Origin of the sequence: Neobacillus sp. NPDC097160 (assembly GCF_044762155.1) — a bacterium.
Taxonomy (GTDB): domain Bacteria; phylum Bacillota; class Bacilli; order Bacillales; family Cytobacillaceae; genus Neobacillus.
This window is the reverse complement of sequence record NZ_JBIWDU010000006.1, coordinates 230,687-279,087: the sequence shown is the minus strand read 5'-3', so window position 1 is coordinate 279,087 and position 48,401 is coordinate 230,687. Positions and strand designations below refer to the sequence as shown.

Genomic DNA, 48,401 nt, shown 5'->3' with positions numbered 1-48,401 from the left:
CTAGAGATCCTAGGTTGTAAAGTAACGGTTGAAGCTATAGCCTAATGAAGGACAACATATTTTGTAAATTAAGAGCCCAGATCTTTTTTTTAACGAATTTTAATGGGTCTAGTTTCGTATTGCCTAAAATCCCCCACTGCAGTTTTTATTTTCAGGATAGTTGAAGATGAAAAAAGCGATTCATTTTAGGAATCGCACTTCTGGTTTGTTTAATTAGATTGTAACTTTCTTAGTATTACTCCGTTTGCAATAACTCCGATAAACCCAGTAATTGCGAAAACATATGCTACAAACAAAGGTGTTGAAGAAAGTGATTCAGTAAGTATTCTAAACATACCAACAGCAAAAATAAGCAAACTACCTACAAGTGTAATAATTGTTCGAGTTTTATTTTTCACTTTTTAAACCTCCTAACCGTAATCCCTACTTATAAGTTAACATATGATAAATACCACTTCCCCTGTCTCTAGAATCCTTCTGATTCTAGAGACAGGGGTGGGTATTTTTCATAGTCAGTAACCCGCAATACCTAAAAGTATATATCTGATGGTTATTCAACCTACTCAAAAACTTAATTATTTTAAGGGAGATTCAACTTTACCGTCCAAAACCTTTCATCCCTTCAATAGGTTCCACTTTCATAGCCATTCTAGAAGGAAGCCATCCTGCAACTATTCCAACAAGTATTGGACTAAGACAAGTGATAAGTGGTAACCACATTTCATTGAATGGAATTGGTCCGTACATAAAATACATAAAGCCCAGTGAAATTAGGCCCCCTAAAACTCCACCTAAGAATCCAATAATCGCTCCTTCAACCAACACCATTAAACGAATATGTTTATTTTTCCACCCTAATGCTTTTAATAATGAAATTTCGTTACTTCTTACTTTTATGTTTTGCCATAAAATTTCTGAAGTAGTTAATATGGAAATAATTAATGAAATGGCAACTGCAATATAATGTGGAGTTCCGACTTCCATAGATACATATTGACCTAACCAAGATGTATATAACACACCTTTTAAACGAAAAGAAACGAATATGAACAGAATTAACAATGCCATAGGCAAAGCTATGGCAATGATTGAAACTAAATTTCGGTTCAGCCTGCCAATAACCGTATTGAAAACCATTGACAGTAACCCTTGCGTCCTTAAAGCTCTTTTCCCTAATACACTTATTTCTCCTGTTCTCATTACCTGCGACGGATTAATTTTATTTATTAAACGAGTAGGACCTATAGGACCAATGATATAGATTAACAATACAAAGATCGTAATCAAAAGTGCTTGCGAAATGGATAAAGAAGCTGAATTTTTGAAACTAAACCCTAATTGAACTAGTAATGTTACAGCCGTTACCATTACACCTATTAATAATGACTCCATCATTAAGAGATTCTTTAATTGCCTTGGTTTCCAACCTATAGCAAGAAGTACCGCGAATTCCTGTTTTCTTGTTAGAAAAGAAACTAAACTAGTTGAAAAAACATAAATCATCGCCACAAGAATCGTACAAATAATGATTCCCGAGTATCCAAGCTTTGTTTCTTTGAAAATACCGATTGCTGCACCAATTTTTATCCAAGGTTGTTCAATCCAACCAAGTGCCTCATGATTTCTTACTTTCGGGATATTTATTAATAATGGCTGGAGGGAAGACCCTAATGTAATGTCTGTCTCATGACCTGTTTGTTGCTCAATTTCTTTCGCAACTGATTGTAGTCTTTTCTGACTTTCCTCACCCAATGACGTAACATTTTTTACCTTTATTCGGATGGCAGAGATGGGTTTATCTCCCAAAATTTGTTGTGCCGCTGCTATCGTCGTCAACATGGTCGGGGCTTGAATCATATAACCGTAAATATTAGAAGTAGGATTCATTTCCTTTGGTGGGTTCACAGGTTGTCCGTCATTATTTAGAACCAATTTGGCCGAAGGAGTTTTATAGGTTTCCATCGGTAGCTCGTTTTCTGGATCCTTTGAAATCGTTAATTTTTTTGGATCATAAAAACCGACAAAGTATGGACTCAATCTTGGATTGTTACGCAAACTTGTGTCTGTCAATTGCGGCTTACGATAGGTGCGGTTCTCATTAACAGCAGATTCACCTTCGTAAGGAACTACTTGGAATGAATCATTCCATCTTTCTGGAAACGGATTTTCAATTGACTGGTAGCTCAGTGAACCTGTTTTTTCGCGAAGAAAACCTTGCAGATCGACATTCGTACTACTATTATTTGATTCCCTTTTTCCTGTTTCAGGATCTAGTCCTGATAGCTTCGCTAATAATAATTTATGAGCTTCTACAGAATCATAAGTAAATGTTTTTGTATCAATGGTAGGCAGCGCGTTTAAATATTTTTCTCCGCCATTTCTTTCAATAACGTCTAATGATTGTTGCCTAGTTTTTAGATCTTCATAAGGAATATCCAATTTTTCTATTTTAAAATTAAATGTTTGGTTTAAGAACGAACGGTTACTTAGGATAACTGGAAAGGTTGTTTCCTTTGCATTTATCCCAAACTCACTTAAATTATTTGATTGTATTAAATTATCGTTTGAAAAATATTGTTTTTTCCCATCAACAGGTAGCATTGCTTTATCCAGACCAACAAGTTTGGCTTCTTGTACTGGATCGACGGCAGCTAAAAGAACATCTGTATAACTAGAGAGATTATTGTCAATACCTGAAATTCCATATTTCCTAGTAATCTCTGGGCTAGGTAAATCATACATTCCTCTCGAAAAGTAGTACACATCGGTCTTCGAAGAAGGATCAAGACCATTATAGTCAGTCGTGGTATTTGTTAGACGATATATGCCCGGTTCCTTAGTATCAACTTTTTTAAAATTGACTGCGTAACCTGTAAAACCAATCATACTAAAAGGAGCAGCTATATCGATATCTGAGATGCTTTTGATTTTTTCATAGTCTTCTAACGATATTCCACCTGATATACCGCTTAAGTAATTGGGATCAAAGAGAGAATCTTTCTCCGTCATACTTTTTGTTCCTTTTGGTCTCACGACAATATCTAGGAGGCAGTCCATTTCTTTTGAAGCGAATTGATTACTGTTCCTTTATTGGTTTCAGACAGCCCGATTAAAGTACTAAGTCCTCCACTTATCAATAAAGCACCGATCATCATGAGAATAAAACGTCCTTTTTGCCGCCGCCAACTTTTCAAAATAAAGGAAATCATATTGGAAAGCCTTCCCGATCCCTAATGACAGAACCGTCCTTCATTTCGATTACTCTTCCGGCTTTTTCCGCGAGAATGGGGTCATGTGTGACAATAATTACTCCACAATTATTCGTTTTATTTAATTGTAAAAGCAATGAAAATATCGAGTTGCCAGTCTCAGTGTCTAAATTCCCTGTTGGTTCGTCCGCTAAAATCCAATCAGGGTCAGCGATTAACGCACGTGCAATCGCGACACGCTGCTGCTGGCCGCCAGATAATTGAGATGGGAATGCGTTTAGTTTATCTCCTAGTCCTACCAGGTTTAACAATTCTTTTGCCCGTTCCGTTTTATTTAAGGATATTTTCCGATTAAACAATGGAATCATCACATTTTCCAAAGCGGTTAGAGAAGGCAGCAGGTGAAATTGTTGAAAAACGAAACCTATATTGGTGAATCTTATATCTGCTAAATCGTCCAATTTTAGTTTAGAAATAGGTTTGCTATCAAAATAGACCTCTCCACTTGTTGGTTTATCCAAAGTGCCGATAATGCTTAGCAAGGTAGATTTACCGGAACCGGATGAGCCCATAACGGATACAACCTCTCCTTTAGTAAAGTCAATGGTAATTTCATTAAGCGCACTGGTTTTTACACCATCGCCAATGTAATCCTTTGAGACAATTTTTAAAGCAATATGTTCCATAACTTAACTCCCTTTTTTGATTTACTTTTCAACATAGGACTTAGCAAGTTTTATGAGTTCTTCTTCATTGATATTTCCTCTTATAACAAAATCAATTACTTGGTCTTTATCACTTTTTACATACATATTAATCCTTTTACCGTATTCTCCAAGATCTGTTAGTATTGCAATCACATTCTTGTTATTGAATGGAATAAATTTAGCATTAGATTGAATTTCCTCTATAACTTTCTTCTCTTTTCCACTAAGCAATTGTCTGCTATTTTCAGCTAAAGATTGGTTTACATAAACCCATTTATCACCACTATGCCAGATGTCCCAATATGTGATTGGACCTTTGAATTCTTTTGCTGTAAGAAAAGGGGGATAAACGATAACTCCCCTTGATACCTCTAACGGCATTTTCAAATCAATTGTTGGTCTCATTATTTTAAATGAAGCTCTTTTTTGTGATTCCGTCAGGCCAAAGTTTTTATGAGATTTAATCATAAAAGGAAAGTTTTCAAATTCTCCCCATTTTACATCTGACGGAGGTAATACTGACTTAATTTCAAGGTTATGCCAAATGTATGAAACAGAATCCGCCTGATGAACTACCTTAACATCACTTTTCCTATCGCCTATATTTCCGACAAGTACAAAACATATTAAACTTACGACGACTAATGCTGTCGAAACCTTGAGCCATTCCCAATTTAGGACGGACCGCCGTCCCTTAGATTTTTTATTAATTTTTTCACGCAATTGGTTTTTAACGATATCTTTTCTTTCATTTACCCAAATGATTTCTTCTTCCAACTTTTCAACCTTAAAGTCTAACGATTGACGGCAGTTCAATAGCTTCATCCTCCATCAATAAGAATTTTCCGATGGTTTTAGTGGCTCTGTGGAGAGTTGTTTTTACTTTCGCTTCTGACCACTCTAGTATTTCGGCAGTCTCTTTTATAGAAAACCTCTTGATTTTTCGTAACACAAATACCTCACGTTGAGACGGCTTTAATCGTTTCAACGCTCTCAATATCATCCTGCCATCTTCTTTAAGTTCTACTATTTTTTCAGTTGATAAATGGCTATCATTCTCTTTTTTTAATGCTTTTACTAACTTTTTAATCTTTGATTCTTTCCGAAAAAAATCCATCGTTGTATTATGTGCTGATCTAAATAAATAATTTTTCACCTTATGTATATCATTAATGCTTCCATACTTTTCATATACCTTAAGAAACGTTTCCTGCATCAAATCCTCTGCAGTTTGCGGTTCTTGAACGATAGCGTAAATGTATTTAAAAATTGATACGCTATAGTCTTCATACCACTTGAAAAATTGTTGATCTTTTATGGACCCCATTTTAGTTCCTCCCATTTAGTTAATAGAGAGACGTTAATATGATTAAAAAGTTACAGTTTTTAAAATTCTAAATGTTTATTTTATATTAATGTTTATATTCATTTAAAAATAGTCCTTCAATTACATTTAATTCTAACAATATTTTTTAATCTCCCCTTTAGCTTTTTACACCTTAAAATAACTAAATACCCTATCCCACAGTTTTCGCCCGTTAATGATGTAGACTCAGATGAAATCACACAGACTAAATATACCAATTAAATTATCCTGACCGTTCGTGCAATAAAAAATGACCGCCTATTGGACGATCATACTCCTTTTAGATTTAATTCAGAAAAATGTATAAGCTTAACATTATGGGGTTTTCTTCTTCTTTAATTAAATCAAGAAGACTTTCAATATCCCATTCATTATTATCAGGTAATTCTAAGGAAATTTTTGTTACTTCTCTAAATTAAGCCGTTGCTGTTGTTGCGTATTTTTCTTCTAATGTATTCTTTAATAATAAAGCTACTTCGAGCATTCCGTATTTTCCAGCTTTTGCTTCTGCATCAGAATTATAGTTCGTGTTTGTATTAATATCGTAAGTAAAAATTTCACCTTCAGCATTTTTGATGAACTCGATTCCAGCAATTTGAATTTTATTACCAGCAAGTACCTTTTTATATTTTTCTAAAATTTCGTCCTCAAAACCTTCAATGATTTGAAACTTAGGCTTCTCTTCTACTTTTTCTCCTACCGGGCAGAATAAATCGCCAATTTGGCATGCGTCCGCTGGGCAAAGTTCAAATCCTTCCGAAGTATCAACCTTAACGGCATAAACAAAGTTTCCTCCTACAAACTCGCAACGGGTTATGTAGCTTTCAGGAGATTGAATGTATTCTTGAATAAGGGTAATTCCATCGACCGGTTCTTCGAACGTAGGTCCTTCCACATAAGCTTTTAGAACTTCTATACTATGGAATAATTGAACACCTAAGCCTTTACCGGCACGGTTATGCTTCGTAATAAAGGACTGTCCTTCAAATGCTTCGGCTGCCTTTAAAATGTTTTGTTTTCCAACCGCTGCAATCGTTTTTGGAGTCTTAACACCATACTTGTTTAACTCTAAATATTGTAAAACCTTACTAACCTCAAGCTTTAGAGCACTCGTTCCATTTAACACCGTACGTCCATGTGCTTCAAGCCAAGCCAATACTTGCCCAGAAAATTCAGCTGCAAAACGATGATCACGTGTATGAGAAGAAGCACTCATTCGGCTATAGAAGATTCCTTCTGGTGGCTCTATTGATAAATCTAGCGTTCCTTCGTCCAAATGCCATTCTTCATAAGGAACACCAAATTCCGCTAACCTTTTTGTTAAATGGACTGTCCACTCACTATTTTCATGTATCACATATACCTTGCTCATCATTATGTCCCCTCTCTAGTTCTTTATTAAACTACGTTTTTGTTCAACTAATGGCATAACCTGCTTTGCAAAGCGTTCCATTTCCTCTAATTGAGGTGAAAATTGCAATAACAATAAGTCTAAGCCAGCTTCTTCATATTGTAAAATTCGATCTGCAATTTGCTCAGGTGTTCCTACTAAGTTCGGTCGTAGGCCGCGATTGGATACAGAGTAATCCTGTAATTGGATTTGTTGCTCTAATTGTGATTTAGTAGTGAAATCTTTAAAGCCAGCATATCCGCTAGTGTCTTTCACAGTCGTGATTTTTGCAAGCTCAGCCAGAGCCTCTTCTTCTGTATCACGGCAAATAACATAAGCAGCCATACCAAATGAACTAAATGGCGCACTGCCAGTTTGTTCACGGCGTGCCCTCATATCGGTTATTTTTCGATCAATCTCTTCAACTGTACCACCGTGCATAACATAAGCATCACATTTTTCTGCTATGGTTTGCTTACCTTTTTCACTTTCACCGCCTGCATAAAGAATCGGGTTTGGTCCTTGAACAGGTTTCGGTGCAAGCTTCGCATCCTTTAATTCGTAAAATTGACCAGAATAATTGAAGGTTTCTTCTGTCCATAATCCTTTTAGTACATCAATAAACTCTTCGGTACGAGCGTAACGCTCATCATGTTCTGTAAAAATACCCCCATATTGACGTGCTTCTTCTGCCCACCAAGCAGAAACAACGTTAAGAGTAAAACGCCCATTACTGATTTGATCAATATTTGCTGCCATTTTGGCCGCTACAGCAGGATTATGAAAACCAGGGCGAATCGCAGTCATAATTTCAATTTTTTCTGTCACTGCTGCAAGGGCTGCTGCTGTAGACCAAGCTTCAAGAGAGTCATGCTCCGGACCTTTAATATCATTTAAATATAATTCAGCTATTAAGGTAGTCGAGTATCCCCATTTTTCAGCAGATTGTATTACTTTCTTTGCATAATCAAAGGTAGGCGGCATATTTTCATTCTCCACATTACGTAACCAGCCTCCAAAAATCGGTAACCAAAAACCATATTTCATTTGTATTCTCTCCTCTACCATTCTAATTCTATAGTTTTCCTATTATTTAAGTTGGATTTATGTTTAAATTAAAAACTCTCTTCCTAAGAAGAGAGTTTTATTACCCTCTTCTCATCTTTCAAGCGATGTGCTTGATGGAATTGGCACAGTATTCATAAGAACCTGCTGCCGAGGCTTCAAAGGGCCAGTCCCTCCACCTCTCTGGATAAGAAGAAAAATGTACATTCAATTTTTTAATTAACTAAAGTGATAATAGTTTAAATTTATCAAATTGTCAATCAAATATTTCTAAACTCTAAATAACAACTTATAAACACGATAAAGGAAATTTTATCCTCCAATCAGTTTCAGTCTGAAGTTAACTCTTTAGGAAATTATGATACATCCCAGGGAAAATTATTAATGACCTTAAGCATAGGCGTGTTTGGTAAATATTGTGTATATTCCACAGTACTCATTTATACTTAATTTATGCGAGAATTTTTACTATTTAAACCTAATAACAAGGAGGAGTAACAATGAATCTTGGCGCGTTTTCTATCAGTTTAAATGTAAAAGACATTAATAAATCAAAAGCATTTTACGAAAACCTAGGATTTTAAGTCTTTGGTGGTAACATTACACAAAACTGGCTTATTATGAAGAATGAAAGCTGCGTAATTGGGATTTTCCAAGCCATGTTTGAAAAGAACATCCTTACTTTTAATCCAGGATGGAATGAAAATGCCGAAAATCTCGAATCATTTACGGACATTCGAGAACTACAAAAGCAGCTTAAAGCAAAAGGAATAAAAATTCTATCTGAAGCAGATGAATCAAGTGAAGGACCTGCACATTTAACAATTGAAGATCCTGATGGTAATTCCATTCTTTTGGATCAGCACAGATAAAAGTGCGCCACAGGGACGGTTCTCATGGTTTTAAATGAGGTAACGCAGACCACAAGAACCGCCACTAGGGTTTCAGGTACCTGTATTCATTAAAGAACTGTTCCCTCCAAGGGAAATAGCATGAAGAAGAAAGTAATCCACCCGGTCTGATAAACTCAAGGGTGGATTATTTTTTATGGTTAAATCACAGAATGGCTACGAGTAGGCTTACAAATGCAATCGTAATCATAAAAAAGGGGTAGATCCCCATTGTGCTAAAGCGTTAGCACATCGGGCGTCAGACACTGAAGATCCCATCCGGTATCATTTTCAATCCAAAATAACCCTCAAATCCTCCAACGTTTCCCTGAGTTAGTTTTGTAATTTATTACCACGTTCCAGGGTATCCTACATGCACACATCCATTCCCCTCCTAAATGTCACATATACCTTCATGCTCCAAATCTTTAATTTGCTTTTCTGATTTTATTGAAAAACGGGTACAAACCTATCGCATGTCCTTCCCTGGATACATATAAATACAGTAAAAACTCACAACAGGGATAGATGTAAGGGGGGCCAAATATGGATTGACTAACGAGAAGGTTTCTGCACCATCTATAGAATGATAAAAATTTCCAGAAGGAGATGGATGATTATTAAAACGATTAGATTTGATAACACGTCATGTAGTGATGTATTATCAGCAATTTTTGATGAAAACTGGAAGCGTGAATTGACAAATGAACATGTAGTTTACACTGCTACATCGTACAACGCGGAAGTAACACTGTATCTCAAGGGCGACTATAGTCAAGACCTTGTTTTCGATTATGGCAGCAAAATATTGGTCGCAGGAAAGACCTATCATCTACCACCACACAAAGAATATAGATAAAATGAAGTGCATTTTTAATTATCAGCTTTCTTGGAATATAAATGAATAAATGAGAAGCAGAGGGTGTCCCATAATTGAGGGCACCTTCTTTTCTACAAAAAAAGATGATTTGACCATTAATTGCTACAATTAAGGTCCCGTATAAAAATCCCTTAAATCAATAATGATACTTAACTAAATCTATCCAACTAACTCTGAATCCTTTTTTCACTATCAAATAAAACTTGAATCCCAGAATTCCATTAAATCTCTATCTTCTTTATGTTTTATTTTAATGGAAAGCTATGTACCTGGAAGCGTTTGGTAAATATTGTGTATTCCACAGTACTCATTTATACTTAATTTATGCGAAGATTTTTACTATTTAAACCTAATAACAAGGAGGAGTAACAATGAATCTTGGCGCGTTTTCTATCAGTTTAAATGTAAAAGACATTAATAAATCAAAATCATTTTACGAAAACCTAGGATTTCAAATCTTTGGTGGTAACATTGAGCAAAACTGGCTTATTATGAAGAATGAAAGCTGCGTAATTGGGATTTTCCAAGGCATGTTTGAAAAGAATATCCTTACTTTTAATCCAGGATGGAATGAAAATGCCGAAAATCTCGAATCGTTTACGGACATTCGAGAACTACAAAAGCAGCTTAAAGCAAAAGGAATAAAACTTCTGTCTGAAGCAGATGAATCAAGTGAAGGGCCTGCACATTTAATAATTGAAGATCCTGATGGTAATTCCATTCTTTTGGATCAGCACAGATCAAATTGAAGAAGACAAAATCAAAAATTCAGAAAAAAAGGAACTCCCATTGTGCTAAAGCGTTAGCACATCGGGGGTCTACCCTAAAGATCCTGATTGCTTATCAGCCCCCATTAGCGTATGAACTTTGTGAATTTCCTTTGTTTGAAAATTTCATCTATCCCATTACCCATCAATAATCACCTGCCATACTAAATTGTTTCGAAGATTTCCTGTGGATGGTATGCTTATAGTGTTGCAGCAACAATGAAAGTCCCTCCCGCCACTGTTTTTCGCATGGCCCATTCCTCCCTATTTTTACACTTTCAATATAAAAAACTGCCCATTTCCTTAAGGAGAATTCTCATGTTTCTTTATGAGGGTTAAAACTACCACAAGAACCGCCCCTATGGTTTCTTAAAACATCCCGCTATTGCCGGAAAACTCACAAATTCCTTCCTCATGTCGCGAAACAAAATGGCACCTTTGCCTCTAGCAAGCTGGAAATCTAACGGATATTCGTGACAGTTCAATGGGGCTTGATGGAAGTTTTTTCGATAGAATTGGATGGCTTCTTGCTCGCTGGACGCAAAGATAAAGATAAATTCCTTCTGGCTCCTTTTCAGTGAGTAGATGCGTATCTTATGAAAAGCTAATACATTGTTTTGAATCAATTCCGCTACTTTCTGATGATCGGCTTGATCAAAGTCTATTTTGGAAATATTGTCTTCTAATGAAATTTTCCGTTCCGCTAGTAAATGGTAGAGATAATGGGCCAATGAGGTATCTTCAAAGATTAAACTATCCTGGTAAAGTTCTTCCACAATCATGAGTTAGCACCTCGTATTCAATTTTTTTATCATTTGTTGGCTTCAACCTTATTTGGCGAATGAAGGATTATGCAATGGTAAGACTCTGTTCCTTTTTATCCTCAATCGTTCCTGTATGCTCGTTGTAATTCACTGCAATGGTTCCAATTGGACCATTTCGGTTTTTCGAGACAATGATTTCAAGGGAATGATCCTCGGAGTCATTGTCATAATACGCTTCCCGGTACAGGAACAAAATGACATCGGCATCCTGTTCCACACTGCCCGATTCCCGAATATCAGACATCATCGGCCGTTTATTGGCCCGTGATTCTACTGATCGATTGAGCTGCGCCAAACAAATGACGGGGCAATCAAAATCCTTTGCCATCGTTTTGAGGGATTTCGATATTTCCGTTACTTGTAAATGGGAATTCCCACCGTAGAATTGACCTGAGTGGATTAGGGTTAAGTATCACATCAGTTTTTCCCATCGATGGCCTTGCCGCTAGAATCGTCACTTCCCCGCCCTGAAAGCCTCCTGTCACCTCATCGAGCTTTTTGATACCCGTTGTAACACTCTTCAACGTTAATTGATCTTCCCAGGGTGCCTCATAGATATTGGACAACGCTTGTTGTAAGGACGTGTGATCCTCCATTTTCATTTGATTAATTTTATCCAACTCAGCAATGACCTTCGCTATCTCCCAATCATTCATCGCTGCAACCGTTAAGATGTTTCTCTTTTCCCGTTCCTTCCACAGGTCAAGGATGAGCTTCTCCGTTTTGTCAAACTTCTCGGGATCCGCAAACGATAACAGTTCCGAAAGATAAGACATTCCCCCTAATGATTCGAGGTCTGGCAGGGTGGTTAAGTGAAGCAATTCAATATGCTTACCTGCTCGCTTTAACTCAACCATACTTCGCATTATTTCTTTATGTCGTGTACTTTCTAGCTGTTCAGGTTGAACTACGGTATCCTTGAGTAAGTACTCGGCCTTCATCAAGCTACCTAAGAACACTTTTTCAGCTATACTCATCACTCTTCACCTCTTGTTAGGTCGAGTTCAAACCCGCTAGGAATATCTCTTCCGGCGGTTGCTTGTCTAGGCTTTGGTACAGACTTTTGGTTCTCCTGATAGGAATCAATTTCTTCTACGGTCAGTAAGGATTCATTTTCCCAGTTCTTCAGAATCCCGACAATATAGTTCAGCTTTCGCTTGTTATTGGCACACGCAATATTCATCGCTTTTAAAATCACATCTTTCGGCTGTATAAAGCTAGAATCATCTAACCAAGATAATAGCTGCTGTTTCGCATTCACGTTCGAAAAACCAAATCCATTCGCGTCCCAAAAGTCAACAATTTCTTTCACATCATTTTGATTGTTCTGTAATGGATGATCGATGTCTTGATTTTTCTCTATATTTGGATTAAAGGCTTCTTGTTGTTGTTGTTGTTTTTGTTTTTTATTTTGTTTTTGTTTTTCTTTTTGCCCACCTATCGTATGACGAGACAGTAACGTATCGTCCATTTCTTCATATTCGGTTTTATATGTATCATTTTGAGCTTGATCGCGATCTTCCTTGCCCAAACACATCTCATCTTGTTCACAAAAAGATTGATAGAGGCTGCGAATTTCCTGTTTTCCAATGGCTTCCGAAACATATTGAATCAGTGAGAGATCCTCCACTTCCTTTAACTCTGAAAATATACAATCCATCACCGGTTTCCCGCCCTTTTGGAGGTTCTCTTTCCCCCAGTTTTTAATCGCGAGTTCTCTTGTTTCAGGATTGTAACGTATCAACTTGTGGTGCAGGGTGAATCGTTCCATTAACGAATGAACACTCTCAATCGAATAGCCTAAATCAAAAGCCATTTGTTTTTTCGTAATTTTATAGATTCCAATTTGAGTTGTTTGTGGATTCGTCAGCAGATAAACGTAAAAATATTTATCCTCTGGGCTCATCTCCTCCATCACAACCGGATTCTTCCAAAAATCCGTGCGCACCATTCTATACCTTGGCATCCTCAACCAAATCCCTTCTTCTATTAAAATTCCCTTCAAAGAAGATATAGAGATAAAAGGAAAGAAAGGATAGGCGGTTTTCATAAATATGTGACTATTTGATGACAATCATAAAAAGAGTCAGACCCCCAGCATGCTAAAGCGTTAGCATCTCGGGGGTCTGACCTCGCAGTTCGATGAAGTTCTTCCACTATCAATAATTAAAAAATAATTTTAGATACCTTCAGTAACGGATTCTCTATGTCTAGATGGTTCTCACGTTTTGACGAAAAATCTTTTTGTTGTTGTTGTTGTAGTTGTTTTTGTTTTTCTTTTTGTTTTTCTTTTTGCCCACCTATCGTATGACGAGACAGTAACGTATCGTCCATCGTCCATTTCTTCACATTCAGTCTGTTAATGCCGTGCTTGTAACACCTATCATCTTAAGCAAAGTAGTAATTGGTTAACTCTATCCATAAGTATAATAAGTGAAAACTTGTATCGAGTATTACCTTTTGCTATTTATTACAATTTATCATTGGAATGGGATGATATTATTCATTACCATTCCAATGATAGATTAGTTGCACAACCCCAGAAGAGAACGTTCTTGTATTAACCATTTTTAAATTCAACCTCTGTTTTATATCAATAAACAATGGTTTACCTTCCCCCAAAATAACAGGGTGAATAGATAATCTAAATTCATCAACAAGCCCTAAATTTATAAAAGTTGTGATGAGACTTGCTCCGCCATATAGCCAGATGTCTTTACCAGGCTTATTCTTCAATTTAATTACTTCGTCAAGAATATTTTCATTTATAAATATTGCTTGATTATCAGTCTTTATTTGTGTTTTGGAAAACACATATTTCTTTTTAGAATGAACCAATTTCCAAATTTCTTTTTCAGTATCAGAGTCTTCAGTTTTTGGAATAAATTGTCCCCATAAATCGTAGCTTTTTCTACCATATAAAATAGTATCAATTTGATTTAAGAAATTAGTGAACCCCATATCAGGGTCCATAATGCACCAATCAACTTCTCCATTTTTCCCTTCAATAAAACCATCTAAAGTAACTGCTAATTCTAAAATTATTCTTCTCTGTTTTACGTTATTTGACATAACTCTTCCACCTTTTATCATTCAGATAGTTTCCTCTGCCCTGATATTCAATATTTCATCATTGACAGCATGTTAAAAGTTACTGAAATTACTAAAATAATCTGCCCGTTTGAATAAGGATTACACAACAGCAATGGAGTAATATCAAAAAAATGAAGATATAAAACCTTTAGGATTTTGAGAGAAAAAAAGGCTAATTCCTTCGCAGTTTTACCGAGGAATTAGACTAAAAATCTTCAACATCAACAATCGCCCCCGATAGTTCAATACCTAAGGTTTCCATTTCTATAATCAAGGCAATAATTCCTCTAATATATCGAAAAGGAGGAAATTATTTTATTATTATCAAAAGCCTGGGACTCCTTGGCGGCAGGATGGTCATTCGGTTCGAGTAAAAGCTAGGTACCGTCTTGATCATCTGGAGAAACTATCGTTATTCACCTGAATTTTCCGACGGGAACGTCCTCACCCCTGATCCCATTTCCAGAAGGAAGGCGACTCTACAACACAATATAAATTGTGTTTTCTTAGACTCTGAATTCGACGATGACAGCACGAATCCCTTGTTATGACAAGGTTTTCAACTGCTTTTCATGTCGTTCAGCAAGCTCTAATTACATCGGAGTTATCCATAGTTTCGGGATGTGTATAGTTTCCTAAATAGCAAAAAACGGCATCTCTGCCGTTTGCGCTTCTCGAATGCCGCTCGTACACCCGATCCGGACGCTATGTGTTGTTGATAGCGTTCCATCCATTTATTCGTTATCCTTTTCTCGGCATCGGATGCAATGGCGCATGGCGCAGCATCGGATACGTGGCGAATAACGCAACCAGACTCACAGCCCCGACGCATGAAGCGATCGCCATCGCACTCATCTTGAAATTCGACATCCAGTCGAACAAGGCGGAAATAGTGCCTCCATAATAAAGAAATATGCCTGCGACAGTTACGATCATGAACATGATGACGCTGCGGATAAATCCTACCCGATACACGATGGCATAGCCGAAAAAAGAAAGACCGAAGCTTGCCATGCCCGCCATCAGATCGATCCACAAATAGTCGAAGAAATGGTACTCTTCCAGAAACAACCTTGCAACATGCAGAATGCCGGCTTCTACAGAATTCCATCGATAGATCGTGACTAGCGCGTATTGGCAGATGTTCAGACACAAGACGCTGAAAATAACGCCCCCTATGCCCACGCCGTAGTAGGCTTTAAGGAATTGCTCGCGCGTGCTTCCCATTCCGATCGATATCGAAAAGAGGGACTTGAATCCGAAGAGCCCGAAACCGGCGATAAAGAAGTACGCAGGCCCTGATATCGCGGCAAGCGTTTCCCGATCGAGGTCAAAGACCAAGCCGGCGATGATCCATACGATCGTCAACGGAACGGTAATGAACAGCAGCATAAGTTTGGCAAAATACCAGCTCACAGCCTCGTATATCAATCGGAATACCGCGTTCCGTGCGTTCATACGTTTACCTCCGCATCTTCTGTTATATTCAGCAAATAATTTTGCAAGTCCGCTTTCTCAATGGAAAGTCCATAGGCTTGCGCTTGCTCTTTCCATTGCTTCGAATATGGGGCGTCGAGCAACACCCTGATTTTCGATCCTATTGCGCTTTGCTCTAGCACTTTATGACCGTCAATAACGCTTGTCACCGCGCTCCGTTCGCCAGCCAACCATATGCCTTGCTCGCGGAACTCGTCGATCGGTTGATAATGCAGCAACTTGCCCTTGTGCATAACGATCAACGATTCGCAGAGCGTTTGGACTTCTTCAATATGATGCGTCGAAATCAGAATGAGACGAGGCGATTCCTCATGGCTTTCCCTTAATGCCTCATACAGCTTTCTCCGCATCCCGGCATCCAGGCCGTTCGTTGGCTCATCGAGTATCGTTACGTCGGCGTGGCTAGATAAGCCGATAATAAACTGAAGTGCAGATTTCATCCCTTTGGACAGTTTGGATACTTTCTTTTTGCGGTCCAATCTGAAAGTTTCGACCAGACGGTCTGCCGTAGCTTGATCCCAGTTGGCATTGAAATATCGACCGAAACGAAGCGCATCCTGCACCGTCCATATCGTGCTGAACGGATGATCCTCCTGCATGTAGCAAACATGCCGAACTGCCTCCGGGTTACCGTAAGGTGCCGAGCCCATAACTTGAACCGTTCCGCCGTGAGGCCGTTGATGACCGGCCAGTAGTCTCATCAGCGTTGTTTTGCCGACCCCGTTGCGCCCCCACAGCCCCGCGATCACCGGCTCCTTCTCCTCGAACGATACTTTTTCGAGAACGGGAACATTATCGTACGAATACGCCACTTCGTTTACGTATATCATCATTACTCCTCCTCCAGAATTAACTGAACGACCGATTCCTTGCTTAATCCGATTCTCTTCGCTTCTTCCAACAAGGGAAGGACGAACTGTTCGCGATAGTGACGCTGACGTTCCTTCAACAATTGCAGCTTCGCTCCGCTCTTTACAAACATGCCTATCCCTCGCTGTTTATAAATTATCCCTGCATCCACCAAAGCCTGGAGACCCTTGCGTACTGTCGCCCGATTGATGTTATAGAAGCGCGACAATTCATTTTCGGAAGGAATTTGTTCCTCTTCGTTCAATTCGCCCCCCACAATCTCGTCCATGATCATTTGGGCAATCTGTTGAAAAATTGGTTGGGATTCATCTAATGTCGGTTTCATCAAGGACCTCTTTTCTCTAAGAACGATTGTAACGTTGAATGGTTGGTTGCTCGTGTATCCAACTATACATGAATTTGAATTAATTGTCAATAACCGATGCGGCCCAAATAAGCGAAAAAAAACCCTCTACCTCATAAAGAGGCAGAAGGATGCCGAATGCGCCCGCCGCTTAATCGGCGATCCTATATATTAGGGCTTACTGAATGATCAATTCAACACACCCTGCGTTTGTGAGGGCACGCCAGAAATTCCTATGCCAACACCGGCACCGTCAAGGCCACCAGGGCAGATACCCCAGGGGTGACTTTACCAAATAGGAAAAAATTGTACGTTTAGCCTGTTAAATGTATTTTTCGTCAAAGCAGAGCAATACATTGCGGAGAATCATCAGAATTGGGTCATTGAACAATTTAGTGTATTTTCTAAAGAATGAGTATCCCCATAACTAAAGTTAGGGGTTTCGAAAGAATAGGCTTTAAAAGCCCATTGTCTTTACGTGGGCTACCACAAGTCCCGCTAATACATCAGGCCGAGGCCTTCAGCTTTGCATGTTTTTTCTTCATTATGACGATTTTCTTGGGGGCTTGAAGGAATTGTTTTCTTTCAAGTCCTTTAAAGGCATCCTCTACATGTTTGCGAACAATATTAAAGGCACCATTTACATCTGCATGAATGAGAACTTTCGAGCCTTTTATCTTGTAAAAAGCCCTGCTGCTTCGATACCCACTAAAATTATGATAGTTATCCTCTCCGAAAGTTGGGATGGGATCGTGATCCAAGAAACTAGACTTGGAAGTATAGCTTTCTTCGCGGTCGATGACTTGAATTCCTATACGTTCAGCCTTGTATCGAATCATTTCAATAAACGTCGCATACGGAATTTGGATGAAGGTTTGCTTATTGGACTTTTTCATTTCTACCTCCAATTTCCAGCCGACATTTCTTCCTATGATGATAGTATCAATGGTTCTTTCTAGGGCAATTTCCACCACTTTTGCACTTACTTTATGTAAAAAATCCATGACGCGATTATTCCTTTTTCAATCCAAAGAAATCAACCGGCTCGTGGTAAATATTCCCTCTTTTGGACCTTTCCCATTTCTTAAAATACACATGTATTTGCCTCGCAATTTGTTATAGTATTGATTAATCGATTTTAACCCTGTGCCCTTGATAAGCAGAGGCTTAAGCCCCGTGTTATCGACGATAGTTGCAAGGTTACTTACTCCCAAATCAATACCCATTACCCGTTTTGGTGAAAATACAAATTCATTTTTTTCTTTATCTGTTCTTTTGATCTCCTTTTCTTGTTCACCTTTAAAAATGATCTCCATAACATAGCGACTATAGAACGGCACAATCCGAACCTGTTGTAATTTCCCTTTAGAATGAGCGATCTTTCCCAGGTTTAATGGAAGATGAGTTCCTGGTAATTTTAATATATTCCCATCTTTTATTTCAGTAATTTGATTCGTTAAATAGCACGTTGTGCAGCCATTCTTCGGTTTATATTTTGGAATTTTCGGTTTACCGGAAAAGCTGGCAGGATTGATTTTATATTTCTTAGAGGCTTCAAAATAGCTTTTCCAATCATCATATACTTTCTTCATCGTTTGTTGATTGGACTGAGAGGGCATTGAGGTGTAATCGATCTGCTTCATGACCTTAAATAATGCTTCTACAAAGGCATATCCAATGAATGATTTCTCTTGGGTTGGCATTTCGAAGAGATTCAACTTTGGTTCAATTATTTTTCCCTTTTTGTCTACTTTCTTTGGGTGTGCTTTTGCTCTTTCATAGCTTTTCAGGCGAATTTCATTCATTTGAGACAAATAGGTTTCAATATCCATTAAGACTTGAAGTTGGTTTTCATTTTTTATTTCCTTTCTTAATGCCGTGTAAACCTGACGAATATAGTAATTGGTGATGTTGTACAAATTTTTCGCCTTAAAACATAGTGAATCACAGTAATCGAACAACTCATGTTCAGGATGAATTTGTATTTTATAGGAGCTATACATAGCCTTCACCTCCTTTATACAGGAACTAATGTTCTGTTTATATTTTAATTATATCAAAGATTAAACTAAAATGTATAGGGTGATCACTGTTTTTTTAGAAATAATTTAGAAAAATACAGCTTATATCCCCATATCTATAGCTAGGGGTTTTACGCTGCTTTTTGATAAATTAAAGGTCGGTAACCTTGAGTAAGGAGGTTAACGACCTTTTTGTTATCCTATATTTTCCTTAAAATTTGTTGAAATAAAGATCCCTGATAGCATTCGGGAGAAAATCGTATTAAACTGAGGGAGTTTAATAATGCCTTTGACTACCCAGTTACCTGAGTGGTCTTTTTATTTCTAATCCATATAGAGATGGATACTTCAAAAAAAAGCATTAGGAACTTAAAAACTAATTAGCCTTATTAAAAATGTCCTACACATAAAACAGTCGTGTTTAGCATAGAAATATAAAACCAATTTCAAGGGGGGATTATTGTGAATTTAAATGAATTCATCTGGGCTCTTTTAGGTATGATTTTACTTTTCCTTGTAAATTACATTCTTTTGTACAAAAAGCAAAAGGCATTACCCCAAAAAACTTTAAACAAGTGATTGAAAAAGAACCTCCTTTTATCTAGTCAAAGATCAATCGACCAAAAATATAATTACTTTGATTCCGTCTAAAACCACCCTGAGTCATAATCAAGGTGGAATTTTTTGTTTTTTTTGGGTAGGTTAATGAAAAATCTTTTAGCTAAAAAAACACCAAACAATGCAGTCTGATCTTCAATTGTTGTAATGGATTAGTTGAAGGAAACTTACAATATATTAGTTGAATTTTTTATAAAACAAGGAAGATAATAATGATAATTTAAATCAAGGAGTTGAATATTATGTCCCCCCAGAATAAAATACGAAGCATCTTAGGTGTTGATGTACATGCACGTCATTCCGACAAAGATGGTGGAATTTATGAACCCTTCCAAAAACCTTTAATACACAAACGAATAAATGGAAGTATAATAGTTCCACTTAATACGACAAAATTGTGGGGGAAATAAATCTCCCCTATTTATTTTTGCCGAATTCATCAATATTGTACAAAGTCAACAACTTTAGTCCAATAACAGCTGGATTAATTTATTCTTCTTAATTTAATCCTTCTTATATACTTAATCCTTCTTCAACTGCTTCGTTACTTGAATAAGAAAAATGCTACCTATAATATTATGGCAGCCCGATTTTCAACTCTTGCACCTTAGCTTAAGAACAATGATTCACAATCTTCTACTTGTGGTAAATTCCTTCCTTTAATATTAGGAAGGATTTATTCTAATTATTACGTTCCTTTTTTATTTGTAAATTTAAAACAATTTGATATAAACCAAATAGAATCGCTACCGATATTAGAGCTATTAAAGAATGCTCACGAGGAATCGTAAAATATACAATTGCCATTGCAAGGACGAACACTAGGTAACCCCAAATAAAACCTTTTTTAAAAGTCATTTTCACTCCTCCTTTATAAAAGTAAAGCATAATAATTTGAAAAATTTAACAATTGTTTATCTGAATATTAATGAAATTTAACTTAAAAAACTTAGTGTATGTGAGGTAATCTAATCTCGATTTAATTGGAATATTTTATGCCCTTTTATTCAATAAACCTGCCACTTTAGTGGAATAAGAAAAAAAATTTGATTTATTAAATCGATATTTCGTTGGTCACAGGAGGAAGAGTCCCAAAAATCCAGCTGCGAAAATCAAAGATCCTAAACAAGGAAAACGGATTCCAAAATTTTTAACAGAGATAGAAATTGAACATTTGAGGGAAGCGAGTTTTACTCCAATGGAAAAGGCATTATTTGAATTTATGTTTTCAACAGGTTGTAGAATAGGTGAAATTGTTTCTCTTGATAAAAATTGTATTAATTGGTCAAATCGTTCTTCCATTGTGCTTGGAAAGAGTGATAAGGAAATGGAGGTCTACTTTAATATACGGTGTGATATCTGGCTCAAGCGATACTTAGACCTCCGCCAGGATAAAGACCCAGCTATTTTTGTTACTGAACGCCTTGCGGCATTTTGCTCATATCCATATACAACGCGTTCCACCGATGACCGTCCGGATCGGCAAAACCGCAGCCGTACATCCAGCCACCCTTTTCTTCCGGCTTGCTGAATACAGTGCCGCCGGCACGTTCGGCTTTCAAGGCGAACTCATCAACTTCATCCCTGGAGTTCGCCCCCAGAGAGAATAACACTTCAGTGCCCTGCCACGAATCCGCAACCGCATTACCAGCAAAACCGCGGAACGCGGATTCCGGGAAGAGCATCAAAACAACCTGATTGTCGCCGACGATCAAGCTGAATGAGCCGTCTTGACTCGCATACTGCTCATTCAACCGAAAACCGAGCTGGATATAAAACGCCTTTGCCCGTTCTGGTTCTTGCACTGGCAGGTTCAACCATAATTCTCTCGACATACCTAACAACCTCCTGATATAGAGATGCAGTAATCACTCACCCCTATATAAATTCAAACTTATTATAATCTTTCCTTCTTGTTTGGAAATAATTCCTTCTTTAGCTATCCTGCCAAGTTACTTGAAGAAGAGAAATTTCTTCGCACCTCATAAAAGCAAAGCACTCGTTTTTTCTTTTATAATATTTGCATATTGTTCAATTTCGTTTAATATCCTTGCTCTACCCTTTTCACTTTGTGTCCATTTGGTAGGTATAATATCTCTATTATCTTGTAGTGGTAATACATCTAAAACCTTATCGTCATTTGCATAAATAGAAGCCAAGAAATAGAATCGTTTACAAAAGAATGATTTTCCAGCCAATAAGATATTTTTATTACTGGTGTTGTTGAGAAAACTAAATGCTGATTGAATTACACCGTCCACCCCTTTTATACTGTTACTAGTAGGAATTGGCATTAGTTTTTTCTTTTCGATACCTTTTTTTATTAAAAGTGGGGAATAAAAATCAAATTCACTACATTTTAAGAAATCATTAAAAACTTCGGGAATCATAATTAAATTTGCTCCCGATTTCTCATAGTAATCCAATAATTGTTCATTTAGCTCTGGAAAGTGACCTGGATGATAAAGAATAACATCAGGTTTTTCAAAAAGATTAATTCTATCCATAAATACCATTTCATCTATACATTCAATTACTGATTTATTCACTGTCTGGCTCCCCTCCGTCAATATATGCATTAAATTAGCATTAACTCCTTTTTAAATTCTCTACAAATAACAAAAGATCCTTCTCCTACTTCAACTATACTGACCGTTACTTTAAGTGCATAATGTCAAAATCTCTTTAAAATTTAGTTTAAAAATCTACTTTCTTTAAAGGACTTGCTCCACAATCTGGGGTGTTTACAGAAGACTGAACTTATTGAAAATCAATCATTCTTGTATAACAACTATAACATTTTTGATTCTCAAAAATCTTTTATCACCAGAGGGTTTGAAATGGTAAACAGTCTTTCATTCTTTGGTACCCTTTTGTCATTCAGTGTTAAAAACTATGTCAAGGATGGTACATTTCAGTGGCTGTAATCAGCGTGACCCTTTTTTCGAACTTTGTTCAAGTAATAAATCAGCTTTTCCGTTTAAGACAAAGGGAATTGAGGTAACTAATAAAACGGGTATGGTATTAATAACATCGGATTGGACAAAATAATGTAAAAATAAACGAGGTTCTTTTATGAAAAAAAGCATTTTAATATTGATTGCCTTCTTAACCCTTTTCTCTTATTCACCCGTTAAAGCCGAAACCGTAACAAAAAATGATATACAGTTGCGTGATGACTTGATTTTCATTTTGCTTTATCCCTCAATACAACAGGAATTGAAAAAGCAATATGGCGAAATTAAACAAAATTATTGTAGTCATATAACCCAAATTAAGAAGCTGCCACAAGGCAGTTTCTTATTTCATGTCACCTTGCAGGTAACAACATTTGAAGGTGCTCACAGTCCCCCATATGATTTGGTGACGATCACTTTTAGTAATGAAAAAACCATCGAGTGGCAGGCTATTGATTTCAAAAGAAGAAGGTTAAAGCCAAATGAAATAACTAAATGCAGACATCCATTGTAATAAGGTAATTATATTTCGATGCAAAATAAAATCGGGTACAGTGTAGTCTGTATCCGATTTTTTATGCTGTTTTATTTGTGATATTAATTGCTATTTGTTTGTCTTTTTAAGAGACGAAAGTGTTTTTTCCCTCCCTAAACGGAACCCCTTAGGATGTACTCCAAGTATTTTTACTATTTTATGAGTTAGGTTAGAGAATATCTCTTTTCAAAGAGCTTTTAATCAGCTTCATCTCTCCATTTTTAGGGATTATTTCACTGATGTTATCATATTTTTCTTTTAAATCGTTTTGATTCTCCACTACATATTCCTTAAAGGAACAGCAAAAGAGTTTGCGTTCCACTCTTCCTTTTTCTCCAATTAGATTAAACCAACCCTGCCCCACGTAAAAAGGATTCGTTAGTAATTTATCAATGATAGAAGCTATACCATCCTTTTCTCCTTCTGGACTAAATTTCGTTTTAGAGGAAAGGGCGAGAATAAAATAATTTTTAAACCGGTCTAATTCAAGTAATTGCAGATGGTACTTCGCGCGTTGCATTTGATTGAAATTTTTCAGGACGGTTTTGATGCTTTTCTCAACATCAATATCAAATTTACTTGCATCCTTCCAAGTCGTTAAACGGGAATCAAAAATGGACAAAGTGAGTATATAAAAGGCAGCATATTTTTTTGGATCAAATTCATGAACCACCCGTTTTTCCTCTTCCGGTTCAACAATAAACTTTTTATAGTTAGCAAAGAAATTTTCAATCATTTCGTATACCTTCTTTCATACCTTGATAGAATGGTTTAATAAAATGGCTTACTCTTTTTCTATCTGCAGCTCTGTGCATGTTAAAGTACATCCAGGAGTGATTTACTCATTATCTCTCTATATCGCAAAGTTCATCTTGTATTCTGTCAAACATCTATAAGCCGGTGAATCTTCGTTTTATATCCTATATATTCCTTCATTAAAGTCAAAAATCCTGCTCTTTCTTCCAAAAATCCACATCTTTCACCGTTTTTGATGAAAAAGTCCCATAACATCATAAGGATTTTGTCGTAAAAGGCAGCCCCCCGTGTACTAAAGCTTTTGCGCATCGGAGGGCTGCCCCTGAAAGTTCGGATGGTGTTAATTCTTATCTGCGGTTATGTCGTTATAGGGTAAGATAAGCTTTTTTACCCTGTCGTAACTCATAGAACCAATTTCTTGCATTAATCTTGGGATTGACTCTTCAGGATAGCCGTATTCGCGAAGTAACTTTTTCATCTTTTCTTTATGTTCCAAGCTGGCACCCCCGATAAATAGTATGGTTAGTGTCCCCTTTTGTTGAAAAAAACATTTACCTCGAAGCATACGAATTAAAAACTTTCTTAATTTTAGTTATAAAACCTAAACATATTTTTTCATATTGAATAATATACATTATCCATCGCTGTTTAAATGACAATAGTGGATGACATACAGTAAAAAAAATGAGGTGATCAACGCATGGGTTCTTTGTTAGATATATTTACCACCGAACTAAGAAGAGGAACGCTCACACTTGCCGTATTAAGTCAATTACGGGCACCCCAATACGGCTATTCACTCGTCCAACGGCTTGAAGATGCCGGTGTGGCCATTGAGCAAAGTACATTGTATCCCCTGTTGCGGCGATTAGAGAAACAGGAACTCGTGACGAGCAGCTGGGACACAACGGAAAGCAGGCCGCGGAAGTATTACGTCTTAAGTGACTACGGAATTGAGGTTTACAAGCAATTGAAGGATGAATGGAAAAAGATGACACTTGAACTAAAATCATTATTAAAAGGAGATGAAGACCTTGAATCTGATTGAGGTTTATATATATGAAGTAACAAAAAGGCTTCCTGTTAAGTCGCGAGATGATATTGCTCTCGAGCTAAGGTCCACCATCGAGGATATGCTCCCGGAAAATTATTCGGAAGTAGATGTGAAGGACGCACTTACGAAACTCGGTAATCCAGCTGTGCTTGCTGCAAGCTATCATGATAAACCTATTTATTTAATTGGACCAAATCTATATGACAATTATATTCTGACAATGAAAAGGGTTATCCCATGGGCCATTTTGATTTCAATCTTCATTCATATCTTCGAGAATATTGTGTTCTTTTCGGGTAAAGAAGCCATACTTTCTGTGGCCATTAACACCATCGGGATTTTGATCGGCAATGTCATAAATGTGCTTATACAAGTGTTCTTTTGGATTACGATAGTATTTGCCGTCGTAGAAAGAGTTGGCATCTCAAACCCTGATCTGCCACATAATAAGAAATGTAAAAAATGGACGCCAGAGGATTTAAAGAATGCCGAAATCATACCCAAGAAAAAAGCCATTTCAAAAGCAGATGTTGTTTTCAGCTTCATCTGGACAGCCATTTGGGCAATTGCATATTTCAATGCTGACCATCTTGTTGGCATTTACCGATCAATGGATGGGAACGGAAATGGATTGCAATTCGTTATGCCAATATTTAATCAGGATACCCTGCTGTCATACTGGCCGATCGTCCTGATTTTTATCGTTTTGGAACTAGCTTTGATCGTTTATAAATGGAATGCAGCTCAATGGACTATGAAACTTGTAATTGTGAATGCAATCATTCATGTATTGAGCGTGATTGCTTTTATCGTCATTGCAAGCAATCCGCATTTGCTCAATGATGCAATCATTCCCCATACAGCGGAATTGCTTGAAACCACTTCTTCCACTGTAGCTAATTCCTTGGATTGGATCTGGCGGCTCATCGTAGCTACCTTCGTTGTCACCACGTTGTTTGAAATCTTCGATAGTTATCGTAAAGCTAGAATCAGATGATGATAGAAAAACCTCAGAGCTCTCAAAAAAAAGGTTCAAAGACCATGGGGACGGTTCTGCTGGCTTTTTTGGACAACAAGAAAAAAGTGAATGGAAAAGACCACGAGAACCGTCCCTGTGGTTTATGCTTCCAAAGGAATCTTAATTGAGAAGGACTTTTCCAATTTTTAACGAACTTCCTATAATAACCGTTATAAAGATTGGGTGGTATTTATAGGAAAGCAAAATAAACTTTATATTGATGACCAATTAAAAAAAAGTATGATCGAGAGACTTCAGACCGCCGGTTGTGTTTTTGCCGAAGATGAGGCTAAGCTTCTTATATCTGAGGCACGGACATTGGATGCCCTGTCCGCTATGGTCAATCTTCGTATAACTGGTATCCCCCTTGAACATGTCCTCGGTTGGGCAGAGTTCTGCGGCATCAGGATAAAAGTTGACCCAGGAGTCTTTGTCCCCCGCCGCCGCACTGAGTTTCTCGTCCAAAAGGCAGTTGACTTTTCATTGCCTGGTGCCATTGTCGTTGACCTTTGTTGCGGTACTGGTGCGGTGGGCGTCTCAATAGCCAAAGCACTGGGGGGGATTGAGTTGTATGCAGTCGACATCGACCCTGCTGCGGTACGCTGTGCGCTTGGCAATGTTTCTAGCCATGGTGGTCTCGTTTATGAAGGTGACCTCTATGAGCCACTACCAGCTACACTGCGAGGGAAAGTCGACATCCTAGTAGCAAACGCACCTTATGTACCTACCGAGGTAATCAAGCTGCTTCCCCAGGATGCACGTCTACATGAACCGAAGTTGGCACTTGACGGAGGAGATGATGGACTTGACATTCAGCGTAGAGTGGCAAATGAAGCTTGTCTCTGGCTTGCTTCGGGTGGGCATTTATTAGTAGAGACAAGCGAAAGGCAGGCACATCAGACCTTTGAAATCTTTACCCGATACGGGCTAATACCTCAGATAGCACGCAATGATGAACTGGACGCTACTATCGTAATTGGAACCAAACCCACTCCTCTTGAATAAATCAGGGAAGCTATTTTTTTCGCAAAAACTGGCCTGTCATTAGGTTTCGAAGCTTTATTCAACTCCATGTAAGAAAGATGTTTTTCAAATTTTACTGTGTGATTCATGGATGGCTAACCGGTATGTTCATGCACTGGAAAAAGGGTCAGACCTTAGGGTAGAGCATTTAATTTCTTTTCGGTTCATTATTTTGTTCTTCCAACATAAGAACACCTCAGGGACGGTTCTCATGATTTTAAAATAGGTTAAAGCAGGCCATCAGAACCGTCCCTATGGTTCCTTTAAACACTTTTGCGTTCTTTTTTTATCTGGTTAAGGGTCATCATTAAACTAGTTAATCCCGCAGTTAACGAAGGTGGAATACTTAACAAGAGATAATTCCATTTTCCAGTAAACAATGATAGGCAGAAAAAAAGAATTGGAAATCCAATTAATACAATTAACGATGCATACAATCCAAATTTTGTACTTTTTTTCATTTTGACCCTGCATTTTCATTATTAAATTGGACAATTAAACTTCCGATGGCTATAACTCATATTTTAATTTTAACATAAATATCCAAATATCCCTTAAAAATCTCAGTGTGTTATAGCCTTAATCCACCGCTAGTCTTACCATCATTGCTAAAAACTTTATAAACATTTTTATAAATCATTAAATGAATCCAAGCCACCTTTTACTTCCTGCTTCCGATTCCAAACATTGTATTCACGAAGAAAGACTGGTACACAGACCTCCAAATCCATTGGATAGCCCTCAAGTATTTTCAAATGATTCAATATCGATGAACATCTAAAAACGGATAGTGTCAGTTTATATTGGTAGTCAAGCTCACGAGCCCTTTGCCGCATCATTTCCAGTGATTTTGCTGGGACATCCTTATGAAGCACTAAAGTCCGAGGAATTTCACCGTTGAAGAATTGCTTTGCCATCGTAGTAAGTTATTAATCTTCTAAATTAAAATTTTCTTTTAATTGTTTTCTTAGTTTTTCCATATAATCTGCACTCAGAAATCCGTGGCCTCCTCGAAGTATTTCTTCGATATAATGATTTGGCGGCGCTGTTTCCGGTTCTTTATCAACGACGACAAATGTAAATACGTTTTTGATTGCCCTACCATTTATGGTGATATCAATTAATGCGGGCCGATAACAGCCTGCATTTACACCTTCTCTTCGATATAAATATGAAAGAGCCTCTAGTGGTATTTCATAGACTTTTCCTTCCACCGTGCCAGGTTCCTCGACGATGTCAGCCCGACCTCCGTCGTGAGACCTTTTAGTAAATCGTAATGTATAACCATCTAAAATGCCGAAGCCGATTACTTTTTGAAAATAGTGGTTAACACCGGCAGTTCGGAACCGGACATCATCCATACAGCTGCCATAAGCAAAATAAAATAATGATTGATTTTGGTTAAGTAGTTGATTGACACTCCAGTCTCCGTTCTTTATTTGCATCAGGTTTCGTGTTAATTTTTCATTCGAAAAAATGTAGACAAATGCTTCATAACTTTCTGTATCGGTATGAATAAGCTGCTTTGTCCGTAGGTAGTAATTATTTTGTTTAGGGCCGTGGTATCCCTCAAGTGTATCGAGTGCCTTAAGCTGAAGTTGATCTACCTGATAAATCTCCCCGTAAACTCTGCCACTAGCCGAAGGCACTAAATAGGGGTAACCAAACTCTGAATCTATCAGCTTGCCAACTGTCCAACACTGACTGGCAAGACAGGTAGCACCACTCAATAGATGATGATTTCTTTGATGCTTTCTTAATGTTCCATATACGAAAACCAATTGTTTATTCACTGGACCTCACTCCTTACATTTGTTAGCATTTCGATTTGCCTTAAAGTTCTCTTCAGATTTCTGCTATCGTGAAAAACTGCAGTTATTAACTTAAGCGTGTCATAACAGACTTCAACATTAAACGTCTCAGATGAGGTATGCTCATTCATGTACCCGGCAGAAAGATTCACACTTTAAGTGCCATGAAATCCTCAATTTCAGGAAACGATTTCTCTTATAAAAATCAGGTATTCCAGCATTTCATTTGACCATCTCCTCTTTTCATGATGGTCTCAGTATATAAAAAACGCGATGGCAGCCCTGTCATCGCTATTTTCTCCTTTTCAATTTCTTCATCAACCCGGGACATGATATAGAATCGACATTTCCCAGTGAAATAGTAAGCTCCTTGATGCCTTTTAGTTTGGAATATTGGCGGGAATCCATTATTGATTAATTTTTGCACTAAATACCCTGAAAATTGATTTAAATGTAATCTTTCCAGAAAGAGAAGATTAGTGATTGGTACTTCAATCACTTTGTCGGAGGCGCAACTTGACAAATTTCCAAATTTTGAATAGCGTGAGATAAGGAGAAATGGAGGTATAAATTGATAAACATAGAGAACAATTCTGACACAGTAATCATTGTTATCCATGAAATTTATGGAATTAACCAGCATATGAAAGATATTTGTCAATCGTTATCAGAAAAAGATTTTGATGTCATTTGTCCAAATTTTTTACAACAAGGAGCACCTTTTGATTATTCTCAAGAGGAAGTTGCTTATGATAATTTTATGAAAAATATAGGTTTTACTCATGTATTGAATAAAATTAAAAGTCTATTAGAAGAAATTAAAGACAAATATAAAAAAGTATACATTATCGGATTTAGTGTCGGGGCAACTATTGCTTGGTTGTGTAGTAAAGATGAAAATATCAATGGAATTGTCGGTTACTATGGTTCACGAATTAGGGATTATGTAGAAATAGATCCGCTACCTCCCATAATGCTATTTTTCCCACAAAAAGAGCAATCATTTGATGTTGACAAGTTAATTTTATGCTTAGAAGAAAAGAATATCGAGATACATAAGTTTTACGGACACCATGGATTTAGTGACCCATTCTCTCCAAAATATAATGCAAAATCGGCACAAGAAGCATTTAGGAAAATGGTTGATTTTTTTCTAAAACATTGATAGTCCAAAACTGAACATCTAAATTTTTTTGGAAACAAATACGAAAGAATTAAAGGAAACATCATCGGGCCCAACGAAATACTTATTTCAAAGCAGCACTAAAAGTAACCATTAGGAGCGATCGGTATGAAAATTTCGATTTTGTCGGATATTCATGAAGGATTAAATCGAAAAAATACGAAAGCTGATGTCATGGGTGTTTTAAAAAAATGGAGTGCAGCCCATTTACCTGATGTGTTTATTACTAGTGGCGACATAGCTGCAGGCCCCGAAAAAAGCCTTGCCCTTTTGAATCAACTACAAAGTGAATTTCCTCAAACCAAGGTTTTATTTGTTCATGGGAACCACGATATTTATCACGAGAATTCAAAATTTGCTTATGAAACCTTACTTGAATTTCCGGGCAACCTTGGAAATGGTCCGGTGGAATTATGTGGAATCGGGTGGTTATTGGTGATGGCGGCTGGTATGATTACACATTCGGGCTCAAAGAATACACGAAAGAACAATTCTCACTTGGTCAATACAATGCCTTCACATGGCCAGACAAGATTTATGCGCACTGGCCAGGACATGATCAGAAGGAAACAGAACGATATCTCGCACAACTAGAGCATTGGTTAAGGAAATATCATGATAAAAATATCATCATGGTAACCCATGTTGTCCTCTTCTCACATTTTGTATTGTGTAATGGGGATCCAAGTTGGGATTTTTTTAATGCTATGATGGGTAGTTCTCGCTTCGGAGAACTTGCTGTAAAATATGGTGTTAAAAAATATATTTCGGTCATATTCATTCACGATATCATGAGCAATATAAAGGTATCGAAATGATATGCAATCCATTAGGCTACTATCCACATGAATGGGATTACAAATCTGCGGAGGAAGAGATCTCTTCAAGAATCAAAGTAATTGAGATTTTATAAATTTGCCCATGTGTGAAAAAAAGGGCAGACCCCTAGCGCACTAAAACGTTAGCATGTCGGGGGACTGGCCCACTGGCCTAATACTAGAGCCGCTTTTTAGTTTGGATACTTTTTTCTAGGCTATACAACAGAAAAGTGCCAGGCACGTTCCAGATTTCTGGATTGTGACTGGCACTAGTTTTAATTTTTTATGATCATGGCAGCTTACTCAACTGAAAAACTATATCCACTGAATAGAACCGAACTCCCCATGTGGATGGTTTTCCAATTTGTATCTTTTATATTCATACTCTAACCTTGAAAGCGGTAATTCGTACAGCAGTTTGTCCTCTTTCTTATATACATTAAAAAAAATAAGCTTATTGATAAGTTTTTGTCTCTTCTTTTCCATGTTATTTTTCATAAGAAACACTCCCCCAAATTTAAATGCTTCATTTCCTTTTTCGTTAAGAAAGACTTAACCGTTCCATTTATCAACCTAAGAAATTCCCATTTGGTTCGCTTATTTATTCTTGTTAAATTTATTATAAATACATTATTCCTATCTGTAAAGTATGAATTAAATTTAAATGAAAAAAGGGCTACAGGAAGGGCCTCAGGGACGGTTCTCATGGCCTTTTTTTTTCTTTCTTTGTCCAAAAAAAGCCAGTAGAACCGTCCCCCTGGTCACCCTTGGTCACCCAAAAAACTAGATGGTTTCGGCATTTTTATGTATACTTATGTAATGATCCAGAATGATTAGAGGTATGATATGTTCCCATTGAAAATCGGTTATCGAACCATCAAGACTGCCATCGGAGCAGCTGCAGCGATTAGTATTGCTCAATTTTTCGGGTTGAATTCCTTTGCTTCTGCGGGTATCTTGACAATTCTTTGTGTAAAGAATTCCAAAAAAAAGTCGTTGCAGGCTGCCTATTCCAGATTTATCGCATGCATGATTGCCATCGGATTTTCGTTTATCTTCTTTGAAACGATTGCCTACCATCCTGTGGTACTTGGATTGCTGCTATTGGTGTTTATACCAGTTACAGTCTTTTTTAAAGTTTCAGAAGGGATCGTAACCAGTTCGGTTATAATTCTTCATCTCTTCACAGCCAAAAAGATAACGCTTGATATTGTATTCAACGAGATCGCTCTTATTGCGATTGGAATTGGAGTCGCTCTTTTTGTTAATTTATATATGCCGAGCCTTGACGCTAAATTAAAACAATATCAAGTGAAGATAGAAGAAGATTTCCGAACCATCTTTCAAGAAATGGTCTCTTACCTTCGGACCAATGAAAGCCGTTGGGTGGGTAAAGAAATCATTGAAACAGCCCGCTTGCTAGAAGAAGCAAAAAGCATAGCGTTTCGGGATGTCCAAAACCATTTTTTACGAACACAAGATTATTATTACCATTATTTTAAGACGCGTGAAAAACAATTTGAAATTATTGAACGGATCTTGCCGATGGTGACATCCATTGATCTGCTTGTCACCCAAAGATATATGATAGCGGACTTCCTTGAAGAATTAAGCGAAGCCATTCACCCAGGAAATACGGCACAACTTCATTTAAATCGCTTGGATGATTTGCATAATCAATTTAAAGATGAACGTCTCCCGACATCCCGGGATGAATTTGAGGCGAGAGCCCAGTTATTTCAACTCCTGAAAGAGATTGAACAATATTTATTGATAAAGAAATCATTAAAAGTGGATTAACCACAGGGACGGTTCTCTTGGCTTTAAATGAGGTTAAAATAGACCACCAGAACCGTCCCAATGGTTTTTTACTTCCGTAATTCTTCCTTCCGCAGCATTCGCCTAACAACTTTCCCTACCGCACTTTTCGGCAAACTATCTATAAACTCCACATGTTTTGGCTTTTTATAGGATGCTAGGTGATTTTTGCAATGCTCAATTATTTCTTCATCACTCGTAGTGTGCCCTTCTTTCAAAACAACAAAGGCTTTCACACTTTCAACCCATGTTGCATCTGGTACTCCAACAACTGCCGCCTCCAACACTGCAGGATGTTGGTATAGAACCTCTTCCACTTCACGAGGATAAATATTAAATCCGCCACTGATGATCATATCAGACTTACGGTCCACTAAATACAAGTAACCATCCTGGTTTATATAGCCCATGTCCCGTGTATAGACCCACTTTCCTTTCATCGTTTCAGCGGTCAATGCCTCCTCCTTCCAATAGCCTGCCATCGCCTGACTAGAGGATACCACAATTTCGCCAATTTCTCCTTGCGGCACCTCTAGCCCATCTTCATCGACAATTTTCACTTCTGTTGTAATCGTAGGTCTACCGCATGATAAAAGCTTGTCATAGTGGTCAGGATTTTCTAATGCTAGAACATGGTCCTCAACAGGCAATATTGATAGAATCAGAGGAACTTCTGTTTGCCCAAAATATTGAATAAATTTCGGGCCCCATAGTTCCAAGCCTCTTTTCAATGCTTCTCTTGGCATCGGCGAAGCGCCATAAATGAGACTTCGGACGGAATCAAAAGAATATTTTTCCACTTCTGGATGTGATAGCAGCATGACAATCATGGTTGGGACTAAGTTTAGCGTAGTAGGTTTAAGCATTTCGACAGTTTGCAGGAATTCTTGAGGATGAAAGGTTGGGAGAATTGCGTTTGCGGCTCCCCGAATCCAATGTGGTAAGACCAGTATCCCAGAAGCGTGTGTTAAGGGAGCCGCATGCATCATAATGTCACCCTTTTCAATCGTAAGAGTTGACAATATATTCGTTGCCATGGCTGCCCAGGAGCCTTGTGTATGAATAGCCGCCTTTAACTTTCCAGTGGTACCTGATGTATATTGCAGGGTAGCGTAATCCTCTTCAGACAATGGGACGGTTGGGTCTTCATCTGTAACCGTTTTCATTTCATCGAATATTGGAATAACCCAATCATATTTGACCGTTCCGTCTACTTGGCAAAATAACGATACATCGGAGAGTCTTCCTCTCAATCTTGCCACTCTATCCGCAAATTCTTCGGTAAATAAAATCGCCTTTGAATCGGTTTCTGCAATCATATGGAATTGTTCTTCTTCCGAAAGCCTAGTATTTAAAGGAACACGCACCAAACCGGATTTTAACATTGCAAAGTCAATTTCCACACTATGAATGGAATTCGCAAGCAAAAAGGATATCCGGTCCCCTTTTTCCAATCCCAATTTAAAAAGAGCATTGGCTAAACGATTAGAATTTTTATGAACTTCCTCAAAGGTTCGCTTTTTATCTTTAAAGATAACCGCGGTTTCTTTGGAATAATATTTGGCTCCTCTTTTAATTAACTCAGCAGCTATCATGCTATTTCCCCTTTCGATTGATAAAATTATTTAAACCTTCTCTTGTCTCTTCACTTTTTGTATGAGGCATCCCTAATTGACATTCAATTCGTAACGCTTCTTCAAGTGGAAGTCCCCATCCTCTTACTGCCGCTTGCTTATCAGATCTGAGTGAACCTTGCGGATAGGAGGCCATTTGGTGTGCCAGTTCTAGAGCCCGATTTAATAGATTCCTAGGTTCTGCCACTTCCGTCACTAATCCCCAATCCAATGCAGTTGCAGCATCAATTTTTCTTCCGGTTAAAATTAAATCCATTCCACGGCCCCAACCAACAATTCTTGGAATCCGCTGCGTTCCCCCGTCAACTAAAGGAACATTCCAACGCCTTTCGAGGCAGCCAAACTCAGCATTTTCTGCTCCTATGCGAATGTCACACCATGTCGCCATTTCCAAGCCACCCGCAAAGCAGTAACCATTTACCGCTGCAATGGTAGGTTTGAAAATATCGGTCATTCTTGTAAAGCCTAAATATCCTTTTCCATCATAAACAAAATCGGGATCATATTGATTTTGCGGCCCTAATGAATCAATCGCTTTTAAATCAGCACCAGAACTGAATGATTGACCACTTCCTGTTAAGATGGCTACTTTCGCCTGATCATCATCACGAAATTTGGCCCATGCTTCATAGAGCAACTGGGCTGTTTCCCCATCAATACAATTATGTTTTTCCGGCCGATTAATTGTGATAATCGTTACGCCATCCTGTTGATCTACCAAGACCTTTTTATTCATCCACTTGCTCCTTTTCTTTAAGAGAATTATATTTTGCTTCGGCATCTTCTATGGCTTCCAATAAATCATTTTCCAACAGCTTTAACTCTTCTTGTCGTTCCCTCACCTCACTTAAATGTTGATAAGCCAGCCTAATCCCCTCTTCATACTGTTTGATTTGAGAGGAGTCAATATCATAAAGACTAATAAGAGTGGCAGCATCCTGTAATGAAAACCCGAGGAGCTTTCCCCTTAGAATCATTTTGATTCTCGCTCTGTCTCTCTTTGTATAAGTTCGATGGTTCCCAGCTGTCCGCTTCGGATGGATTAAACCTAATTCTTCATAGTATCGAATGGATCGTTGACTAATCCCAAATTCTTCAACGAGGTCGGATATTAAAAATTCTATATTTTCTGACTTTTTAATAGGCACGTTTATTACCTCCTTGAGGATTAGTTTACCTTATACCTACCAACAACGTCAATTATTTTACGTTAATGGTACAGGCGCTAATTATCGACCAGATATTCATGTTTCACAAAATGAACCAGGTTTTATCTAGGAGGACCCAGGGTAAGTATGGAATAAGCACATTAAATAAATGGTAAACAATCCAAACAAGGAGTGATTTACATGGATAAGCAGTTGCAGAATCAAGAAATAGCTAATCATATTTACAAGAACGGTGATGCCTTAACAAGTTTTGATGATTTTAGGGAATACCTGAGGGGGAAAGTTGATTTGGGTATAAAACTTGGGATGGATGAGGAGCAATTAGCCAATTCAGCGCAAAAAGTGGCCGATTATCTTGCGGATAAGCAGTCACCGAAAAATTCTGAAGAGCGATTATTACAAGAGCTTTGGAAAGTGGGTACGGAGGAAGAGCAGCACAAATTGGCACATATGCTTGTACGATTGGTACAGGAATAATGATTTAGTAGTCCTCTGTGGACTGTTTGACAAGAAACTAACCTAGCCGTAAGAGAATAGGTTAGTTTTTTCCTATGTATATGTATCTACTGCGAACTGAAACCTAGATTCCTTTTTTGACTTCTTCCCTAATTGATTCCACTATTGCTTCCGGTACATCTGCTGGAAATGAGGTACCATCCTCAAACACCCAGGAATTGATGATTTCAAGGTCTGCTTTTTTAAATGTTATGCTATACGATTTATGATTGTAGGTAAATTCCGTAGTCACATACTCCTCAACAGCAAAATCGTCATCGATAATCATGTTTGTAATTTTATGTGGCTCCATCCAACTCATCTCCTTTTTCTTATCAACTCTCTTTAGAATTAGCCTAATATAAATGTTTATTCACTTTATTCACCGATTCTGTAAACCTTCCTATAATCGGAATACCTTAAAAAAAATGTGTTATAGATTGATTTCCAGATTGGTTCTGCAGAAAAAAATTTCCCTATTGAGAAAGTATCATATGGTATGATACACCATATAGATGTTAACCAAATTACAATTATAGTTTACTTTTAAAATTAAAAAGAATTAAACAAACTGGGGGAGAATTATGTATAAGTTGCGAGGACATCATCTTTTTTGCCTTTTAGGCTATCGGTGAATGGGTTATTCTCAAGAATACGTGGAAAATATGACTCGGTTGCATCAAACCTTGAGAAACGACCCAAAAACGTTGATTCTGCTTGTAAAGGGACCAGATTAGTTGTGTGAAAAGTACCCTAACTCGGTGAATACCATTGCCAAGTCGTTCAGATTTATGAAAGAGATGCTGTTATTTTAGACAAAATGAACCATAAAATTGGACAAATTCTGAAATGGGAGGATATTGAATCCCGTATCCGGAAGCATGTGATCCCCGCCGATATTCAAGTTGTCTGTGAAACTTGTTCTTGGCGTTCTTACGGGGTTTGCGAAGAAGTTATTCGAGAGAATCATGATGGCAAGGGCTTAAGAAAAGTTCAATAAGCCCCATCTATTCTGATAATGAAGACCAAAACTCGGTATAAATACAAGCAAAATGGTCTTCATCGAGTTAATGAAGACCAAAACGCTTAACGGATACTTCTAAAATGGCTTTCATTAACCAAAACATGCAGGTAGCCACTGGGTCGGTTCTTTTGTCCTTTTTTAATCTCCTATCCTTGTCCAAAAAAGCCAGTAGAACCGTCCCCATGGCCCACTTTATGGCCTTTTACCTGGTGCAAACCAACCAATTAGAGCGATACCTACTAGGACTCCATAGAAAATTAGTGTCCAAGCGGTACTGTGGGGAAAATGATGATCTAAGACACCAATATCCTCATGGGCAAGGGTAATGACAGCAAGTTTGACACCAACCCAGGCAACAATTGCATATGCTGTTGTTTCCAAAGCTGGTCGTTTTTCAAGAAGTTGCACAAACCAAGTTGCTGCATACTTAATCAAAACAAGGCCCGCAATACCACCAAGAAGAACAACAATGAACTGTCCCCCATCCATACCGCCGAAATTGTCAAGTGGTGAATCTGGAAGACCAAGGGCAAGTGCAACAGCAGCTAGAATGGAATCAATTGCAAAAGCGAGATCAGCTAATGCAATCTTCCCTACTGTGGGCCAAAAACCTTTTCCTACGGATTCCTTTTCATCGTCTTTATGAATATTCTCATTTCCTTTTCCGAACCGTGCCTTTATGACATGCTTTAATCCTAGGTAAAGAAGGTAAGCTGCACCTATCGCCTGGATTTGCCAAACGTTTGCAATAAAAGAAATGACAAAAAGTGCAGCAAATCTGAAAGCAAATGCCATGATGATTCCATAATTTATAGCGCTTTTTTTCTGATCTGCGGGTAAATGCTTGGCTATTACTGCTAGTACAAGAGCGTTGTCAGCCGATAACAATCCTTCTAATCCGATTAGAATTAGCAATGTCCAAGCATATTCAAGCCATAGTGACTCCATCCACTTCCCACCTTTCTAAAGCAAAAATGTTATCTAAAAGTTTTGCTAACAATAGAATTTCCTATTAAGCATAAGGTAATCCTATAAAATATAGTTTTTTAGTTATTGAGTTGGTGGAAAATGGAATAAAGCTTACTCAATGAGTAAGCTTAACTACCTTTATAAACACTATCACATGTTCCCGCTTTTGGTTCATAATAACAATGGTTTTTATATTGACCAGAATGAGGTTGACCGTACCATGTTGGAGGGCATGGAGCATATGGATTAAAATACCAAAGGGCATATTTCCCTGGGTGTTCTCTCCAATAATCCAAGTTCTGTTTTGCTAATCTTTTTTCAGCAGATCTCGCTTTTTGATAAAATACATTTCCTTTTTGAACAGCTTCAAATGAATAATTTCCTCCTTGTATTTGAAAAATGACATCGTAAATTTTTCTTAAACCTTTAAAGTCTGAACAATCTGCTTTAAGACGATTAACAATGACATTTCCAACATATAACATCCCTTGTTTTCCTTCTCCTTCGGCTTCTGCTCTCATCATCCTTGCCATTAAGTCAACATCTGAACTTCGGTAATTTACTCTTGGCATTTTATCACCCCAAAATATAGTATGAAAAAAAGCCTACAATGATGTCATTGAGATGGCACAATATTTACCGGATTTTCTTTAATTACTATCATTCTTAGTTTACATATAAATCGTTCTGGCTAAACTGGTGGAAAAATAGGTTTTAGCCCTGATTCTTAAGCAGACCGCCAGGTATAAATTGGACAGGGAGAACTATTTTGTGCTGTTCAATTCTTGCTACCCTATTAATCAAATTATGTAACCACATTCGGAAAAAGTGACCTCTATTTTCCTATCATTTTTTTATTAAATCCTCGGCTACAGCCAATCGAATAACCTCATTTATTTTCATTTCAAAATGGTTGGTGTTAATACGATTTGTTAAAACATTCTGTTTAAAGATTTCCTCAATAGATGAGAATGCCCTTGCATTTCCCTGCCCACAGGTGCCACAGGGACGGTTCTCATGGCCTTTTTTAATCTCTTTCCTTGTCCCAAAAAGCCAGTAGAACCGTCCCCGTGGTCCTCCCCAAAAAGAAGTCAGACCCCCACCACGCTAAAGCGTTAGCACGACGTGGGTCTGACACAACCGCTTATTGATCCGTACCCATGTACGCTAGTCCATCATTAACCTCTTTATTTTTTCACGAGCCCCGGCACGCCAGCCTTTTACGGCAGAAACAGACACTTTCTCTAATGCGGCAATCTCGCTTGTAGATAAGCTATAATGGGCCGAGTAGATGACCCACTTTGTTTGGTTGGGTGTTAGGCCATTGCAATAAGAGCGAAGCGTTTCTTCTTCTAATGGGCATAAGGAAGCGTGATCTTCTATGACGCTCCAAAACTCTTCATTAGGATAAAGATTTCTTTCCTCGTTTTTACGACATTTCTTCAGTTCCATGAGCAGATACCCTTTAATATACATGTAAGCATAGCTGGCAAGCTTCCCCTTTTTCGCGTCAAAGCGGCGGGTGGCTTCCCAAAGGGCAATAAGCCCCAGCTGGTAGAATTCTTCTTGGTCTTTATAGATGTGTAGTGAGTGAATGATTTTGATGATCATTGGCTTGTATTGTTCGGCTAACTGTTCAAAGCTTTCCAATGGTATAACCCTTTCAGAAAGCGCGCTTTACCTTGTATTCCCGGGTACCTCTACCATAACGGGTTACGAACAGTTGAGCGAACGAGACAATTTCACTTTTAGCGGGATTTTAAGCCCTAAACTATCAAAATTTACGTCCAAAAATTACTTTTGAACTTGATTTTGCTTTTTTTCGATGAATTTCATATGAGTTGAAGAAGAGGTATCTCCTCTTCTATTGAATAAAACCTCTGCACCATGAAACGACTAGATCCAACAAACACATAATTACCTGTTTTTGATAAATATTTTTAATAAAGACATCAAAAAATAAGTTCATCATAAATAAGGAGCGTATCCAATGAAAAAAATTTTGCTTATTACCATTCTTTTGATTCCTTTATTCACCTTTCAAGTAAATGCCGCTGCATCCACTAATAGTCGAGAAGCATTGGAAAAAACAGGGCGTGTTATTTGGGAAGTAAACACGAAGGAAAAGTTAGTTGCCCTTACTTTTGATGATGGACCTCATCCTGTTTTCACTCCACAAATACTTAATATATTGGCAAAACATGATGCTAAAGCTACCTTTTTTGTAGCTGGCAATAAAGTAGTAAGATTTCCTGATTTTTTAAAAAGAGAAGTGAAAGAGGGACATGAAATTGCTAATCATACTTTCCACCATATTTACGGAAATATAACCTCTGCAAAATTATCATCCGAATTAGAAGAAACAGATAAAATGATTAAGCAATTCACTGGGTTAAAACCGTCACTTTATCGGCCTGTAGGAGGTTTTTATAATGATGAAATTATCAATACAGCTTTAAAAAATGGTAAAACGGTCGTATTATGGTCATGGTATCAAGATTCCCGTGATTGGGCAAATCCTCCGATAAATCAAATGTGCAGTTATTTAAAAAAAGGAATAAAGCCGGGTAATATTATTCTTTTTCATGATTGGCATGGTAGTGAATATACTCAAACCTGTTCTACTGTTAAAGCATTAGATAACATTTTGGACTTTTTAGATAAGAACGGGTATAAAAGTGTAACTGTATCTGAATTGCTCTACCGATCAACACAACTAATACCAGAATCTTTCGGAATCTATCCTTCAAAGAAAGGAAAAACTTCTCACATTGATTTAATGTTTTAAATGTATTTTTACGAAACCTGGCTCTTTATTTATTCTGTGCTATCCATTACTTGGTTTTTTGTTCACGTCTTTTTCATTAACTAATGCGTGAATGGCTTATGTCTCCAAAAGTACAAAGGATAATGGATAATGCAACAAGACCAACAAGCTATAGAGAATTTGAGTCCTATCATGAAACCGGAATTTGCCGGAACGAATGCACAAAATGTGAAACAAGAAATTCAAAAAGATGTAAGCGAAGGACAAGGTGCAATGACTTCCCGAGAGGCAGGAGCAATGCGATATTAAAAATTCAATAAAAAAGCCCAATTCCTCAGTATTAAAAATAGAGAAATTGGGCACTTTTTTCGTTACTCTTTTATTCATTTGAACATTTTCATTTATATTTGTCCATGCATAGGAACCGTCTCCACGCTTCCTGTAAAATTACTCAACACAAGAGAGTTATGGGGTTTAAATTTGTTTTTTGATTAAAGTATAGCACCTGAAAAATCACCTTTTAATACTTCTTTTTCATTCTGATTTTTACATAAAAAGGATGCCATAATGGCTGTTCTATTATTCTCTTGCCTTTCGTATTTTTCAATTTTCACTTCACAAATGATTGTATCCCCAGTAAAAACTGGTCTTAAAAACTCAAAATTCATCGTACGAGCAAGTACATTGTGATCTCCACCAACTTTTGTTGGTAATGTAGCAGTTAGCAACCCCTGAATGACAAGTCTCCCCTGTTCATCAGGGGTTGTATGATGAATCCCTTCATCACCTGAAATCTCTATAAATAATTCAACGTCCCTTCCTGTAAAAGTCCGTTCAAACGTAATGATATCTCCTACTTTTAATGACAAATAAATCTCCCCCTAAAAGTTTAATACTGTAGTTAATCGTAATCCGAATATTACAAAAATTTTAAACAATATACAACTATCCCGCTTCATTAACAAAGAAGAGACTGATTCCCCTTTTATTAAATTATTAGAGAATATCTTGAGGTTTCCAATCTTTCGGCTTTATGTTCTTATTCATCCATTTCTCTTGTTGTGGTACTTGGTACGGGGCGGTGGCGATTAAATGATGATTGTGCCAGCTTGCTGCTCCGGAACGAATCATTTCATCGAGTAGGATTGGAATAAATTCTTCTGGTTGAAGCTGGAAAGAGTAGCGTGCAAAATCTTGGAACCAGCCACAGTTTAGTAGGTAGTGATCGATTTCTTCTTTTGCCATTCCATTTTTCATGATTAAGGTGAATGAAAAAATCCTCTTGCAGGCATGCCATGAAACTTTTTCTGGCGCCTTGAGCCACTTTTCAAACCGTTCCCTTGCTGCATCAATGGCAGCCATAGGATTCTCCATTTGAGGTCCATGACCTGAATATGCCTGCTCAATCCGGAGCAGGGACAACCGCTCCAAACTTTCTATCGATCGTTGGATAGATGAAACACCCTCTCGAAAGATATTTAACCATCCGATATCATTTTTGTGAAAGAGATCCCCGCAAATTAATATTCCTTCCTCAGGTTCATACAAAGAAATATGCCCTAACGTATGTCCCGGTGTGTGCAAGACTTTCAAGGTCCTGCTACCTGTATGAATCTCATCGTTATCTGATAGCTTTTTATCGACACGATAAGGTTCTACAGGCTGATCTAACCACTCTGCACTACAAGCTTCAGGGTCACAAGAATTAATTAAATCGGCATCCCATTTATGAGCAGCAATCGTTACCCCATAATTTTTTTGAAGATGAAAATTGCCTCCTACATGGTCACTATGATAGTGCGTGTTTACAATAAGGTGTAATTCTTCTGGTGCAACGCCTGCCTCTTTTATTAATTGCTCTGTCTCTTTCGCATCACTTCCAAAACCAGTATCGATCAGGATCGGGAGCTGATCCTGAATAAGGATCATGTTTGCACTTGGAAATTTTCTTTCAAAGAAAATAATACTGGATTTTTTCATAGGCTACTCCTCCTCAATGTAAATGTGAGATATATTCATATGCTGTTGTTCCATATACGCTTTTAAAGTGTTTATTTAAATGGGTTAAATCAACAAAACCACATTGGGCTACTGCAGAATAGATATCCCCATTTTTTTCTATTAACTGCCTTGCACGTTCAATCTTACAGTTAAGAAAGTATTGGTATGGTGAAATTCCGGTATGATTCTTGAATAATCGGATAAACTGAAATTTCGATAAATTGAGCTCATTACATATCTCATCAAGTTTCAGTACATGTTCTAAGTTGGCATGAAGCATATCCTTTGCTTTTCTAAGTAGAGCGGTATCTTTCTTATAATTTGTAGAAAGATTCGTTTGAATAAGGCTGTCTGTAAGGGATACGAGTAATTCACTGCACAAAGCTTCATCTTTTTCGTTTAATATCGCATGTGAAAGGCTTACTATTCTTTGTTCAAGTCTATAATCATACACAATAGGGTTTGCAAAACGTACAATATCCTTTTTCTCCATAACCTCTAAAAGCAACTGTGGCTCAATATAGAGCATAATGTAATCAAGGCCTGCCTCATCATGTGCCCTTCCGTCATGTGCCTGTTCAGGATTAAAAAGCATAACCCCATTTTGATAGGATAATTGTAAACTTCCATCCAAATGATAATGTTGGATACCACGCAAGGTTACTCCTATTGCATACTCCTTATGAGAATGCTTTTTATATGTAAAATCAGTCATACTTGCTGACAACGCAGTAATACCTGCCGATTTCTTATAGATAAATTTGTCCATTACATTCACCTCATACTAAACTTCCCTACATCCAAATCATTACTGCAGAATAAGCCAAAAATAATGCCATCATTACATTCACTATCTTACTATGATTCTGTAAAAACTGCTTGAAGATTGTACCGAATAGCACCCAAGTAATAAATGCCAAGAATCCAATAACAGTTATAACTAACACACTTAAGGTCACTGCAGGCACTTCGGTATGGTACGGCATAATGAAGCTAGGAATGACCGTTATTGTAAATAGTACTACCTTTGGATTTATAAACTGCATTAGAAAGCCTGACATAAAGGTACCAGTTTGGATTACAGTTGGCTTTGACGTATCTTCTTTGTAAATTTGATATGCGAGATAGAACATATATAAGCTTCCGATGATCTGCATAACAGTTAAAATTTTTGGAATGATCGATATCAGCATTGAATTCAACATAGCAGAAATAACAAGCAATAAACCAAAAGCAATCGTTGCTCCATACGTATATTCCATTGCCTTTTTCGCCCCTAAATTATTAACGGTGGATAATATGACGATATTGGTAGGTCCTGGTGTAAAAGTAACAATAAAACAGTATAGTAAAAAAGATGTAATATTCATGAGGATCCTCCTTTCAAGGTATACTCATGTAATCATACATCTTAAAATAAAAGGGCTATAGTATATTATTGCAGGATTAATAGGATGCCACAGGGACGGTTCTCATGGCCTTTTTTAATCTCTTTCCTTGACCAAAAAAGCCAGAAGAACCGTCCCCCCGGTCCTTCCCCCGGTACTTTGCTTCATTTTAACAGTCGAAATGTAAAGCGTCCGCGTGTTGTAATAAAAAGTCTGCCGGGTCCCCTCCGTATAAATACAATCGATGCATCGGTCTTGTCATAGATACGTACATTAATTTGATATCCAGATCTACTTTTGCATACGGTTCTTCCAAGCAAACAATCAGAACGGCATCAAATTCCAATCCTTTCGATAAATATGAAGGTAAAATCGCGATGTGCCCCTTCTTCATATCTTCTTTTTCCTCAACTAATTGAATCGGAAGATGACTATCTTTTAGGATTTGATAGATTCTTTGGCAATCTCTATCGGTACGTCCAATGATGGCAATCGAGTGAAGCTCTTCCTCTTTGAGTGAGGCAATATCTTGTTCCAGCTGCAGGCGGACTTGTTCTTGATTCACAGGATCAATTGTTTTAAACAATGGTTTTTGACCATGTCGAATGACTGGTTGGACCTTTGGCAAGTCTTGGTCGATCAATTGAAGGATTTCGTTTGCCAAATTCATAATCTCAACGGTCGTTCGGTAGCTTTTTTGTAAGGTTTGATAATTTGCATTTGGAAATATTTCTTTCAATACAGGTGCCCAACTATTCAAGCCGCGATAGGAATGAATCCCTTGTGCTAAATCTCCCACAATGGTAAACAAGTCGGTATCGAAGCCTTCTTTTAATGCGGCAAATTGAAAATAGCTGTAATCCTGTGCTTCATCAATAAAGATACTGCGCATTTTATATTTTTCTTCGATGCCTTCCAATTTTGCCTTCATATAAAATAATGGCGCTAAATCCTCCAGTTCGTATGCTCCTCTGGCAAAAATTTTCTGACAAAACGAACTTAGGATCCTACATTGTTGATCCGAAAGTGTAGTGGAATGCTTTTTGATCAATTCAGGTGAAGACATCAATTCCTTGTATAAGGTAAAAATATCTTTCATGACAAGCGGTTCCATATATTTTTTTACCGCTGCCTTTGCCTCTTTCTCCACCAGCTTCAATCTTTCTTCTTTCCTCTCCATCAGCATGGTCACTTTTTGCTTTCTTCTTTCCGAATCGAGTCTCCTGCTATATAGAATCTGGTCTAAAGCAGCATCGTATTTCTTATTAAGGTTTGTTAGCATGATGGTTTTCTTCTTTTTCAAATCATCTTCTAATAAGGACTTAATTTTACTGATCCTTTTATAGATTGGTAAATATGTATATTCTTTCAAAAAAAGATTTTTAAGCTTTTGACCTTTCAAAAGAATGGATTTTTCCACCCTAAAATCCTCTTTGGGTGCAAGATTACATTCCAATTCCTTAACATAATGATCAATTAATGACTTAAATTCGAGTGATCCCTTGTAGCTGGAAACCCATTGGATTGATTTGGATGTTCCTTTACTTTCAAGGAGCTTCATTAGTTTCGTATTGGGAGAAAATAGTTTTATTTTCTGTCCCAAGCAACTTCTCATAAAATCGATAAAAGTGGTTTGATTAATTTTGTTGACCCCTAGTTCAGGTAAGACGGCAGAAATATAATCAATAAACAGTCGGTTAGGTGCGAGAATCATTAATTTTTCTGGAGGAAAGCTAAACCCTAAGGAATAGAGAAAGTAGGATATTCTATGGAGTGCGATGGTTGTTTTCCCGCTTCCGGCGGCCCCTTGAACAATAATCGGGTGTTTCAGTGATGCCCGGATCACTTCATTTTGCTCATTTTGAATGGTCGCAACGATTTCTGTTAATCGATTATCTGCTTTACCTGACAAAGATTTCTGCAAAAGTTCATCGTGCGTGGTCAAATCGATATCTCGGATTTCTTTTAATAATCCATCGACGATTTCATATTGCCTCTTTAATGCTAAGTAACCGGTTTGTGTCTCCCCATATGCTTCATATGACACATCTCCCAGCCGGCCATCATAGTAGACATTGGCTATCGGTGAACGCCAATCCACGATAATGGGCTGCTGTGTCACACGATCAAACAAGGATACCTTACCTATGTACAACATTTCTTCCTTTTTTGTACTATTGCTCGTAAAATCGATCCTTGAAAAATATGGTTTGCCAATCACGCTTTCCAGCCTTTTCAGTTCACTTTCAGCTAATTCAAGAAATCTTGCATTCGCGAGGAGGTCAGTGTAGCTCGTACTACTATCCTGAGGGTCCAGATCCGCAAACGCTTGTTTCATGTTTTCAAGGAAAAATTCTTTATTCCCCTTAGAAATCTCTAAAACGGTATGTATATATTCCTTTGTAAACTCTAAGCGCTCCACTTCTGTTTGATAGTCTTTATGGTCACGCACAGACACTTGGTCTTTGGTACTCATCCTTGTACAAGTCACCTCACTATTCAATTTTTGGAAACATGGGATATTCAGAATAAACTAAATCATTCATATTAGTCAAGTTTTTGAAAAATGGAGTCAGTTCCCGGATCCGTTACTGCTTTCATTCATTGGAGACTGATTCCCTATCATTTTTATGATAAACTATCAATATTACATACTAATTTAATAAGGATGATGAATGATGAAGAAACAAGTGGCATTATCATGGAGTGGCGGAAAGGATTGTTGTATGGCCTTGGATTCTCTTATTCAGAAGGGATATGAGGTCGCTTGTCTCGTAACTACCGTTCCAAAAGAACTCGGTCGTACATTCGGCCATGGAGAGCGAATGGACATGATTCGATTACAGGGAGAGGCCCTTTCTATACCTGTTCATTTTATCGAATGTTCCTATGAAACGTACACAGAGGAATTTGTTAAAACTCTTCAAAAATTGAAGGATCAATTTAAGATTACTGGCATTGCTTATGGAGATCTCTATTTAGTTGAACATCGAGATTGGGGCGAAAACGTAGCTAATGCTGCAGGAGTAGATTCCTTGTACCCCCTTTGGAGCAAAAAAGAAGATGCTGTATCTTTACTGGAAACCTTTGTCCATTCTGGTTATAAAGCCATTGTTATTCGCGTAAGAGAGGATGTCCTCGATGAGACGTGGCTTGGCAGATTGCTTGATGAATCGTTTCTGCAAGATGTACAAATGACGACAATTTGCCCGATGGGAGAATCAGGTGAATACCATACATATGTATATGACGGTCCCCTATTTTCGAAAAAGATTCAATTAGAACATGCTGAATACATCCAGCTGGAAACAACGAAGAAACTAGAATTTAAGAGTTATCTTTTAATTGACTAATCCATAGGGGGATCCATGGGGACAGTTCTGATGGTCAGATATACCTCATTAAAAGCCATATGAACCGTCCCTTTGGTCACCTTTGGTCACTGCAAGAAATTGTTATGGCGAACTGTTTTTGGCACAAATCTGCGAATCTGGGATTCATTAAAACCGACCATAAAACGCTTTCCGTCATGAATGATTGGACTCTTTAAAATGCTTGGCTTCTTTTGAATTAAGCTGTATAGATCCTTCAACTGTAACTGATCGATCTCAATTTCCTTTTTTTGATACTTTATCGAACGTTGTGAAATAATATCCTCTGTCCCGTTTTCCGTTAGACTCAATATTTTTTTAATCTCCACAAATGTTAATGGATCAGAAAAAACATTGCGTTCAATAAACGGAATATTATTTTCTTGAAGCCATTCCTTCGCCTTTATGCAGGTTCTCCCACTTGGTTTTCCATAGAGTATTAACATAAAATCAAATCCACTCAAGTTTTTTTATCCACCAAAAAACACATGTGAAGTTATGCACAAAACCTAAAACTGACAAATTATTTTCTTCATAAAAAATAAGAAGGTTTGCTATAATTTCCAATCTAATTTTAGGATTTCTTTTAGTTTTATAATTTGCTCAGCACCGATGTTTTCAGCGATTTTGTTTTCAAGCTGAGCCTTTAAGGACTCATTTTTTTCTTAGCATTCTTTGCCTAATTTAGTTAGCTGAATACTTTTCTCTTTCTTATTATTTTCTAGATTGTTAATTTCCACTAATCCTTTTACTTCAAGACGTTTAATGAACTTATGAATGGCTTGTCGGGAAATATCTACTCGTTTTGAAATGCATGAAATCGTTGCCTGCTTTTTCTGATAGATCCTGGCTAAAATAAACCACTCTGAATTCGATAAATAAATATCATTGCTATCGTTCCACAATTTCTCCGATATCTTACGAAGTTGAATATGATGTTCACTAATCAAATCAAATAGATCTAAGTGTTGCAAGTTAGAATTCAACTTTTTCACTCCAATCTTTTAACTGATAACTACTATATAAAAATAAATCAATATTGTCAATTTAGTTGACAATATAACTAAAAA

The 48,401-nt window shown here is 37.5% G+C and carries 55 protein-coding genes, 3 pseudogenes and 1 riboswitch; of the genes and pseudogenes, 16 read left to right on the top strand and 42 right to left on the bottom strand.

Annotated features, from left to right (window positions below):
• Positions 1-209: 209 nt before the first annotated feature.
• The 8 genes from ACIQXV_RS11265 to ACIQXV_RS11230 all read right to left on the bottom strand — a co-directional run bounded on the left by ACIQXV_RS11265 (position 210) and on the right by ACIQXV_RS11230 (position 7,719).
• Positions 210-398 (bottom strand): hypothetical protein, encoded by a 189-nt coding sequence (locus tag ACIQXV_RS11265; protein WP_402958792.1) that lies wholly within the window; start codon positions 396-398, stop codon positions 210-212.
• Positions 399-597: 199 nt separating this feature from the next.
• Entirely contained in the window at positions 598-3,009 is a 2,412-nt protein-coding gene (locus tag ACIQXV_RS11260; protein ID WP_402958790.1) for an ABC transporter permease, read from the bottom strand.
• A 32-nt stretch (positions 3,010-3,041) separates the two neighbouring features.
• Complete coding sequence (locus ACIQXV_RS11255) at positions 3,042-3,209, bottom strand: hypothetical protein (protein ID WP_402958788.1); 168 nt, start codon at positions 3,207-3,209, stop codon at positions 3,042-3,044.
• On the bottom strand, positions 3,206-3,895 hold the full coding sequence (locus ACIQXV_RS11250; protein WP_402958786.1) for an ABC transporter ATP-binding protein: 690 nt from the start codon (positions 3,893-3,895) through the stop codon (positions 3,206-3,208). Before ACIQXV_RS11250 ends, ACIQXV_RS11255 begins: the two co-directional genes overlap by 4 nt.
• Before the next feature lie 21 nt (positions 3,896-3,916).
• Positions 3,917-4,732 (bottom strand): hypothetical protein, encoded by an 816-nt coding sequence (locus ACIQXV_RS11245; RefSeq protein ID WP_402958784.1) that lies wholly within the window; start codon positions 4,730-4,732, stop codon positions 3,917-3,919.
• Positions 4,704-5,243, bottom strand: a complete 540-nt coding sequence (locus ACIQXV_RS11240; RefSeq protein ID WP_402958783.1) for an RNA polymerase sigma factor — start codon at positions 5,241-5,243, stop codon at positions 4,704-4,706. The genes ACIQXV_RS11245 and ACIQXV_RS11240 overlap by 29 nt, the downstream gene beginning before the upstream one ends.
• A 454-nt stretch (positions 5,244-5,697) precedes the next feature.
• Entirely contained in the window at positions 5,698-6,654 is a 957-nt protein-coding gene (locus ACIQXV_RS11235) for an ATP-grasp domain-containing protein (RefSeq protein ID WP_402958805.1), read from the bottom strand.
• A 15-nt stretch (positions 6,655-6,669) separates the two neighbouring features.
• Positions 6,670-7,719: an LLM class flavin-dependent oxidoreductase gene (locus tag ACIQXV_RS11230; protein ID WP_402958781.1), complete on the bottom strand. Its 1,050-nt coding sequence runs from the start codon at positions 7,717-7,719 to the stop codon at positions 6,670-6,672.
• Between the two features lie 108 nt (positions 7,720-7,827).
• Positions 7,828-7,931: riboswitch (SAM riboswitch) on the bottom strand.
• Between the two features lie 306 nt (positions 7,932-8,237).
• Here ACIQXV_RS11230 and ACIQXV_RS11225 point away from each other — a divergent pair.
• The 3 genes and pseudogenes from ACIQXV_RS11225 to ACIQXV_RS11215 all read left to right on the top strand — a co-directional run bounded on the left by ACIQXV_RS11225 (position 8,238) and on the right by ACIQXV_RS11215 (position 10,256).
• A pseudogene (locus tag ACIQXV_RS11225) lies at positions 8,238-8,609 on the top strand (VOC family protein).
• Between the two features lie 631 nt (positions 8,610-9,240).
• Complete coding sequence (locus ACIQXV_RS11220; RefSeq protein WP_402958779.1) at positions 9,241-9,486, top strand: hypothetical protein; 246 nt, start codon at positions 9,241-9,243, stop codon at positions 9,484-9,486.
• Positions 9,487-9,878: 392 nt separating this feature from the next.
• Positions 9,879-10,256: a VOC family protein gene (locus ACIQXV_RS11215; RefSeq protein WP_402958778.1), complete on the top strand. Its 378-nt coding sequence runs from the start codon at positions 9,879-9,881 to the stop codon at positions 10,254-10,256.
• Positions 10,257-10,633: 377 nt separating this feature from the next.
• On the opposite strand, the gene ACIQXV_RS11210 is transcribed toward ACIQXV_RS11215, so the two are convergent.
• The 12 genes from ACIQXV_RS11210 to ACIQXV_RS11155 form a co-directional block, all read right to left on the bottom strand.
• Entirely contained in the window at positions 10,634-11,056 is a 423-nt protein-coding gene (locus ACIQXV_RS11210) for a hypothetical protein (protein WP_402958777.1), read from the bottom strand.
• Between the two features lie 67 nt (positions 11,057-11,123).
• Entirely contained in the window at positions 11,124-11,498 is a 375-nt protein-coding gene (locus ACIQXV_RS11205; RefSeq protein WP_402958803.1) for a DnaB-like helicase C-terminal domain-containing protein, read from the bottom strand.
• Positions 11,410-12,075 carry a DnaB-like helicase C-terminal domain-containing protein gene (locus ACIQXV_RS11200; RefSeq protein ID WP_402958776.1) on the bottom strand — a complete coding sequence of 222 codons (666 nt, stop codon included), beginning with the start codon at positions 12,073-12,075 and terminating at the stop codon, positions 11,410-11,412. The genes ACIQXV_RS11205 and ACIQXV_RS11200 overlap by 89 nt, the downstream gene beginning before the upstream one ends.
• Positions 12,075-13,064, bottom strand: a complete 990-nt coding sequence (locus ACIQXV_RS11195) for a DnaD domain protein (RefSeq protein WP_402958775.1) — start codon at positions 13,062-13,064, stop codon at positions 12,075-12,077. Before ACIQXV_RS11195 ends, ACIQXV_RS11200 begins: the two co-directional genes overlap by 1 nt.
• Before the next feature lie 200 nt (positions 13,065-13,264).
• A complete protein-coding gene (locus ACIQXV_RS11190) occupies positions 13,265-13,432 on the bottom strand; it encodes a hypothetical protein (RefSeq protein ID WP_402958774.1) in 168 nt (55 codons plus the stop codon).
• Positions 13,433-13,597: 165 nt separating this feature from the next.
• Entirely contained in the window at positions 13,598-14,170 is a 573-nt protein-coding gene (locus ACIQXV_RS11185) for a dihydrofolate reductase family protein (RefSeq protein WP_402958773.1), read from the bottom strand.
• Positions 14,171-14,932: 762 nt separating this feature from the next.
• Entirely contained in the window at positions 14,933-15,649 is a 717-nt protein-coding gene (locus ACIQXV_RS11180) for a hypothetical protein (RefSeq protein ID WP_402958772.1), read from the bottom strand.
• Entirely contained in the window at positions 15,646-16,521 is an 876-nt protein-coding gene (locus ACIQXV_RS11175; protein ID WP_402958771.1) for an ABC transporter ATP-binding protein, read from the bottom strand. The genes ACIQXV_RS11180 and ACIQXV_RS11175 overlap by 4 nt, the downstream gene beginning before the upstream one ends.
• Positions 16,521-16,883, bottom strand: a complete 363-nt coding sequence (locus ACIQXV_RS11170; protein WP_009674166.1) for a GntR family transcriptional regulator — start codon at positions 16,881-16,883, stop codon at positions 16,521-16,523. The genes ACIQXV_RS11175 and ACIQXV_RS11170 overlap by 1 nt, the downstream gene beginning before the upstream one ends.
• A 524-nt stretch (positions 16,884-17,407) precedes the next feature.
• Positions 17,408-17,905, bottom strand: coding sequence for an IS200/IS605 family accessory protein TnpB-related protein (locus ACIQXV_RS11165; protein ID WP_402958770.1), 498 nt, complete (start codon positions 17,903-17,905; stop codon positions 17,408-17,410).
• Between the two features lie 18 nt (positions 17,906-17,923).
• A complete protein-coding gene (locus ACIQXV_RS11160; RefSeq protein ID WP_402958769.1) occupies positions 17,924-18,904 on the bottom strand; it encodes a hypothetical protein in 981 nt (326 codons plus the stop codon).
• A gap of 1,317 nt (positions 18,905-20,221) precedes the next feature.
• The gene (locus ACIQXV_RS11155; RefSeq protein ID WP_402958768.1) at positions 20,222-20,398 is read right to left on the bottom strand and encodes a hypothetical protein; all 177 of its coding nucleotides are present in this window, start codon (positions 20,396-20,398) and stop codon (positions 20,222-20,224) included.
• Positions 20,399-20,590: 192 nt separating this feature from the next.
• Between ACIQXV_RS11155 and ACIQXV_RS11150 the strand changes: the two are divergent.
• Positions 20,591-20,963: pseudogene (locus tag ACIQXV_RS11150) on the top strand (tyrosine-type recombinase/integrase); the annotation flags it as partial.
• Here ACIQXV_RS11150 and ACIQXV_RS11145 read toward each other — a convergent pair.
• Positions 20,953-21,375, bottom strand: coding sequence for a VOC family protein (locus tag ACIQXV_RS11145; RefSeq protein WP_402958767.1), 423 nt, complete (start codon positions 21,373-21,375; stop codon positions 20,953-20,955). The pseudogene ACIQXV_RS11150 and the gene ACIQXV_RS11145 overlap by 11 nt on opposite strands.
• Positions 21,376-21,522: 147 nt before the next feature.
• Positions 21,523-22,089: a hypothetical protein gene (locus tag ACIQXV_RS11140; RefSeq protein ID WP_402958766.1), complete on the bottom strand. Its 567-nt coding sequence runs from the start codon at positions 22,087-22,089 to the stop codon at positions 21,523-21,525.
• Between the two features lie 526 nt (positions 22,090-22,615).
• Here ACIQXV_RS11140 and ACIQXV_RS11135 point away from each other — a divergent pair.
• Positions 22,616-23,011, top strand: coding sequence for a DUF3888 domain-containing protein (locus ACIQXV_RS11135; RefSeq protein WP_402958764.1), 396 nt, complete (start codon positions 22,616-22,618; stop codon positions 23,009-23,011).
• A 190-nt stretch (positions 23,012-23,201) separates the two neighbouring features.
• On the opposite strand, the gene ACIQXV_RS11130 is transcribed toward ACIQXV_RS11135, so the two are convergent.
• Together ACIQXV_RS11130 and ACIQXV_RS11125 are read right to left on the bottom strand one after the other, a co-directional pair.
• Entirely contained in the window at positions 23,202-23,768 is a 567-nt protein-coding gene (locus ACIQXV_RS11130) for a hypothetical protein (RefSeq protein WP_402958763.1), read from the bottom strand.
• A 360-nt stretch (positions 23,769-24,128) separates the two neighbouring features.
• A complete protein-coding gene (locus ACIQXV_RS11125; protein WP_157273185.1) occupies positions 24,129-24,284 on the bottom strand; it encodes a hypothetical protein in 156 nt (51 codons plus the stop codon).
• A gap of 204 nt (positions 24,285-24,488) precedes the next feature.
• Between ACIQXV_RS11125 and ACIQXV_RS11120 the strand changes: the two genes are divergently transcribed.
• From ACIQXV_RS11120 to ACIQXV_RS11110, 3 genes are all read left to right on the top strand, one after another.
• On the top strand, positions 24,489-24,836 hold the full coding sequence (locus ACIQXV_RS11120) for a PadR family transcriptional regulator (protein WP_402958760.1): 348 nt from the start codon (positions 24,489-24,491) through the stop codon (positions 24,834-24,836).
• Entirely contained in the window at positions 24,814-25,839 is a 1,026-nt protein-coding gene (locus ACIQXV_RS11115; RefSeq protein WP_402958758.1) for an HAAS signaling domain-containing protein, read from the top strand. Before ACIQXV_RS11120 ends, ACIQXV_RS11115 begins: the two co-directional genes overlap by 23 nt.
• Before the next feature lie 261 nt (positions 25,840-26,100).
• On the top strand, positions 26,101-26,865 hold the full coding sequence (locus ACIQXV_RS11110) for a putative protein N(5)-glutamine methyltransferase (RefSeq protein WP_402958801.1): 765 nt from the start codon (positions 26,101-26,103) through the stop codon (positions 26,863-26,865).
• Between the two features lie 281 nt (positions 26,866-27,146).
• Here the strand turns inward: ACIQXV_RS11110 and ACIQXV_RS11105 are convergent, their stop codons facing one another.
• The 3 genes from ACIQXV_RS11105 to ACIQXV_RS11095 form a co-directional block, all read right to left on the bottom strand.
• Positions 27,147-27,344 (bottom strand): hypothetical protein, encoded by a 198-nt coding sequence (locus ACIQXV_RS11105; protein WP_402958757.1) that lies wholly within the window; start codon positions 27,342-27,344, stop codon positions 27,147-27,149.
• A 168-nt stretch (positions 27,345-27,512) separates the two neighbouring features.
• Positions 27,513-27,800: a hypothetical protein gene (locus tag ACIQXV_RS11100; protein ID WP_402958756.1), complete on the bottom strand. Its 288-nt coding sequence runs from the start codon at positions 27,798-27,800 to the stop codon at positions 27,513-27,515.
• 12 nt (positions 27,801-27,812) lie between these two features.
• The gene (locus tag ACIQXV_RS11095) at positions 27,813-28,676 is read right to left on the bottom strand and encodes a gamma-glutamylcyclotransferase family protein (protein ID WP_402958755.1); all 864 of its coding nucleotides are present in this window, start codon (positions 28,674-28,676) and stop codon (positions 27,813-27,815) included.
• A 589-nt stretch (positions 28,677-29,265) separates the two neighbouring features.
• Between ACIQXV_RS11095 and ACIQXV_RS11090 the strand changes: the two genes are divergently transcribed.
• Together ACIQXV_RS11090 and ACIQXV_RS11085 are read left to right on the top strand one after the other, a co-directional pair.
• Positions 29,266-29,859: a dienelactone hydrolase family protein gene (locus ACIQXV_RS11090; RefSeq protein WP_402958754.1), complete on the top strand. Its 594-nt coding sequence runs from the start codon at positions 29,266-29,268 to the stop codon at positions 29,857-29,859.
• A 126-nt stretch (positions 29,860-29,985) separates the two neighbouring features.
• Positions 29,986-30,471, top strand: a complete 486-nt coding sequence (locus tag ACIQXV_RS11085) for a metallophosphoesterase (RefSeq protein ID WP_402958752.1) — start codon at positions 29,986-29,988, stop codon at positions 30,469-30,471.
• Positions 30,472-31,010: 539 nt separating this feature from the next.
• Here ACIQXV_RS11085 and ACIQXV_RS11080 read toward each other — a convergent pair.
• Positions 31,011-31,193 (bottom strand): Fur-regulated basic protein FbpA, encoded by a 183-nt coding sequence (locus tag ACIQXV_RS11080; protein ID WP_402958750.1) that lies wholly within the window; start codon positions 31,191-31,193, stop codon positions 31,011-31,013.
• Positions 31,194-31,541: 348 nt separating this feature from the next.
• Here ACIQXV_RS11080 and ACIQXV_RS11075 point away from each other — a divergent pair, with 348 nt between their 5' ends.
• The gene (locus ACIQXV_RS11075) at positions 31,542-32,495 is read left to right on the top strand and encodes an aromatic acid exporter family protein (RefSeq protein WP_402958748.1); all 954 of its coding nucleotides are present in this window, start codon (positions 31,542-31,544) and stop codon (positions 32,493-32,495) included.
• A gap of 68 nt (positions 32,496-32,563) precedes the next feature.
• Here the strand turns inward: ACIQXV_RS11075 and ACIQXV_RS11070 are convergent, their stop codons facing one another.
• The 3 genes from ACIQXV_RS11070 to ACIQXV_RS11060 are packed head-to-tail and all read right to left on the bottom strand — an operon-like array spanning position 32,564 to position 35,295.
• Positions 32,564-34,108: a class I adenylate-forming enzyme family protein gene (locus ACIQXV_RS11070; protein ID WP_402958746.1), complete on the bottom strand. Its 1,545-nt coding sequence runs from the start codon at positions 34,106-34,108 to the stop codon at positions 32,564-32,566.
• A gap of 1 nt (position 34,109) precedes the next feature.
• The gene (locus ACIQXV_RS11065) at positions 34,110-34,883 is read right to left on the bottom strand and encodes an enoyl-CoA hydratase-related protein (protein ID WP_402958744.1); all 774 of its coding nucleotides are present in this window, start codon (positions 34,881-34,883) and stop codon (positions 34,110-34,112) included.
• Positions 34,876-35,295: a MerR family transcriptional regulator gene (locus tag ACIQXV_RS11060; protein WP_402958742.1), complete on the bottom strand. Its 420-nt coding sequence runs from the start codon at positions 35,293-35,295 to the stop codon at positions 34,876-34,878. Before ACIQXV_RS11060 ends, ACIQXV_RS11065 begins: the two co-directional genes overlap by 8 nt.
• 201 nt (positions 35,296-35,496) lie before the next feature.
• On the opposite strand from ACIQXV_RS11060, the gene ACIQXV_RS11055 reads away from it, so the two are divergent.
• Positions 35,497-35,793, top strand: a complete 297-nt coding sequence (locus ACIQXV_RS11055; RefSeq protein WP_402958740.1) for a DUF3243 domain-containing protein — start codon at positions 35,497-35,499, stop codon at positions 35,791-35,793.
• A 103-nt stretch (positions 35,794-35,896) separates the two neighbouring features.
• Here the strand turns inward: ACIQXV_RS11055 and ACIQXV_RS11050 are convergent, their stop codons facing one another.
• Complete coding sequence (locus ACIQXV_RS11050; RefSeq protein WP_402958738.1) at positions 35,897-36,124, bottom strand: hypothetical protein; 228 nt, start codon at positions 36,122-36,124, stop codon at positions 35,897-35,899.
• Positions 36,125-36,446: 322 nt separating this feature from the next.
• Here ACIQXV_RS11050 and ACIQXV_RS11045 point away from each other — a divergent pair.
• Positions 36,447-36,811 (top strand): annotated as a pseudogene (locus ACIQXV_RS11045) (DUF1284 domain-containing protein).
• Between the two features lie 216 nt (positions 36,812-37,027).
• On the opposite strand, the gene ACIQXV_RS11040 reads toward ACIQXV_RS11045, so the two are convergent.
• The 3 genes from ACIQXV_RS11040 to ACIQXV_RS11030 all read right to left on the bottom strand — a co-directional run bounded on the left by ACIQXV_RS11040 (position 37,028) and on the right by ACIQXV_RS11030 (position 39,454).
• Positions 37,028-37,783 carry a TerC family protein gene (locus ACIQXV_RS11040; protein WP_402958736.1) on the bottom strand — a complete coding sequence of 252 codons (756 nt, stop codon included), beginning with the start codon at positions 37,781-37,783 and terminating at the stop codon, positions 37,028-37,030.
• A gap of 149 nt (positions 37,784-37,932) precedes the next feature.
• Positions 37,933-38,376, bottom strand: coding sequence for a cell wall hydrolase (locus ACIQXV_RS11035; RefSeq protein WP_402958734.1), 444 nt, complete (start codon positions 38,374-38,376; stop codon positions 37,933-37,935).
• A gap of 595 nt (positions 38,377-38,971) precedes the next feature.
• Positions 38,972-39,454, bottom strand: a complete 483-nt coding sequence (locus tag ACIQXV_RS11030; protein ID WP_402958732.1) for a sigma-70 family RNA polymerase sigma factor — start codon at positions 39,452-39,454, stop codon at positions 38,972-38,974.
• A 340-nt stretch (positions 39,455-39,794) separates the two neighbouring features.
• Here ACIQXV_RS11030 and ACIQXV_RS11025 point away from each other — a divergent pair, with 340 nt between their 5' ends.
• Complete coding sequence (locus tag ACIQXV_RS11025) at positions 39,795-40,592, top strand: polysaccharide deacetylase family protein (protein ID WP_402958730.1); 798 nt, start codon at positions 39,795-39,797, stop codon at positions 40,590-40,592.
• 129 nt (positions 40,593-40,721) lie between these two features.
• Positions 40,722-40,880, top strand: coding sequence for a hypothetical protein (locus ACIQXV_RS11020; protein WP_402958728.1), 159 nt, complete (start codon positions 40,722-40,724; stop codon positions 40,878-40,880).
• A 182-nt stretch (positions 40,881-41,062) separates the two neighbouring features.
• On the opposite strand, the gene ACIQXV_RS11015 is transcribed toward ACIQXV_RS11020, so the two are convergent.
• From ACIQXV_RS11015 to helD, 5 genes are all read right to left on the bottom strand, one after another.
• Positions 41,063-41,440, bottom strand: a complete 378-nt coding sequence (locus tag ACIQXV_RS11015; RefSeq protein ID WP_402958726.1) for a hotdog domain-containing protein — start codon at positions 41,438-41,440, stop codon at positions 41,063-41,065.
• A gap of 127 nt (positions 41,441-41,567) precedes the next feature.
• Complete coding sequence (locus ACIQXV_RS11010; RefSeq protein WP_402958724.1) at positions 41,568-42,551, bottom strand: MBL fold metallo-hydrolase; 984 nt, start codon at positions 42,549-42,551, stop codon at positions 41,568-41,570.
• Between the two features lie 13 nt (positions 42,552-42,564).
• Positions 42,565-43,341 carry an AraC family transcriptional regulator gene (locus tag ACIQXV_RS11005; RefSeq protein ID WP_402958722.1) on the bottom strand — a complete coding sequence of 259 codons (777 nt, stop codon included), beginning with the start codon at positions 43,339-43,341 and terminating at the stop codon, positions 42,565-42,567.
• A gap of 25 nt (positions 43,342-43,366) precedes the next feature.
• Entirely contained in the window at positions 43,367-43,942 is a 576-nt protein-coding gene (locus ACIQXV_RS11000) for a LysE family translocator (protein WP_402958720.1), read from the bottom strand.
• Between the two features lie 187 nt (positions 43,943-44,129).
• Positions 44,130-46,436 (bottom strand): RNA polymerase recycling motor HelD, encoded by a 2,307-nt coding sequence (helD, locus tag ACIQXV_RS10995; protein WP_402958718.1) that lies wholly within the window; start codon positions 46,434-46,436, stop codon positions 44,130-44,132.
• A 199-nt stretch (positions 46,437-46,635) separates the two neighbouring features.
• Here helD and ACIQXV_RS10990 point away from each other — a divergent pair, with 199 nt between their 5' ends.
• Positions 46,636-47,313 (top strand): Dph6-related ATP pyrophosphatase, encoded by a 678-nt coding sequence (locus ACIQXV_RS10990; protein WP_483874203.1) that lies wholly within the window; start codon positions 46,636-46,638, stop codon positions 47,311-47,313.
• An 86-nt stretch (positions 47,314-47,399) separates the two neighbouring features.
• Here ACIQXV_RS10990 and spx read toward each other — a convergent pair whose 3' ends face one another.
• Both spx and ACIQXV_RS10980 read right to left on the bottom strand, forming a co-directional pair.
• Positions 47,400-47,777 (bottom strand): transcriptional regulator Spx, encoded by a 378-nt coding sequence (gene spx / locus ACIQXV_RS10985; RefSeq protein ID WP_402958798.1) that lies wholly within the window; start codon positions 47,775-47,777, stop codon positions 47,400-47,402.
• A 219-nt stretch (positions 47,778-47,996) separates the two neighbouring features.
• Positions 47,997-48,317 carry a MarR family transcriptional regulator gene (locus tag ACIQXV_RS10980; protein ID WP_402958716.1) on the bottom strand — a complete coding sequence of 107 codons (321 nt, stop codon included), beginning with the start codon at positions 48,315-48,317 and terminating at the stop codon, positions 47,997-47,999.
• Positions 48,318-48,401: the final 84 nt, after the last annotated feature.

Bases quoted from the DNA above. Each gene is read 5' to 3' on its own strand.
- ACIQXV_RS11075 (WP_402958748.1), top strand. From the start codon at position 31,542: ATGTTCCCATTGAAAATCGGTTATCGAACCATCAAGACTGCCATCGGA.
- ACIQXV_RS11020 (WP_402958728.1), top strand. From the start codon at position 40,722: ATGCAACAAGACCAACAAGCTATAGAGAATTTGAGTCCTATCATGAAA.
- ACIQXV_RS11025 (WP_402958730.1), top strand. From the start codon at position 39,795: ATGAAAAAAATTTTGCTTATTACCATTCTTTTGATTCCTTTATTCACC.
- ACIQXV_RS11255 (WP_402958788.1), bottom strand. From the start codon at position 3,209: ATGATTTCCTTTATTTTGAAAAGTTGGCGGCGGCAAAAAGGACGTTTT.
- ACIQXV_RS11005 (WP_402958722.1), bottom strand. From the start codon at position 43,341: ATGGACAAATTTATCTATAAGAAATCGGCAGGTATTACTGCGTTGTCA.
- ACIQXV_RS11240 (WP_402958783.1), bottom strand. From the start codon at position 5,243: ATGGGGTCCATAAAAGATCAACAATTTTTCAAGTGGTATGAAGACTAT.
- ACIQXV_RS11115 (WP_402958758.1), top strand. From the start codon at position 24,814: ATGAAGACCTTGAATCTGATTGAGGTTTATATATATGAAGTAACAAAA.
- ACIQXV_RS11175 (WP_402958771.1), bottom strand. From the start codon at position 16,521: ATGATGATATACGTAAACGAAGTGGCGTATTCGTACGATAATGTTCCC.
- ACIQXV_RS11100 (WP_402958756.1), bottom strand. From the start codon at position 27,800: ATGGCAAAGCAATTCTTCAACGGTGAAATTCCTCGGACTTTAGTGCTT.
- ACIQXV_RS11010 (WP_402958724.1), bottom strand. From the start codon at position 42,551: ATGAAAAAATCCAGTATTATTTTCTTTGAAAGAAAATTTCCAAGTGCA.
- ACIQXV_RS11105 (WP_402958757.1), bottom strand. From the start codon at position 27,344: ATGAAAAAAAGTACAAAATTTGGATTGTATGCATCGTTAATTGTATTA.
- ACIQXV_RS11135 (WP_402958764.1), top strand. From the start codon at position 22,616: ATGAAAAAAAGCATTTTAATATTGATTGCCTTCTTAACCCTTTTCTCT.
- ACIQXV_RS11210 (WP_402958777.1), bottom strand. From the start codon at position 11,056: ATGATTGTGGAAGAACTTTACCAGGATAGTTTAATCTTTGAAGATACC.
- ACIQXV_RS11170 (WP_009674166.1), bottom strand. From the start codon at position 16,883: ATGAAACCGACATTAGATGAATCCCAACCAATTTTTCAACAGATTGCC.
- ACIQXV_RS11080 (WP_402958750.1), bottom strand. From the start codon at position 31,193: ATGAAAAATAACATGGAAAAGAAGAGACAAAAACTTATCAATAAGCTT.
- ACIQXV_RS11185 (WP_402958773.1), bottom strand. From the start codon at position 14,170: ATGTCAAATAACGTAAAACAGAGAAGAATAATTTTAGAATTAGCAGTT.
- ACIQXV_RS11165 (WP_402958770.1), bottom strand. From the start codon at position 17,905: ATGGATTTTTTACATAAAGTAAGTGCAAAAGTGGTGGAAATTGCCCTA.
- ACIQXV_RS11250 (WP_402958786.1), bottom strand. From the start codon at position 3,895: ATGGAACATATTGCTTTAAAAATTGTCTCAAAGGATTACATTGGCGAT.
- ACIQXV_RS11195 (WP_402958775.1), bottom strand. From the start codon at position 13,064: ATGCCAAGGTATAGAATGGTGCGCACGGATTTTTGGAAGAATCCGGTT.
- ACIQXV_RS11120 (WP_402958760.1), top strand. From the start codon at position 24,489: ATGGGTTCTTTGTTAGATATATTTACCACCGAACTAAGAAGAGGAACG.
- ACIQXV_RS11070 (WP_402958746.1), bottom strand. From the start codon at position 34,108: ATGATAGCTGCTGAGTTAATTAAAAGAGGAGCCAAATATTATTCCAAA.
- spx (WP_402958798.1), bottom strand. From the start codon at position 47,777: ATGTTAATACTCTATGGAAAACCAAGTGGGAGAACCTGCATAAAGGCG.
- ACIQXV_RS11055 (WP_402958740.1), top strand. From the start codon at position 35,497: ATGGATAAGCAGTTGCAGAATCAAGAAATAGCTAATCATATTTACAAG.
- ACIQXV_RS11200 (WP_402958776.1), bottom strand. From the start codon at position 12,075: ATGAGTATAGCTGAAAAAGTGTTCTTAGGTAGCTTGATGAAGGCCGAG.
- ACIQXV_RS11040 (WP_402958736.1), bottom strand. From the start codon at position 37,783: ATGGAGTCACTATGGCTTGAATATGCTTGGACATTGCTAATTCTAATC.
- ACIQXV_RS11235 (WP_402958805.1), bottom strand. From the start codon at position 6,654: ATGAGCAAGGTATATGTGATACATGAAAATAGTGAGTGGACAGTCCAT.
- ACIQXV_RS11145 (WP_402958767.1), bottom strand. From the start codon at position 21,375: ATGTCGAGAGAATTATGGTTGAACCTGCCAGTGCAAGAACCAGAACGG.
- ACIQXV_RS11215 (WP_402958778.1), top strand. From the start codon at position 9,879: ATGAATCTTGGCGCGTTTTCTATCAGTTTAAATGTAAAAGACATTAAT.
- ACIQXV_RS11190 (WP_402958774.1), bottom strand. From the start codon at position 13,432: ATGGACGATACGTTACTGTCTCGTCATACGATAGGTGGGCAAAAAGAA.
- ACIQXV_RS11035 (WP_402958734.1), bottom strand. From the start codon at position 38,376: ATGCCAAGAGTAAATTACCGAAGTTCAGATGTTGACTTAATGGCAAGG.
- ACIQXV_RS11220 (WP_402958779.1), top strand. From the start codon at position 9,241: ATGATTATTAAAACGATTAGATTTGATAACACGTCATGTAGTGATGTA.
- ACIQXV_RS11050 (WP_402958738.1), bottom strand. From the start codon at position 36,124: ATGGAGCCACATAAAATTACAAACATGATTATCGATGACGATTTTGCT.
- ACIQXV_RS11260 (WP_402958790.1), bottom strand. From the start codon at position 3,009: ATGACGGAGAAAGATTCTCTCTTTGATCCCAATTACTTAAGCGGTATA.
- ACIQXV_RS11130 (WP_402958763.1), bottom strand. From the start codon at position 23,768: ATGATTGAAAATTTCTTTGCTAACTATAAAAAGTTTATTGTTGAACCG.
- ACIQXV_RS11230 (WP_402958781.1), bottom strand. From the start codon at position 7,719: ATGAAATATGGTTTTTGGTTACCGATTTTTGGAGGCTGGTTACGTAAT.
- ACIQXV_RS11155 (WP_402958768.1), bottom strand. From the start codon at position 20,398: ATGACTTTTAAAAAAGGTTTTATTTGGGGTTACCTAGTGTTCGTCCTT.
- ACIQXV_RS11110 (WP_402958801.1), top strand. From the start codon at position 26,101: ATGATCGAGAGACTTCAGACCGCCGGTTGTGTTTTTGCCGAAGATGAG.
- ACIQXV_RS11160 (WP_402958769.1), bottom strand. From the start codon at position 18,904: ATGTATAGCTCCTATAAAATACAAATTCATCCTGAACATGAGTTGTTC.
- helD (WP_402958718.1), bottom strand. From the start codon at position 46,436: ATGAGTACCAAAGACCAAGTGTCTGTGCGTGACCATAAAGACTATCAA.
- ACIQXV_RS11085 (WP_402958752.1), top strand. From the start codon at position 29,986: ATGAAAATTTCGATTTTGTCGGATATTCATGAAGGATTAAATCGAAAA.
- ACIQXV_RS11180 (WP_402958772.1), bottom strand. From the start codon at position 15,649: ATGAACGCACGGAACGCGGTATTCCGATTGATATACGAGGCTGTGAGC.
- ACIQXV_RS11000 (WP_402958720.1), bottom strand. From the start codon at position 43,942: ATGAATATTACATCTTTTTTACTATACTGTTTTATTGTTACTTTTACA.
- ACIQXV_RS11065 (WP_402958744.1), bottom strand. From the start codon at position 34,883: ATGAATAAAAAGGTCTTGGTAGATCAACAGGATGGCGTAACGATTATC.
- ACIQXV_RS10990 (WP_483874203.1), top strand. From the start codon at position 46,636: ATGATGAAGAAACAAGTGGCATTATCATGGAGTGGCGGAAAGGATTGT.